Origin of the sequence: Olsenella sp. oral taxon 809 str. F0356 (assembly GCF_000233535.1) — a bacterium.
GTDB lineage: Bacteria > Actinomycetota > Coriobacteriia > Coriobacteriales > Atopobiaceae > Olsenella_I > Olsenella_I phocaeensis.
Genome location: NZ_JH376563.1, coordinates 2,038,218 through 2,095,734, shown reverse-complemented (window position 1 = coordinate 2,095,734; position 57,517 = coordinate 2,038,218). Strand labels below are relative to the sequence as shown.

Annotated in this window: 46 protein-coding genes (2 of these 46 only partly in view); 31 read left to right on the top strand and 15 right to left on the bottom strand. The window is 66.0% G+C overall.

All coding sequences use genetic code 11. The annotated features are described in order from the left end of the window. Nucleotides 1-1,557 carry the final stretch of a pyruvate:ferredoxin (flavodoxin) oxidoreductase gene (gene nifJ, locus HMPREF1008_RS09375; RefSeq protein ID WP_009279626.1) on the top strand. 1,980 nt of this gene lie to the left of the window's left edge, so the window shows 1,557 of its 3,537 coding nt (coding positions 1,981-3,537); the start codon falls outside the window, past its left edge; its stop codon occupies nt 1,555-1,557. Nucleotides 1,558-1,740: 183 nt separating this feature from the next. Here nifJ and HMPREF1008_RS09370 read toward each other — a convergent pair whose 3' ends face one another. After that, nucleotides 1,741-3,894, bottom strand: coding sequence for an ATP-binding domain-containing protein (locus HMPREF1008_RS09370; RefSeq protein ID WP_009279625.1), 2,154 nt, complete (start codon nt 3,892-3,894; stop codon nt 1,741-1,743). A gap of 731 nt (nt 3,895-4,625) precedes the next feature. Here HMPREF1008_RS09370 and HMPREF1008_RS09365 point away from each other — a divergent pair. Then, nucleotides 4,626-5,486: an HAD family hydrolase gene (locus HMPREF1008_RS09365; RefSeq protein ID WP_009279624.1), complete on the top strand. Its 861-nt coding sequence runs from the start codon at nt 4,626-4,628 to the stop codon at nt 5,484-5,486. 34 nt (nt 5,487-5,520) lie between these two features. On the opposite strand, the gene HMPREF1008_RS09360 is transcribed toward HMPREF1008_RS09365, so the two are convergent. After that, nucleotides 5,521-6,720: an endonuclease/exonuclease/phosphatase family protein gene (locus HMPREF1008_RS09360; RefSeq protein ID WP_009279623.1), complete on the bottom strand. Its 1,200-nt coding sequence runs from the start codon at nt 6,718-6,720 to the stop codon at nt 5,521-5,523. A 244-nt stretch (nt 6,721-6,964) separates the two neighbouring features. Here HMPREF1008_RS09360 and HMPREF1008_RS09355 point away from each other — a divergent pair, with 244 nt between their 5' ends. Continuing rightward, nucleotides 6,965-7,333 carry a YegP family protein gene (locus tag HMPREF1008_RS09355; RefSeq protein ID WP_009279622.1) on the top strand — a complete coding sequence of 123 codons (369 nt, stop codon included), beginning with the start codon at nt 6,965-6,967 and terminating at the stop codon, nt 7,331-7,333. A 39-nt stretch (nt 7,334-7,372) separates the two neighbouring features. Here the strand turns inward: HMPREF1008_RS09355 and HMPREF1008_RS09350 are convergent, their stop codons facing one another. The 5 genes from HMPREF1008_RS09350 to HMPREF1008_RS09330 all read right to left on the bottom strand — a co-directional run bounded on the left by HMPREF1008_RS09350 (nt 7,373) and on the right by HMPREF1008_RS09330 (nt 9,746). Continuing rightward, entirely contained in the window at nt 7,373-7,642 is a 270-nt protein-coding gene (locus HMPREF1008_RS09350) for a barstar family protein (RefSeq protein WP_009279621.1), read from the bottom strand. Nucleotides 7,643-7,669: 27 nt separating this feature from the next. After that, nucleotides 7,670-8,206 (bottom strand): ribonuclease domain-containing protein, encoded by a 537-nt coding sequence (locus HMPREF1008_RS09345; protein ID WP_009279620.1) that lies wholly within the window; start codon nt 8,204-8,206, stop codon nt 7,670-7,672. A 38-nt stretch (nt 8,207-8,244) separates the two neighbouring features. After that, nucleotides 8,245-8,715, bottom strand: a complete 471-nt coding sequence (pth2, locus tag HMPREF1008_RS09340) for an aminoacyl-tRNA hydrolase (protein ID WP_009279619.1) — start codon at nt 8,713-8,715, stop codon at nt 8,245-8,247. A gap of 55 nt (nt 8,716-8,770) precedes the next feature. After that, nucleotides 8,771-9,223, bottom strand: a complete 453-nt coding sequence (locus HMPREF1008_RS09335; protein ID WP_009279618.1) for a MarR family winged helix-turn-helix transcriptional regulator — start codon at nt 9,221-9,223, stop codon at nt 8,771-8,773. 94 nt (nt 9,224-9,317) lie between these two features. Next, a complete protein-coding gene (locus HMPREF1008_RS09330; protein WP_009279617.1) occupies nt 9,318-9,746 on the bottom strand; it encodes a peptidylprolyl isomerase in 429 nt (142 codons plus the stop codon). 252 nt (nt 9,747-9,998) lie between these two features. Between HMPREF1008_RS09330 and HMPREF1008_RS09325 the strand changes: the two genes are divergently transcribed. The 3 genes from HMPREF1008_RS09325 to murI are packed head-to-tail and all read left to right on the top strand — an operon-like array spanning nt 9,999 to nt 14,244. After that, nucleotides 9,999-11,765 (top strand): ABC transporter ATP-binding protein/permease, encoded by a 1,767-nt coding sequence (locus HMPREF1008_RS09325; RefSeq protein WP_009279616.1) that lies wholly within the window; start codon nt 9,999-10,001, stop codon nt 11,763-11,765. After that, nucleotides 11,752-13,410: a thiol reductant ABC exporter subunit CydC gene (gene cydC, locus HMPREF1008_RS09320; RefSeq protein WP_009279615.1), complete on the top strand. Its 1,659-nt coding sequence runs from the start codon at nt 11,752-11,754 to the stop codon at nt 13,408-13,410. The genes HMPREF1008_RS09325 and cydC overlap by 14 nt, the downstream gene beginning before the upstream one ends. Before the next feature lie 60 nt (nt 13,411-13,470). Beyond that, nucleotides 13,471-14,244 carry a glutamate racemase gene (gene murI, locus HMPREF1008_RS09315; protein WP_009279614.1) on the top strand — a complete coding sequence of 258 codons (774 nt, stop codon included), beginning with the start codon at nt 13,471-13,473 and terminating at the stop codon, nt 14,242-14,244. 157 nt (nt 14,245-14,401) lie between these two features. Here murI and HMPREF1008_RS09310 read toward each other — a convergent pair whose 3' ends face one another. From HMPREF1008_RS09310 to HMPREF1008_RS09295, 4 genes are all read right to left on the bottom strand, one after another. Continuing rightward, a complete protein-coding gene (locus HMPREF1008_RS09310; protein WP_009279613.1) occupies nt 14,402-15,286 on the bottom strand; it encodes a DegV family protein in 885 nt (294 codons plus the stop codon). 91 nt (nt 15,287-15,377) lie between these two features. Further along, the gene (gene larD, locus HMPREF1008_RS09305; RefSeq protein ID WP_009279612.1) at nt 15,378-16,103 is read right to left on the bottom strand and encodes a D/L-lactic acid transporter LarD; all 726 of its coding nucleotides are present in this window, start codon (nt 16,101-16,103) and stop codon (nt 15,378-15,380) included. Between the two features lie 164 nt (nt 16,104-16,267). Next, nucleotides 16,268-17,272: a GGGtGRT protein gene (locus HMPREF1008_RS09300; RefSeq protein ID WP_009279611.1), complete on the bottom strand. Its 1,005-nt coding sequence runs from the start codon at nt 17,270-17,272 to the stop codon at nt 16,268-16,270. An 18-nt stretch (nt 17,273-17,290) separates the two neighbouring features. Then, entirely contained in the window at nt 17,291-17,983 is a 693-nt protein-coding gene (locus HMPREF1008_RS09295; protein ID WP_009279610.1) for an iron-sulfur cluster assembly scaffold protein, read from the bottom strand. Between the two features lie 266 nt (nt 17,984-18,249). Between HMPREF1008_RS09295 and HMPREF1008_RS09290 the strand changes: the two genes are divergently transcribed. From HMPREF1008_RS09290 to HMPREF1008_RS09280, 3 genes are all read left to right on the top strand, one after another. Next, nucleotides 18,250-19,149, top strand: coding sequence for a DMT family transporter (locus HMPREF1008_RS09290; RefSeq protein WP_009279609.1), 900 nt, complete (start codon nt 18,250-18,252; stop codon nt 19,147-19,149). Nucleotides 19,150-19,329: 180 nt separating this feature from the next. Then, on the top strand, nt 19,330-22,587 hold the full coding sequence (locus tag HMPREF1008_RS09285; RefSeq protein ID WP_009279608.1) for a DEAD/DEAH box helicase: 3,258 nt from the start codon (nt 19,330-19,332) through the stop codon (nt 22,585-22,587). A 450-nt stretch (nt 22,588-23,037) separates the two neighbouring features. Beyond that, complete coding sequence (locus HMPREF1008_RS09280) at nt 23,038-23,754, top strand: DUF554 domain-containing protein (RefSeq protein WP_009279607.1); 717 nt, start codon at nt 23,038-23,040, stop codon at nt 23,752-23,754. 300 nt (nt 23,755-24,054) lie between these two features. Here the strand turns inward: HMPREF1008_RS09280 and HMPREF1008_RS09275 are convergent, their stop codons facing one another. Beyond that, nucleotides 24,055-24,894: an ABC transporter substrate-binding protein gene (locus HMPREF1008_RS09275; protein WP_009279606.1), complete on the bottom strand. Its 840-nt coding sequence runs from the start codon at nt 24,892-24,894 to the stop codon at nt 24,055-24,057. Nucleotides 24,895-25,408: 514 nt separating this feature from the next. Here HMPREF1008_RS09275 and HMPREF1008_RS09270 point away from each other — a divergent pair. The 8 genes from HMPREF1008_RS09270 to HMPREF1008_RS10030 all read left to right on the top strand — a co-directional run bounded on the left by HMPREF1008_RS09270 (nt 25,409) and on the right by HMPREF1008_RS10030 (nt 36,601). Next, the gene (locus HMPREF1008_RS09270) at nt 25,409-26,791 is read left to right on the top strand and encodes an NCS2 family permease (protein WP_009279605.1); all 1,383 of its coding nucleotides are present in this window, start codon (nt 25,409-25,411) and stop codon (nt 26,789-26,791) included. Between the two features lie 88 nt (nt 26,792-26,879). Continuing rightward, complete coding sequence (locus HMPREF1008_RS09265) at nt 26,880-28,163, top strand: amidohydrolase family protein (RefSeq protein ID WP_009279604.1); 1,284 nt, start codon at nt 26,880-26,882, stop codon at nt 28,161-28,163. Nucleotides 28,164-28,371: 208 nt separating this feature from the next. Then, nucleotides 28,372-28,719 (top strand): helix-turn-helix domain-containing protein, encoded by a 348-nt coding sequence (locus HMPREF1008_RS10040; protein ID WP_197414921.1) that lies wholly within the window; start codon nt 28,372-28,374, stop codon nt 28,717-28,719. Nucleotides 28,720-28,724: 5 nt separating this feature from the next. Continuing rightward, nucleotides 28,725-28,862 (top strand): hypothetical protein, encoded by a 138-nt coding sequence (locus HMPREF1008_RS10910; RefSeq protein WP_156797639.1) that lies wholly within the window; start codon nt 28,725-28,727, stop codon nt 28,860-28,862. A 108-nt stretch (nt 28,863-28,970) separates the two neighbouring features. Then, entirely contained in the window at nt 28,971-29,279 is a 309-nt protein-coding gene (locus HMPREF1008_RS10035) for a hypothetical protein (protein WP_050796690.1), read from the top strand. Nucleotides 29,280-29,442: 163 nt separating this feature from the next. Beyond that, nucleotides 29,443-30,144 (top strand): TetR/AcrR family transcriptional regulator, encoded by a 702-nt coding sequence (locus HMPREF1008_RS09250; RefSeq protein ID WP_009279601.1) that lies wholly within the window; start codon nt 29,443-29,445, stop codon nt 30,142-30,144. After that, entirely contained in the window at nt 30,137-34,843 is a 4,707-nt protein-coding gene (locus HMPREF1008_RS09245) for a 2-hydroxyacyl-CoA dehydratase (RefSeq protein WP_009279600.1), read from the top strand. Before HMPREF1008_RS09250 ends, HMPREF1008_RS09245 begins: the two co-directional genes overlap by 8 nt. 897 nt (nt 34,844-35,740) lie before the next feature. Beyond that, nucleotides 35,741-36,601, top strand: coding sequence for a hypothetical protein (locus tag HMPREF1008_RS10030; protein WP_156797638.1), 861 nt, complete (start codon nt 35,741-35,743; stop codon nt 36,599-36,601). 214 nt (nt 36,602-36,815) lie between these two features. Here HMPREF1008_RS10030 and HMPREF1008_RS09235 read toward each other — a convergent pair whose 3' ends face one another. Beyond that, entirely contained in the window at nt 36,816-39,440 is a 2,625-nt protein-coding gene (locus HMPREF1008_RS09235; protein ID WP_009279598.1) for an RNA helicase, read from the bottom strand. Nucleotides 39,441-39,752: 312 nt separating this feature from the next. Here HMPREF1008_RS09235 and HMPREF1008_RS09230 point away from each other — a divergent pair, with 312 nt between their 5' ends. Beyond that, the gene (locus tag HMPREF1008_RS09230; protein WP_009279597.1) at nt 39,753-40,157 is read left to right on the top strand and encodes a hypothetical protein; all 405 of its coding nucleotides are present in this window, start codon (nt 39,753-39,755) and stop codon (nt 40,155-40,157) included. A 19-nt stretch (nt 40,158-40,176) separates the two neighbouring features. On the opposite strand, the gene HMPREF1008_RS09225 is transcribed toward HMPREF1008_RS09230, so the two are convergent. Both HMPREF1008_RS09225 and HMPREF1008_RS10505 read right to left on the bottom strand, forming a co-directional pair. After that, nucleotides 40,177-41,130, bottom strand: a complete 954-nt coding sequence (locus tag HMPREF1008_RS09225; RefSeq protein ID WP_009279596.1) for a LysR family transcriptional regulator — start codon at nt 41,128-41,130, stop codon at nt 40,177-40,179. A gap of 196 nt (nt 41,131-41,326) precedes the next feature. Then, complete coding sequence (locus HMPREF1008_RS10505) at nt 41,327-41,512, bottom strand: hypothetical protein (protein ID WP_009279595.1); 186 nt, start codon at nt 41,510-41,512, stop codon at nt 41,327-41,329. A 174-nt stretch (nt 41,513-41,686) separates the two neighbouring features. On the opposite strand from HMPREF1008_RS10505, the gene HMPREF1008_RS10690 reads away from it, so the two are divergent. The 13 genes from HMPREF1008_RS10690 to HMPREF1008_RS09155 form a co-directional block, all read left to right on the top strand. Beyond that, nucleotides 41,687-42,061, top strand: a complete 375-nt coding sequence (locus HMPREF1008_RS10690) for a helix-turn-helix transcriptional regulator (protein WP_009279594.1) — start codon at nt 41,687-41,689, stop codon at nt 42,059-42,061. Nucleotides 42,062-42,346: 285 nt separating this feature from the next. Next, nucleotides 42,347-43,939, top strand: a complete 1,593-nt coding sequence (locus HMPREF1008_RS09210; protein WP_009279593.1) for an MBOAT family protein — start codon at nt 42,347-42,349, stop codon at nt 43,937-43,939. Nucleotides 43,940-43,955: 16 nt separating this feature from the next. Beyond that, complete coding sequence (locus HMPREF1008_RS09205; RefSeq protein WP_009279592.1) at nt 43,956-45,344, top strand: hypothetical protein; 1,389 nt, start codon at nt 43,956-43,958, stop codon at nt 45,342-45,344. A 64-nt stretch (nt 45,345-45,408) separates the two neighbouring features. Further along, complete coding sequence (locus HMPREF1008_RS09200) at nt 45,409-46,932, top strand: amino acid adenylation domain-containing protein (protein WP_009279591.1); 1,524 nt, start codon at nt 45,409-45,411, stop codon at nt 46,930-46,932. Then, entirely contained in the window at nt 46,929-48,203 is a 1,275-nt protein-coding gene (locus tag HMPREF1008_RS09195; RefSeq protein ID WP_009279590.1) for an alanine racemase, read from the top strand. Before HMPREF1008_RS09200 ends, HMPREF1008_RS09195 begins: the two co-directional genes overlap by 4 nt. An 86-nt stretch (nt 48,204-48,289) precedes the next feature. Continuing rightward, nucleotides 48,290-48,532 (top strand): hypothetical protein, encoded by a 243-nt coding sequence (locus tag HMPREF1008_RS09190; RefSeq protein ID WP_009279589.1) that lies wholly within the window; start codon nt 48,290-48,292, stop codon nt 48,530-48,532. Nucleotides 48,533-48,747: 215 nt separating this feature from the next. Beyond that, on the top strand, nt 48,748-50,028 hold the full coding sequence (gene pepT / locus HMPREF1008_RS09185; RefSeq protein WP_009279588.1) for a peptidase T: 1,281 nt from the start codon (nt 48,748-48,750) through the stop codon (nt 50,026-50,028). Between the two features lie 255 nt (nt 50,029-50,283). Beyond that, nucleotides 50,284-50,823: a hypothetical protein gene (locus tag HMPREF1008_RS09180; protein ID WP_009279587.1), complete on the top strand. Its 540-nt coding sequence runs from the start codon at nt 50,284-50,286 to the stop codon at nt 50,821-50,823. Between the two features lie 115 nt (nt 50,824-50,938). Then, a complete protein-coding gene (locus HMPREF1008_RS09175) occupies nt 50,939-52,195 on the top strand; it encodes an ATP-binding protein (protein WP_009279586.1) in 1,257 nt (418 codons plus the stop codon). A gap of 176 nt (nt 52,196-52,371) precedes the next feature. Then, nucleotides 52,372-53,277 (top strand): sugar transferase, encoded by a 906-nt coding sequence (locus tag HMPREF1008_RS09170; protein WP_009279585.1) that lies wholly within the window; start codon nt 52,372-52,374, stop codon nt 53,275-53,277. Nucleotides 53,278-53,347: 70 nt separating this feature from the next. Then, nucleotides 53,348-54,421 (top strand): alanine--glyoxylate aminotransferase family protein, encoded by a 1,074-nt coding sequence (locus HMPREF1008_RS09165; RefSeq protein WP_198003174.1) that lies wholly within the window; start codon nt 53,348-53,350, stop codon nt 54,419-54,421. A gap of 62 nt (nt 54,422-54,483) precedes the next feature. Next, the gene (locus tag HMPREF1008_RS09160; RefSeq protein WP_009279583.1) at nt 54,484-57,267 is read left to right on the top strand and encodes a YfhO family protein; all 2,784 of its coding nucleotides are present in this window, start codon (nt 54,484-54,486) and stop codon (nt 57,265-57,267) included. Nucleotides 57,268-57,279: 12 nt separating this feature from the next. Continuing rightward, nucleotides 57,280-57,517: the 5' end (the start) of a glycosyltransferase gene (locus HMPREF1008_RS09155; protein WP_009279582.1), read on the top strand. Its footprint extends 677 nt past the window's final position; only the first 238 of its 915 coding nucleotides appear in the window; the start codon lies at nt 57,280-57,282; its stop codon lies off the right edge, out of view.

Here is a 57,517-nt window from a genome sequence, read left to right as displayed (position 1 = left end):
CCCGTCTCGGTCTTCAAGGACAACCCCGACGGACAGTGGGAGCTCGGCGCCTCCGCGTACGAGAAGCGCGGGACCGCCGTCATGGTCCCCCACTGGGACGAGTCCAAGTGCATCCAGTGCAACCAGTGCGGCTACGTGTGCCCCCACGCCACCATCCGTCCCGTCGCCCTTGACGCCGACGAGGTCGCGGCCGCGCCCGAGAACATGCGCATGCTCGACGTCACCATGCCCAAGGATAGTGGCCTGAAGTTCGCCATCGTCGTCTCCCCGCTGGACTGCATGGGCTGCACCAACTGCGTCAAGGTCTGCCCCAAGGACGCCCTCACCATGGTTCCCCAGGAGAGCGAGTCCGACCAGGCGCAGGTCTGGGACTACGCGGTCAACCACGTCACCGAGAAGAAGGAGCTCCAGGGCAACAACGTCAAGGGCTCCCAGTTCCACAAGCCCCTGCTGGAGTTCTCTGGCTCCTGCGCCGGCTGCGCCGAGACCTCCTACGCGCGTCTCGTGACCCAGCTCTTCGGTGACCGCATGTTCATCTCCAACGCCACCGGTTGCTCCTCCATCTGGGGCAACCCCGCGGCCACCTCGCCCTTCACGGTCAACGCCGAGGGCCATGGCCCCGCGTGGAACAACTCCCTCTTCGAGGACAACGCCGAGCATGGCCTGGGCCTCTACGTGGGCTACATGGCCGAGCAGGCCAAGCTCGAGGCCATGACCTCCGAGCTCATCGCCGCCAACGGCGTCTCCGAGGAGCTCAAGGCTGTCGGCCAGGCGTGGGTCGACTCCAAGATGGACACCGACGAGTCCAAGGCCGCCACGGCCAAGTACGTCGAGGAGCTCGAGAAGAACGGCTCTGAGGGTGCCAAGGCGATCCTGGCCGACAAGTCCTACCTCACCAAGAAGTCCTTCTGGATCTTCGGCGGCGACGGTTGGGCCTACGACATCGGCTTCGGTGGGCTCGACCACGTCCTTGCCTCCGGCAACAACGTGAACGTCTTCGTCTTCGACACCGAGGTCTACTCCAACACCGGCGGACAGGCCTCCAAGGCCTCCAACCTGGGCCAGGTCGCCCAGTTCGCGGCGGCCGGCAAGGAGACCAAGAAGAAGTCCCTGGCCGAGATCGCGATGTCCTACGGCTACGTCTACGTGGCCCAGGTCGCTATGGGCGCCAACCCCATGCAGACCCTGAAGGCCATCCAGGAGGCCGAGGCCTACGACGGCCCCTCCCTCATCATCGGCTACAGCCCCTGCGAGATGCACTCCATCAAGAAGGGTGGCATGACCAACTGCCAGAACGAGATGAAGAAGGCAGTCGACTGCGGCTACTGGAACCTCTTCCGCTTCAACCCCGACGCCCCCGCCGGCAAGAAGTTCGTCTTGGACTCCAAGGAGCCCAAGGGCGGCTATCAGGACTTCCTGATGAACGAGGCCCGCTACGCCCGCCTGACGACCGAGTTCCCCGAGCGCGCGGCGGAGCTCTTCGCGCGCAACGAGGCGGCGGCCATGGATCGCTACCAGCACCTGCTCAAGCTCAAGGCGATGTATGCCGAGTCCTAGCGCAGCTTGCCTGACGGCATCCGCCAGCTAGCCGAGGGGCCGGGGGAGAGATCCTCCGGCCCCTTCCTTGTGCGAAGGTCGTACTGGCCCCACGTCCCGATGACAGGGACTTGTGTGCCACGAGGGAAGGCGGCCGGCGCGTAGGTCGCGCCGGCCGCCTGACCGTTCCTCGGGAGCCCGGCCCTACGCGTCGAGCAGTGGGGTCATGGGGCCCTGGCTGAGCACGACCACGCGATGCATGGCGCGGCTGATCGCCGTGTAGAGCCTCCTGCGAGAGATCTCGTCGCCCGGGTAGGCCTCCGCCTGGGCGTCGGGCACGATGACCTCGTCGAACTCGAGGCCCTTGGCGAGCCTCAGATCCAGGAGCACCACGCCTTCCTTGGGGAGCTCGTCTCCCTTGCCAAGGTATGTCACGGAGTCGCCCAGCTGGCGCGAGAGCCAGTTGGCACGGGCCTTGTCCTGCGCCACGACGGCACAGAGGCCCTCCCGGCCTCGCGCCTCCTCGACCTGCGCCCGCAGCTCGGCCAGGTACGCGTCCGCGTCCTGGGGACAGGAGCGGATGAGGGGCGCGACGCCCGGCCTCCTCACGGAGCTCAGGGTCACGCGCTCCTCCTCGTCGAGGAGGCCGCAGAAGAGCTCGGTGATCTCGGGGGAGGAGCGGTAGCTCGTGAGCAGGCGGCATTGGGCCACCGTGCCGTGCGTCTCCTTGAAGATGGAGCGGATGGCCTCGAAGCTCGCGCTGCCCTCGCGGATGGCCTGGTGACGGTCTCCCAAAAGGAGGAAGTGGGCACGGCCGAAGTAGCGTGCGAGGAGCATGAGCTGCGCCTCGCTGTAGTCCTGCACCTCGTCCACCATCACGTAGCGCGCGTCCTGCGTTCCGTCCCCGGTGAGCGCGAGCTTGAGGTAGAGCCATTCGATGGCGCTCAGGGCCTGCCTGCCGGTGACGCGCATGCCTATGCGGTCCAGGCGCAGCCAGGAGCAGGAGTCCACGTCGGAGAAGGCGGGCGAGAAGAGCTCACGGGCATAGCGGCGGGCGCAGGCCACGGTCTCGTCCTCGTCGGCGGGGGCGACGAGCTCCCCGAAGATGCACATCTGCTCGTCCACGTCGAGGGAGAGCATCTGTTCCTGCAGCTCCTCGTTGTGGGCAAGCTGCGACATCCGACGCTCGACCTTCTGGTGCAGGTCCTCCTTCACGAGCGCGAAGAGGCGGGGGCCCATGCCGAGCCTGCCCACGTGCTTCTCGACGGACTTGCGGATCTGTGCGGCGGACACCAGTCGCATGTCGCCCACGCGGATGTCGCGGAAGTCGTCGTCCTCGAGGACGATGGAGGCGACCGACCGCCCGAGCTCCCTGAGTGCGGAGGCGTCCACGCCCTCGCCTCCCGAGCGCTGGTCGAGCCCCTGCTCCGCGAGGAAGGACTTCCAGGTGAGGGTGTGCGGGTTGGACTCGCCCAGGCTGGGCAGGACGGTGTCGATGTAGCGGGCGAAGATATCGTTGGGGGAGAAGAGGTAGACCTGGTCCGGCCTGAGGCTCTCGCGCTCCTGGTAGAAGAGGTAGGCGATGCGCTGGAGGAGCACCGAGGTCTTGCCCGACCCTGCGATGCCGTCCACCAGGAGGGCTGGGACGTCCTCGTGGCGCACCACCTGGTTCTGCTCGCGCTGGATGGTTGCCGTGATGGCCTGGAGCTTCTCGGAGTGGTGGCGCCTGAGCGCCCCGAGCAGGAGGGCGTCCTGGATTGCCACGCTGGCGTCGAAGTAGGACCTGAGACGGTCCTGCACGACGTCGAACTGTCGGCGCAGCTCGAGGTTCACCGTCTTCGTGCGTCCGTCCACCTCGTAGCTCGTGGGGCCGACCTCCTGGTTGTAGTAGGTTTGGGCGACGGGGCTGCGCCAGTCCACGATGAGGGGGACCTGTCGCTCGTCCGTGATGCCCACGGTCCCGATGTACACGTTGCGGGCGGGCCGCCCCGGCCTCATCTGGAGCCGCACCTTGGCGAAGTAGGGTTGCCGCAGGAGCAGGAGGGTGCGCCGCAGGCGGTCGAGCGTGAAGTCGTGATGCTGGTTGTAGGTGTCGATGACGCTGTTCAGGGTCTCGATGGCGGCCAGGGTCTCCATGGTCTCGTCGTCGCTGTTGAAGTTGAGCCTGACTTCCTCGCTCATGTCGCGCAGGTCCTGGGCAGCATACTCGTGCGTGGTCTCGAGCTCCCTCTGCACCGCGTCATGGATGTCCCGCAGGCGCTCGTGCGTCCTCTTGAGGTGGTCCTGCTCCTCGAGGAAGACGGGGTCGTCCTGATGGGTCGCGGTCGTGTCTGCGGCCGAGGTCATGGGCTCTGGCATGGCATCCCTCCGTTGCCGTGGCTCCGGGGAGTCCGGCTGTTCCAATGGGGCGCTCGGCCCCGACTCAGGGGATAGATTGTACCCGCCGCGGGGCGCCTGCTTGCAGCTTTGGCCGCCCCGCCGCCCCTGGCCGCCGTCTCCCTCGCCAGCGCCCCCAAAGCCACCGTTCGCGGAAATGACCAGAAAAACGCATACAATTCCCGAATCTGGGGTACGATTGCATCAACACAGGAAGCCGATACGAGCCATCGGCCAACCGAGGGGGTGATGCCAGTGGACAGGGAAGAGCCGATATCAGGGCGTCCCGCAGCTGGCGTCGCGAGCCCCGTCTTCTTCTAGAGGCCATAGCAAGCAGGGCCTAGTAGGCGATACGAGCATCGCAGAATCCAAGGGACAGTCGGAAGTGCCGACCCAGCTGCGCAGGAGCCGGAGCGCCACCCGATGAGGCGCTGTGCTTCAGTCGCATCTGTCCTCGATCAAACAGCAACCTCAGCTAGGGCGTGTGACAAGTTATCACATCTGTCGCAGGACACCCAGGTTCTGGGGTGTGAGCCAAGGAGGGGAGTCCAAAGGGCTCTTAGGGTGCCCGAAGGGGCGCGGCAAGAAGGCGTTTGCCAGCACGGTGGCAAAAGGCACGTGGTACGGCATGCTCCAGGGGCGGGTGGCCAAGACGGCACCCGCCCTTCATTGCGTTAGGATGGGAAGAGCGTCCCCGTCACAGGAAGGCCCACATGATCCGCCTCGCGCTCACCGACCTCGACGACACCCTCATCGCCTTCGGGCGGCCGCGCGCGAGCGACCGCGCCCTCGCCGCGATTCACGGGATGCTCGACGCAGGGCTCCACTTCGGGCCCGTGAGCGGGAGGCTCCCTGCCGCCATGGGCTGGATGTTCGGGGGCGACGAGGCGTGCTGCGCCACTGGCGCCTACTGCAACGGGCAGATGGTCTACCTGGACGGCGAGCCCATAAGCGTCACGAGCCTGGACGGGGGCGAGCTCGACCGCGTCGCGGCGTGGCTCACCCAGAACACGGACGACACCGTGCTCGCGGTCTTCGACGTTCAGGGGGGAAGCGGCGTCGACGGCGACGCCCTCTGCGTGACCACCGACGCGCAGAGGCTTGGACGCATGGGGGACGAGTTCGGCTGCGCGGGCATCGTGCCACGCCTCGGTGCCTCGAGCTACGTGAAGTCCAACATCCGCTGCGGGGGTAGCCCCGAGCGTCGCCTCGAGCTGCGCGACGCCCTCAAGGGGGAGTTTCCCGCCTTCGACTTCGTGTTTCCCAGCAACTGGGCGCCCCTCATCGACATCACGCCCAAGGGCTGGACCAAGGGCTCGGGCGTCCGCGTGCTGGCGGATGCGCTGGGGATAGGCCTCGACGAGGTGGCCACCTTCGGTGACTCCGAGAACGACCTGGGAATGATCGCGGGCTTCCCCAACTCGGTCGCGGTGGCGAACGCCAGCGACGAGGTGAGGGAGGCCGCCCGCTGGCACATAGGGCCGAGCTCCGAGGACAGCGTCGCCGACGCGCTCGCGGACATCGCCGTGGCGGCGGGCGAGGGCGGCATGCCCCGCTTCATGGCCGGCGCGTGAGGGCGGGTCTCCTCTCCCGGCCGGCGTGCCTCTCCTACGAGGCGTTGCCCAGCGAGAAGCGCAGCGCCACGGGGTTGTGGTCGCTCGTGGCGAAGCCCGTGTCCACGTTGGTCGCCGTGGCGCTCACGTTGTCAGAGACGATGAAGCCGTCCACCGTGGTCTGGTAGCTGACGCCGGGCTGGTAGGGGATGTCGTCCCCGCGACAGCTGGCGACCTCCTCCAGGTTCTGTGCGCGCACGACCGAGAAGCCCTGGGGCAGGTCCCCGTCGTCCATGACGGCAACCCAGTCGGGCACCTGCTGCCGGCTGGGGTACAGCTCGAGCGAGCCGCAGAGGGCATGGTTCCAGTCCCCGCCCGCAATCACGTAGTTGCCGCGGGCGCGCTCGGAGGACAGGACGTCGCCCAGCATGGCGAGTTGGCGCGCGCGGCTGCCCCCTCCCGCGTCGTAGGCGGACATGTGGCTGTTGACCAGCACGAGCTCGTGTCCGTCGGCAACGGGGATGCGCAGCATGGCGAAGCAGCGGTCGAGGTCGAAGAACTTCGTGGGGAAGCTCTCGTCCACCGGGTAGCTCCTGCGCGTGGCCGAGGTCACGTTCGCGTCCGAGAGCGTCAGGAGGCCCGAGCTGACGCGTCCGTGCGGGGCCGTGATGGGCCAGGCAAGGAAGCCGGAGTGGAAGTTCGAGGCGAAGACGGACTGGTACCCGGCAAAGGCCCCCTCGAACGCCTTGACCTGATTGACATGATGGCTGCGGTCGGAGTCGACGTCGACCTCCTGCAGGAGAACGAAGTCCGGGCCCTCGCCCCCGAAGGCGTCCCTCAGGCTCGAGACGTCGCCCTGGGTGCAGGCCTCCACCGACTCGCGGCTCGTCGCGACCGAGCTCGTGCCCCGGGTGGGCGTCCCGTCGGCCATGCGGCCCTCGTCCATGAAGAAGGTGTAGTCGGGGGTGTAGGCGCCGAAGCCGATGTTGTAGGTCGCTGCCGTGTACTCCCCCCCCGGCTCGAGCTGGCGCGCCGCGTCCTCGGCGCCTGCCTTCCCGGTCTGGACCAGCTCGTCGTCGGGGATGCGCGCGTAGTGGCTCTCGAGGTAGATGGCATAGCCCCCGACGACGGTGGCCGCGACGACGGCGAGGGCCAAGATGGTGCGGAGGAGCGTCAGGAGGGCCCGTGCCACGCCATGCCGCCCCCGTCCGTCCTCCCGCTTGCGGGTGTGCTGTCTCCGACTGTGCTTGGACATGCCCCGCCCCTTCTCCGGGGCCGTGCCTCGCGCACGGCCGATTTCACAACGGTATATGACGCCGCGTCACGGCAGAAGGATGCTTTCGACGAGCGCGCCTGGATTGGCGCTTCGTGTGGCACCCGGGCCTACCGTTGCGCGGCCTAGGCGTCCGCCTGCGGAGATATGCGCAAAAACGCGCATCCCGCGTCTAATATCGAATCAGGTGGATAAGTGACTCCGCCACGAGAGAAGGGGGGCACGCATGGGACAGTATGTCATGGTCGAGAAGGAAGGGCTCTACCAGTTCAACCTCTGCGACAGCAACGGGCATGTGGTCCTCGCGTCCACGGTGTATCCCTCGCGCGAGGAGTGCCTTGCCGGGATGGACTTGACGAGGGCCCTTGCGGTGGGCGCTCCCGTGCAGGATGGCACGGTCCACGGCTTCGGTCGCGTCGCCGCGCCAAAGTGCCGCATCTACCAGCAGCTCGATGGCAAGTACTACTTCGTCTTGGTGGACGACGCGGGAGACGCGCTCGGGCGCTCGCACGCGTATCCGAAGAAGGAGAGCCTGCTCAGGCGCATAGAGCGCATGAGGAAGGAGAGCTCGTCTCCCCTGGCGCTCGAGGAGTAGGGGAGGCCCGCCGCCCGATGGCGCGCCGGGCATGCCAGGCTATGCGTGGATGACGACCTCGAGGGTGGGGTTCTGGATGCCGGAGCGCTCGATGACGGCTCGTGCGCGATCGAACCACGAACCGTCGCCGCGCCTTGACCCGTCCTGCTCCAAGGTGATGCGCGTGGGAGCGGCGAGCTCCTCCAGGCAGTCGGCCAGGGCGGAGAGGTTGCCCCCGTAGTAGGTGGGGAAGCCCAGCTCTCGGGCGAGGAGCGCGTGGAGCTCCTCGGGCCCGCCCAACGCGCTCTCGCGCAGCTCGACCTTCTTCACGCGTGCCTCCCGTCCGGCTGGACCCCGCTAGTACAGCCGCTCGAAGCTCTTATAGTGGTCGCCGGTGTAGTAGACGAGCCCGTCGTTGGAGAAGACGATCCTCTCGCCTCCACGGAAGCCGCCGGTGTAGTTGACGTCGCACTCGGTCCAGCTGTGCCCGCGCTTGTCCGGGAGCTGCCCGTCGTCGTTGTGGTAGCGGCTCCCGCCGATGGACATGCCGGGACAGACCTCGTCCAGGTTGCCCTTGGAGCTGTCCCAGCCCGCCTCGCGTGCCTTGGTCTTGCTGACGAAGTTGGCGGGCAGGTGGCCGAACTCGTGGACGTAGGCGGCCAGCTCGTCCTTGGAGGTGTAGCGCCCGTCCTCCCTGACGCCCTCGGAGGGCGCGTCGTCCTGCAGGGCGGTTCCCTGGGTGCCGGAGGTGGGGGAGCCTGCCTGGGCCGCACCCTCCTGCGGCGTGCCCTGGCCCGCGTTGCCGCCGGATCCGCCCGCAAGCGCCACCACGATGGCCACGAGCAGGGCGATGATGGCGCTGGTGACGCGTGCGACCTGCTTCTTCCCGAACATCCGTCCTCCTGTCGTCTTGGTGCCGTGGATCCGTTGCCCTAGTAGAGCGGCAGCTCTCCCGTGATGGGGTCGACCTGGTCGGCATGGAGGGGCTCGAAGGCGAGGCAGGTGTAGGTGGGCTCCCCGTGGAACTCCGTGAGGCCGGCGTCTCGCACCAGGGCGACGGCGAGGCCCCGCTCGCGCCCCTCGTCCGCGATGCGCAGGAGCTCCTCCTCTGAGTCGACGTAGACGCAGACCTTGGCCACTCCCGCCGCGAACCAGTCGGAGAGCGGGGTGGGCTCGCGCGCGCCCTCCTCGAGGTAGACCCAGCCCTCGTCGGGCGTGGCGCGCAGCTCGTCGAGCCTTCCCTCGCGCACGAGGGCCATGAGGGTCGCCTCGACACAGGCGTGCCCCGCCTGGGCCGCGATCTTGCCCTTGCGCATCTTGAGGTCGCGCCTCATGACGATCATCTGCTTCGACTTGTACGCCATCGCGTCACTTCCGTCCTCGTCCGCGTCGCGCGGACGCATGGCTGCGCCCCCCGCCATCACCGGTGGCAGGGGGCGCGGGGTGTGCGGCATCGCCCTACATGGGCCCCATGGGGAACTGCTCCTCGGCCAGCTTGGCCACGTCCTCCATGGCTCGGGCGATGTCGTTGGCGCGCTCGACGCCTAGGAACTTGACGACCTCGTCCACGAGGTCCAGGCCCACCTTGTACTCCTTTTCGAAGGCGTGGACGTTGTCCTTGTTCAGGTGCACGAAGACGCGCCTGCGGTCGACCTTGCTGTGCTCGCGGGTGATGATGCCCTTCTCCTCGAGCTGGTTCAGGTTGCGGTTGACCTGGGACTTGCGGATCTTGGTCCGCTGCGCGATCTGGGTGGGCGTGATGGGGATGCTGGGGTCCCTCTGGTCTTGCAGGTAGAGCGCGTAGCAGACCATCATCTCGTTGCGGGTGAGCCCGGCGGAGATGCTGACGTTGTCTATGGTGGTCGCGAGGTGGAGCCAGGCGTGAAGCAGGGGTTCGCTGGTGGTGTTCATCTTCGGTCCTTTGGACGTCGTGGCATTTCTGCAACGTCCCGGCCCATTTCCTTTCCCGAGTGCCATTCGGTCGGGGGAGGGGGTGACGTAGTGGCTACTCGCTGACCTCGAGCAGTTCGATCCTGAAGTTCAGGGCCTTTCCGGCCATCTCGTGGTTCATGTCGAAGGTCACGTGACCCTCGTCCTTGGCGGCGACCACGGCCTGGAAGGGCTGGCCGGAGGGGGAGCTGAGCATGACGTGCGCCCCGACCTCGAGCTCCTCCGCACCGGGGATCTGCGCCAGGGGGATGGTCTGGACGAGCTCGTCCCTGCGGGGGCCATACGCCTCGTCGGGCTCGAGCCTGACGTCGACGACGTCACCCACGGACATGTCGCGCACCGCGAGGTCGAAGCCCTTGATCATCTGGCCGGCCATGCAGGTGAAGGCGAGCGGCTCGCCCCTGTCGTGGGAGGAGTCGAACTTGCTGCCGTCGTCGAGGGTGCCTGTGTAGTGCACCCTCACCTTCTTGCCTTCGTTGCCCATGTCGCCTACCTCTCCTCTCGCGTGGTCAGTCGCGAGACTTTCGAGCTGATTTCGTTTTCCTTGGGTAGCTGGACCCATATGGCCTCTACCTGCGACATTTTAATGATGGACACTTTAGCAAATTGTGCGGGAAGTGTCAGTCCCGCGGCAAGCGGGTATCATTTGCAGCTGAGTGACGAAGCTAACTTTTTGCCGCGGGGCGCGTCGCCCGCCCGCGGCCACGCCGCTGCGGCGCAGGGAGGGTGTTGCCGGATGTTGGACAGGCGTCTCTTGGACCTGGTGCCTGGGGCCCTGCGCCACGTGCTCCTCGCCGTGGGGCTCAAGTGGGTCTCACTTGCCTGCGACGTGGTGCTGGTGTGGGCGCTGGCGCCCGTGCTGGCGGGGCTCGTGGGGGCTTCCACCCAGGGGTTCGTCCCCGCCTTGGCAGTGGGGCTTCTCTCCTGCGCCGTCAAGGCGGTGGCGACGCGGCTCGAGGCCGACCAGTGCTTCGAGGCCTCCTCGGACGTGAGGCGCGTGCTGAGGCAGCGCATCTTCGAGAAGCTCCTCAGGGTCGGTCCCGGCTACACGCGCGACGTTCCCACGGCGGAGCTGGTGCAGCTCTCGGTCGAGGGCACGGAGCAGCTCGAGACCTACTTCGGCAGCTACCTGCCCCAGCTCCTCTACTCGGTGCTGGCGCCGCTGACCCTCTTCCTCGTCCTCAGGGGGACCTCGCTGGCGGCGTCCCTCGTGCTCCTGGCGTGCGTGCCCCTGATTCCCGTGGCCATCGTCCTGGTGCAGAAGGTCGCCAAGCGCATCCTGGCGAGCTACTGGGACGAGTACGCGACCCTGGGTGACTCCTTCCTCGAGAACCTCCAGGGCCTCACCACCCTCAAGATCTACCAGGCGGACGCGGCCCGGCACGAGGCCATGAACGAGGAGTCCGAGCGCTTCCGCGTCGTCACGATGAAGGTCCTGCGCATGCAGCTCAACTCGATCATCGTGATGGACGTCGTGGCCCTGGGCGGGGCCGCGGCGGGCATGGCGGTGGCGCTCTGGCAGCTCGCGGAGGGTGGGGTCGACCTCGCGGGCTGCATCTCCGTCGTGCTCCTCTCCGCCGACTTCTTCCTGCCCATGCGCATGCTGGGCTCGTACTTCCACGTGGCCATGAACGGGATGGCGGCGGCGGACAAGATCTTTCGGGTCCTCGACCTCCCCGAGGGCGATGGGGAGGGGGGCGAGAGGATCGTCCCCGGCGACCACCTGTCCGTCTCGCACCTGAGCTTCTCCTATCCCGGCGGCCAGGAGGTGCTGCACGAGGTGAGCCTGGACGTGCCTGCCGTGGGCGTCACGGCGCTGGTGGGCGAGTCGGGCTCGGGCAAGTCCACCGTGGCGGCGCTCCTCGCGGGCAGGGAGTCGGGCTGGGAGGGCCAGCTGCTGTTGGGGGGCAAGCCCCTCGAGGGCTTCTCCCGCGCCGACCTCGCCCGCTACGTGACCACCGTTCCCAGCGCGGCCCACCTCTTCCGCGGCAGCGTGCGCGAGAACCTCCTCATGGCCAGGCCCGACGCGAGCGACGGGGAGCTCTGGGACGCCCTGGGCTCGGTCTCGCTCGCAGGCTACCTCAGGACGCAGCAGGGGCTCGACACGGTCGTGGAGCAGGAGGGGCAGAACCTCTCGGGCGGGCAGAGGCAGCGGCTCGCCCTGGCCCGGGCACTCCTGCACGAGTCGTCCGTGCTCGTGCTGGACGAGGCCACGAGCAACGTGGACGTGGAGAGCGAGGACGCGATCATGGCGGCGGTGCGCGAGGTCGCGCGCTACAAGGCGGTCGTGCTCATCTCGCACAGGCTTGCCAACGTGGTCGACGCGCCCAGGGTCTACGTGCTGGAGAAGGGTCGCGTGGTGGGCTCGGGAAGCCACGAGGAGCTGCTCCGGGGCTGCGAGGCCTACGGGAGGCTCTGGGGGAGCCAGAGGGAGCTCGAGGGCTACGCCGGGGCGGGCGCCCCGGCCGAGGTCGAGGGGACTGGTGCGGATGAGGACGAGTAGGTTCCGGGTCACGGGGAGGATGCTGGCGCTCACCCGTCCTCTCGCCGGCGTGATGGTCGTGGCGGTGGCATGCGGGGTTGCGGGCTTCTGCTGCGCCACCTTCCTTCCTACCCTCGCGGCCTGGGCAGCCGTCTCCGTCGCTCGCGGCAGCCTGGGGGCGGAGGGCCTGCCTGCGGTATTCTGCGCCCTCGCCGCGTTGGCGGTCCTGCGCGGGGTGCTCCACTACGCCGAGCAGAGCTGCAACCACTACATCGCCTTCCGCCTCCTCGCGCACGTCCGCGACCTCGTCTTCGGGAAGCTCAGGGAGCTTGCGCCGGCCCGCCTCGCGGGGAGCGACCGTGGCGACCTCGTCTCGACCCTCACTGCGGACGTGGAGCTGCTCGAGGTCTTCTTCGCCCATACCGTGTCGCCCGTGTGCATCGCGGCCGTGATGTCGGGCATCATGGTCGCCTTCCTCGGCCGTTATGACCTGCGCCTGGGCATGGTCGCCCTCGTGGGGTACCTGGTGGTGGGCCTGGCGCTCCCGTTGCTCGCCTCGCGCGCCTCGGGTGGCCTGGGTCGTGAGCTCCGCGACCGGGCAGGTGGCCTTTCGGGCCTCGTCCTGGACGGGCTCAGGGGTCTCGCCGAGCTGCTCCAGTTCGACGCTGGTGAGCGCTACCTGGAACGGCTCGGGGAGGACTCCCTCGCCCTGAGCGGGCTGCAGCGCAGGATGTCCGGCCTGGGAGGGATGGGGTCGGCCGTCGCCGGGGCCTGCATCACCCTCCTCTCGCTGGCCGAGCTTGCCCTGGCGGCGCATCTCGTCGTCTCGGGGAGCCTCGACGGGGCGTCCGCGGCCGTCTGTGTGGTCGCCTTCCTTGGGTCCTTCGGCCCCGTCGTCGCGCTGGCGCGCCTGGGCACCGGCCTGCAGGCCACGCTCGCCGCGGGCAGTCGCGTCCTTGACCTCCTGGACGAGGAGCCCCAGGTCGAGGAGGTCACCGATGGCGCGCAGGTAGGCTTCGATGGTGCGGAGCTGAGGGGCGTGAGCTTCTCCTACGAGGGCGAGAGGGTCCTGAGCGACGTATCGCTCGAGCTTCCGCGGGGGAGCGTCGTGGGCGTCGTGGGCAAGAGCGGGTCCGGCAAGTCGACCCTCTGCCGTCTGCTCATGCGCTTCTGGGATCCCGACCGCGGCAGCATACTGGTGTCTGGGGAGAGGATCGACTCCCTGGACACCGGCTGCCTGCGCTCGCTCGAGGCCCTGGTGGAGCAGGACACCCAGCTCTTCCACGACAGCATCCGGGACAACCTGCTCATAGCCCGTCCCGACGCGACCCAGGAGGAGCTCGAGGAGGCCTGCCGCGCGGCGTCCGTCCACGACTTCGTCACGAGCCTGCCCCAGGGCTACGACAGCATGGTGGGCGAGCTGGGGGACACGCTCTCGGGCGGAGAGAGGCAGCGCCTGGGCCTGGCCCGGGCCTTCCTGCACGACGCCCCCCTCCTGATCTTGGACGAGCCCACGAGCAATCTGGACTCCCTCAACGAGGGCACCATCCTGCGCAGCCTCGACCGACAGCGCGGCAAGAGGACGGTGCTCCTGGTGAGCCACCGCGCCAGCACCATGTCGCTGGCCGACGCGAGCTTCTCCATGGACGACGGGCGCGTAAGCTAGGGTGGGCACGCGGCCCCGTCATGGCAGGACGGGTCGGCGGGGCCCCGGAAGGGAGGGCGCATGGCGTCCGTCGATGGCTTCATAGGCGTCTTCGACTCCGGCGTGGGCGGGATCAGCGTCCTGCGCGAGCTCGTGGGCCTCCTGCCGCACGAGGACTTCGTGTTCTTCGGCGACTCCGCGCACAACCCCTACGGCGAGAGGGGCGTGGACGAGCTCAGGGAGCTCTCTGGGGGCATCGTGGACTCCTTCCTGACAGAGGGCGCGAAGGCGGTGGTCATCGCCTGCAACACCGCCACCAGCGCGGCCGCCGCCCAACTTCGGCTCGAGCACCCCAGCCTGCCCATCGTGGGGGTGGAGCCCGCGCTCAAGCCCGCCACCGAGCACGACCCACACGACCGCATCCTCGTCATGGCCACCCCGGTAACCCTGAGGCTCGACAAGTTCCACCGCCTCGCCCGCGAGTTCGGCTCGGGCTCCGAGGTCATCGCCGTCCCCTGCGTGGGGCTCGCGCATCGCATCGAGCAGGGCGACCTGGATGCCCCCGACCTGCTCGAGCTCATCGAAGGCCTGGTGGGGGAGTATGCCGGTGCGGTGGACTCCGTGGTCCTGGGCTGCACCCACTACCCCTTCGTCGCCCGCCAGATCCGTCAGGTGCTGGGTGACGTGCCCCTCTTCGACGGCGGCGCGGGGACCGCGCGCAGGCTGCGCTCGCTTCTGTCCGAGGCCTCGCTTCTCTCGCCCTCGAAGGGGAAGGGCAGGGTGGAGCTCCGCTCGAGCCTGAGGGGGCCGGGCGTCCTGGAGCGCTACGAGGAGTTCTTCCGCATGAAGGCCTAGCCCCCCGCGCGAACGGGGACAGAAGCTCCTGTTGAAGTCTGGTCGTCTGGTCGGCCATCCCCCAACCTAGCCTCCGCGTGAACGGGGCCGGAAGGACGCTCGCGAGCCCGCCATTGACGGGCCGGCGGTCGTGGTGCCGCGGAAAAGAGGTGCCCGGCTAGGCGCGGGGCTTGCCCCAGAAGAAGAGGGCGACGGTGCCCGGGCCGGTGTGGCAGCTGATGGTGGCTCCTATGTCGAAGTGGAGCACCCTGCCGTCCATTTGGGGGAACTCAGCCTCGATGCGGTCCGAGACGGTCCTGGCGTCGTCCAGGCAGGCGGAGTTGCTGATGAAGACGCGCTTGTCGTAGCCGTCACCACCCTGCGCGAGCTCGTGCATGAGCTGCACCACGCGCCTCTGCGCCCGGCCCTTGGTGCGTATCTTCTCCACCACCGCGAGCGAGCCGTCCGCCTCCACGTCCATGACGGGGCAGATCTTGAGCAGGCCACCCACGAGTCCCGCCGCCTTGGAGATGCGCCCGCCCCTGATGAAGAAGGTCAGGTCGGACGAGAAGAACCAGTGCTGGACCTCGAGGCGGTGCTCCAGGGCCCAGGCGGCGAGCTCCTCGATTCCCATGCCGCCCTCGCGGAGTTCCGCGAGGCGGTCCATGAGCAGTCCGTATCCTGCCGAGGCGGCAAGGGAGTCGACGACCACGAGCCTGCGCTCGGGGAACTCGGACGCGAGCTGGTCGCGGGCGGCACAGGCGGAGCCATAGGTGCCCGATATCCCGGACGAGAGGGTCAGGTGCAGCACGTCCCTCCCCGCCTCGAGGAAGGGACGCCAGAACTCGATGTAGTCGCCGACGGAGACCTGCGAGGTGGTCACGTCCGCGCCGGAGAGCATCCGCTCGAAGAGCTCGGCGGGGGCGTGCGTGCGACCGAAGTCGTCCTTGCACCAGACGCCGTCGACCTGGTAGTTGAAGTACACGCACTCGATGTCGCGCGCGTGGAGGAAGTCCTCCGTCACGTCGGCGGTCGAGCAGCAGCTCAGTACGTAGTCATGCATCGCATCCTCCTGATGGGACGTGGCCGTGGCTTGGTCTGGTGCTTGCCCGTGCGGGCGAGAGGCGCCTTCCCCGGCGCCTTCGGACTCCTCGCTAGAAGACGCCCAGGAAGCCGTGGACGAAGAGGGCTGCGGCGACGGCACCCACGAAGGGGGCGATGCCCGGGACGAGAAGCCCGTAGCGCCAGTTGTTGTCCACCTTCCCCTTGATGGGGAGGAGCTGGTAGGCGAGGCGGGGACCCAGGTCGCGGGCCTGGTTCATGGCAAAGCCCGTGATGCCGCCCATGCCCATGCCCACGGCCCAGACGATGAGGCCCACGGCGATGGCGAGCATGATCACGTTCTCGCCCGCGCGGCTGGCGGCGGCGAGGATGGCGCTGATGAAGACGAAGGTGCAGAGCGCCTCGCAGGCGAAGTCGCGCGGGAGGTTCTGGATCACGGGGTTGGTGGAGAAGATGTTGCGCTGCGCCGTGGCGTCGATGACGCCCTCGGAGGCACGGAAGTCGTCCGCGTACATGAACCAGGCGACGACGGCCCCCAGGAAGGCTCCGAGCATCTGGGCGACGACGTAGGGCACGAACATCCCCCAGGGGACCAGCCCCAGGATGCACTGGGCGAGGGTCATGGCGGGGTTCATGCAGACCGAGCCGCCGAAGACGAAGAGGCAGACCGAGATGCCGAAGGACCAGGTGGTGATGGCGAACATGTGCCCCGATCCCTGGTACTTGGTGCCTTTGAGCACGGTGTCGCAGTGCACGCCGACGCCGAAGACGATCATGAGGGCCGTGCTCGCGAGCTCTGCCAGGACTGCGTGGGGCATGGGGGCCTCCTTGTGTCGGCCATCTGGGCTTGGGCTCCCACCATCTTAGCAGGCCCCGAGCCTCGTCCCGCCCGCCCCGGCGCATCCGGCCGGACGGGCATGGAGAAGGGGCCGCCGCCCGAAGGCGACGGCCCCTGGTCGGAGCCTGTGGTCGGGGAGGGCGCCTACTTGGCGAGGGCCTCCTCGACCGCGACGGCGCAGGCCACGGTGCAGCCTACCATCGGGTTGTTGCCCATGCCGATGAGGCCCATCATGTCCACGTGCGCGGGGACGGAGGAGGAGCCGGCGAACTGGGCGCTGGAGTGCATGCGGCCCATGGTGTCGGTCATGCCGTAGGAGGCGGGGCCGGCGGCCATGTTGTCCGGGTGCAGGGTGCGGCCGGTGCCGCCGCCGGAGGCCACGGAGAAGTACTTCTTGCCCGCGAGCGTGCGCTCCTTGAAGTAGGTGCCCGCGACGGGGTGCTGGAAGCGCGTGGGGTTGGTGGAGTTGCCGGTGATGGAGATGTCGACGTTCTCGTGCCACATGATGGCGACGCCCTCGCGGACGTCGTCGGCGCCGTAGCAGTTGACCTTGGCGCGCGGGCCGTCGGAGTAGGGGATGGTCTCGACGACCTTGAGCTCGCCGGTGAAGTAGTCGAACTGGGTCTTCACGTAGGTGAAGCCGTTGATGCGGGCGATGATCTGGGCGGCGTCCTTGCCGAGGCCGTTCAGGATGACGCGCAGGGGCTTCTTGCGGGCCTTGTTGGCGTTGTTGGCGATGCCGATGGCGCCTTCGGCGGCGGCGAAGGACTCGTGGCCGGCCAGGAAGGCGAAGCACTCGGTGTCCTCGCCCAGGAGCATGGCGCCGAGGTTGCCGTGGCCCAGGCCGACCTTGCGGTCCTCGGCGACGGAGCCGGGGACGCAGAAGGCCTGCAGGCCCTCGCCGATGGCCGCGGCGGCCTCAGAGGCGGTCTTGCAGCCCTTCTTCACGGCGATAGCGCAGCCCAGGGTGTAGGCCCACTTGGCGTTCTCGAACGCGATGGACTGGATGCCCGTGGTGATGTCATACGGGTTAAAGCCGAGGTCGGTGCAGATCTTTAGGGCCTCGTCGAGGTCGGCGATGCCATACTGCTCACAGGCCTTGGTGATCTTGTCGATGCGGCGCTCGTAGCCTTCGAACGTAACTGCCACTATGCTCAGCTCCTCTCTCTACTCTTCGCGGGGGTCGATGACCTTGGCCGGGCTGTCCCACTGGCCGTAGCGGCCGATGGCGTCGTCGACGGCCTGCTTGGGGTCGACGCCCTTCTTGATGGCGTCGGTGAACTTGCCGAGGTTGAGGTACTCGAAGCCGATGATCTCGTCCTTCTCGTTGAGGGCGAGGTGGGTCACGTAGCCCTGGGCGAGCTCGAGGTAGCGGGCGCCCTTGGCCTTGGTGCCGTAGGTGGTGCCCACCATGGAGCGCAGGCCCTTGCCGAGGTCGTCGAGGCCGGCGCCGACGGGCAGGCCGCCCTCGGAGAACGCGGTCTGGCTGCGGCCGTAGACGATCTGCAGGAAGAGCTCGCGCATGGCGACGTTGATGGCGTCGCAGACGAGGTCGGTGTTCAGGGCCTCGAGGATGGTCTTGCCGGGGAGGATCTCGGCGGCCATGGCGGCGGAGTGGGTCATGCCCGAGCAGCCGATGGTCTCGACGAGCGCCTCCTCGATGACGCCCTCCTTGACGTTGAGGCTCAGCTTGCAGGCACCCTGCTGGGGTGCGCACCAGCCGATGCCGTGCGTGTAGCCGGAGATGTCCTTGATCTCCTTGGCCTGGACCCACTTGCCCTCCTCGGGGATGGGTGCAGGACCGTGGTACGCGCCCTTGGCGACGGGGCACATCCCTTCCACTTCTGCGGAATACTGCATGATTCTCCTCTCCACCACGTATGGCGCCCTGGTTCCCTTCCCCTGGCGCCCCTCTCCGGTGAATCTGGCGTCGCATGTGCCAGACAGGTCCATTTTAGGGCAAGGGTGGGCCTCCATGCGCGCCAATGCATGGGACGCTGTCCCCGGAAGAGAGAGAGGGCCCCCGGCGCGGGCTCGGCGTGGGCTGCGGGTTGCGCACGCGGGGCGGGAGGCGTGCGCCGGGTGTCCGTCCCGCCGTGGCGGCGCGAGTCCGTATAATCCCAGCCATGAGAGACTCGTCGAACATCCCCGCCTGGGCGCTCGAGCTGGCCCTGGTCGTCACCACCATCATCTGGGGCGGCGCCTTCGTCGTGCTCAAGGGCGCGCTCGACGCCGTGAGCCCCGGCTGGCTGCTCGCCGCCCGCTTCTTCCTGGCGGGGGCGATCCTCGCCGCCGTCTTCTGGAGGCGCCTGCGCGACAACCTCGACGGTAGCCACCTCGTCGCCGGCCTCATGGTGGGCCTGCCCGAGGGTCTCGCCTTCCTGATACAGAACGTCGGCCTCACCGACACGACCCCTGGCAGGAACGCCCTTCTCACCGCCACCTACTGCGTGATGGTCCCCTTCGTCGACTGGCTGGTCCAGAGGCGGCGTCCCGGCGCGAACAACCTGGTCGCCGCCTTCATGTGCCTAGTGGGGGTGGGTCTCGTCTCGCTTCGGGGGGACCTCTCGCCCTGGCTTTCCGGGGGAGACTGGCTCACCCTCCTCTCGGCGCTCTTCTTCGCGCTCAACATCGTCGCGGTGGGCCGCTACGGCAGCGCCCACGACAGCGTGACCCTCACCATCGTCATGTTCTTCGTGAGCTCGGCGGTGAGCCTCGCCTACGCGCTCGCCCGCGAGCCCCTGCCGCACGCGCTCGACCTGGGGGTCGACTTCTGGCTGCAGCTCGCCTATCTGGTCGTCCTGGCCTCGGTCGTGGCGCTCCTCATACAGAACGTCGCCCAGAAGAAGGTGGACCCCTCGCGCGCCGCCCTGCTCCTCTCGCTCGAGAGCGTCTTCGCCATGCTCTTTAGCGTGCTCCTCTACGGCGAGCCCCTCACGCCCCAGTTGGCGCTGGGCTTCGCGCTGGTCTTCTCCGCCGTGCTGGTGAGCGAGCTCGCCGGCGGTAGGGGCGAGGGGCGCGCGTAGGCGGAGGCGGTGCGCCCCCTGTGGCGTCTCGTCGGGTCCCGTTCCCGTAGTTATCCCGTTCCCGTAGTTATGGTGGGCTTTGGCCTCGCCTGCCCGCCTGGCGCCCTCCGATGGGCTACGCTGGTTCGCTACCGTTCGCCCGTCCGGCGACGCGGCGAGCGCAACCCGTGAGGAGGCCCCGTGATTTCCGAGATCGCCCTGAGCCGTGCCTGCAGGCCCGCCATCCTTGGCAGGGGCCGTATCATCGCGCATCGCCCGGGGTCCATCGGCCGGAGGTCATGCGACTATGACGGGGCCCTCACCAGACTGTCGGGCAGGGTCGCGTCGTCGTCGGGCTACGCCGACCACTACGACGCGCGCATCGCCTTCGACGAGGCGGCCGACCGCGTCGCCTCCTACTCCTGCACCTGCCCCGCCTCGGACCGCTACCCCGGCCCCTGCAAGCACAGCATCGCCCTCGCCCTCGACTACAACGCCAGCCCCGAGTCGTACGAGGGTCACAGCCGCACCATGCACGCCAGCACCTCGTCCGTCCTGGGCGAGCTCCTCGACCGCAGCGAGGCGGCGCGCCACGTGGTGGTGGGCGGCCAGACGCCGGAGCGCCCGGGCGGCGTCCGGCTTCTGCCCACGCTGGTGCGCGACCGCGACCTCTTCCTGCGCCTTCGCATAGGGGGCTCACATGGCTCCTACGTGGTGCGGAGCATCTCGGGCCTGGTTCAGGCCGTGCAGGGGGAGGAGTTCTTCGAGTACGGCAAGAGGCTCGCCTTCGTGCACGAGCAGCGCATGTTCGACCTGCCCTCCCGTGAGCTCCTGCGCTTCCTCTCGCGTGCGGTGCAGAACCGGAGGGCCTTCTCGTCGGAGCGCCTTGGCGGCAGGGTCTTCGGCGTGTCGGGCGCCTCGGGATCGTCTGCGGGGCGGGAGCTCAGGCTGTCCGGCCCGGAGGCCGACGAGCTTCTCGAGCTCATGCTGGGGAGCGAGCTGGAGCTCGAGAGCGTGCCCACCCTGGCCCGCAGGCAAGCGTCGACCCGGCGCGTCGTGGTGCGCGACGGGGAGCCCCGCCTGCGTTTGGCCGTACTCCCCGCCGGTGACGACTCCTACGAGCTCGAGCGCCAGGGGTCGGCGGAGTTCTTCTCCACCGACGAGCACCTCTATGCCGTGGAGGGGGACACCCTCTGGCGCTGCCCGGCCCGCCTCGAGCGCGTGGCGCCCTTCCTCACCGGGGTCTTCGGGAGCCCGCTTCCCCAGCTGCTCCTCTCCGCCGCCGACGCACCGCGCTTCGCGGCGAACCTCCTGCCCAAGCTCGAGCGAGCCATGGACGTGGAGCTGCCCGAGTCACTGGACGAGCTGCGACCGCTGCCCTGCCAGGTCGAGTTCTACCTCGACTACGACAGGGAGGGCGTGAGCTGCGACGTCCAGGCGGCCTATGGCGAGCGCCGCCACCACGTGCTCGCCTACGAGCTGGGGTCCGTCGTGGAGCCTGGGCGTGACCTCGAGGCCGAGGCCGGCGCCCGTCAGCTTGCCCTGCGCTACCTGTCGGGGCGCAAGGGGGAGGGGCTCGCCCGCATACCCGCCCGCTCCGATGATGCCATTGCCCGCCTGCTCTTCTCGGGCCTCGCGGAGTTCGCCGCGATGGGCCGGGTGCTCACGACGCCCGAGTTCGACCGCCTGGCGAGCGACGCCAGGCCCCGGGTGCGCCTGGGCCTCTCCGTGAGGTCCAACCTCATCGACCTCAGCGTGTCCGCCGACGACCTGCCGCTCTCGGAGCTCCATGCCCTGCTCGGGAGCTACCGCCGACGCAAGCGCTTCCACCGCCTCAGGGACGGTTCCTTCGTTGACCTCTCGGGCCTCGACCTGGACGAGGCGGAGCGCCTCGCCGACGAGCTCGGGCTTGGCTCGCGGGAGCTTGCCAGCGGGCATGCCCGGATCCCCTCCTACAAGCTCGCCCTCCTCGACACCCTGGTCTCGGACGACGAGAAGGACGAGTCGTTCAGGGAGTTCCTGCGCGACTTCCGCTCGCACGACCCGGCGGACTACGAGCCGTCCGCGTCGCTCGCCGGCCTGCTCAGGCCCTATCAGGCCGAGGGCTTCGGCTGGCTGAGCGCCCTCTGCGACATGGGCTTCGGCGGGATCCTCGCCGACGAGATGGGACTGGGCAAGTCCCTGCAGCTCATCTCGCTCCTGCTCGCCCGCCGCGGCAGGGGCCTCACCCTGATCGTGTGCCCGGCCTCCCTGGTCTACAACTGGCAGGCCGAGTTCGAGAAGTTCGCCCCGCAGTTGGACGTGGCGGTGGTCGCGGGCACGGCGGCGGAGCGAGACCGCGTCCGCAGGGAGCCGGGCCACGAGGTGCTCGTCACCTCCTACGACCTCTTGCGGCGGGACGTGGAGGCCTGGATGGCCATGCCGCTGTGGTGCGAGGTGCTGGACGAGGCGCAGTACGTCAAGAACCACGAGACTCTCGCCGCCCGCGCGGTCAAGGCGCTCGACGCGCGCCACCGCTTCGCCCTCACCGGCACGCCCATAGAGAACCGGCTCTCGGAGCTCTGGAGCATCTTCGACTTCCTGATGCCGGGGCTCCTGGGCTCCTATGACCGCTTCCGCGACCGCTACGAGCAGCCCATCGTGGAGGGTGACGAGGAGGTCGCCCAGAGGCTGCGCGCCGCCGTGGGCCCCTTCGTGCTCCGCCGCCTCAAGCGAGAGGTCCTGCACGACCTGCCCGAGAAGCTCGAGCAGGTGGTCTACGCCCGGATGGAGGGGGAGCAGCGGAGCCTCTACTCCGCCAGCGAGCAGGCGCTGCGCCTCTCGCTCACCAGGCAGAGCGACGACGGCTTCGACTCGGGCAAGCTCCAGGTCCTGGCGGAGCTCACCCGCCTGAGGCAGATCTGCTGCGACCCGCGCCTCCTATTCGAGGACTACGACGGCCCCTCCTGCAAGCTGGACGCGGTGCTCGAGCTGGTGCAGAGCGCCGTGGACTCGGGGTCCAAGATGCTCGTCTTCTCGCAGTTCACGAGCTATCTCGCCCTCATCGCGCACGAGCTGGACGAACGTGGGCACCCCTACTACACCATCACGGGGGCGACGCCCAAGAAGAGGCGCCTCGAGCTGGTGAACGTCTTCAACGAGGACCAGACGCCGGTGTTCCTGATCTCGCTCAAGGCGGGCGGCACGGGCCTCAACCTGACCGGTGCCTCCATCGTGGTGCACGCCGACCCCTGGTGGAACGCCGCCGCCCAGGACCAGGCGACCGACCGTGCCCACCGCATAGGCCAGACCCGCGACGTCATGGTCTACAAGGTCATCGTGCGCGACAGCATCGAGGACCGCATCCTGGCCCTCCAGGAGGCGAAGAGCGACCTTGCGGAGCAGGTCGTGGGCTCGGGGGAGGGCATGAGCCTCGCCTCGCTCAGGCGAGAGGATCTGCTCGCCCTGCTCGGGGACTAGGCCTCGGGCGCGGGCGACCGTGCGTTGTTCGTCCGCGCCGCGACCACGTCGATCGCGTGCGTCTTGCTCCCGACTACGTCCAGCGCGTGCGTCTTGCTCTCGACTACGTCCAACGCGCGCGTTGTGCTCCCGACTACGTCCAGCGCGCGCATCTGCGTCGCGACTACGTCCAGTGCGTGCGTTGTACTCTCGACTACGTCGATCGCGTTTTTTCTCCGCCGCTCAACTGGGCAAACGTAGAGGCATCAGACGCGTTGGACGTATTGGCGCACACGGCTGACGCGTTTGACGTGCTCGAGCTGGCGAGAGACGCGTTCGACGTAACGGAGCTGGCGAGAGGCGCGACGAGCGTCGGCGTGAGGTGAAGAGCGACCGCCAGCGCTCTCGGCCGTCGCCCGTTGCACTATTGTGGGCGGGCACGGTACGCATGCGCGCGGGGGAGGCTCCACGGTGTTTCTCATTGGTGCTATCGCAAACGGCCTCGAGGCCTTCGTGGGCGGGCTCATAGGCCTGGCGTTCAAGAGCCGGGTCTCGGACGAGCTCGGGGACTTCCTTCTCAAGGGACAGGGCCTCTGCGTGGTGCTCGTGGGGGTCCAGGGCATGGCGCAGGGCGGCAGCGTCATCGTGGCGACCCTCTCGCTTGCCCTGGGCTGCCTCTTGGGCTTCTGGTTGGACATCGATTGCCAGGTCACGCGTCTGGGCTCCTGGGCGCAGCGACGCATCAACGCGGCCTTCGAAGGCAGCGAGCGCCTGGGCAGCTTCTCCGAGGGCTTCGTGTCGGCCACGCTCTTCACCTGCACGGGGGCGATGGCGATCATGGGCTCGCTCCAGAGCGGAATCCAGCTCGACCACGCGACTCTGGTGTCAAAGGGCGTCATCGACCTGGTGGTGTGCATCCCCTTCGCGGCTACGATGGGCATTGGCGTGCCCTTCTGCGGGGTGAGCCTGATTGTCTACGAGGGCGTGCTGAGCGCGCTCGCGGCCGTGCTGGGAGGACTGCTCTCCTCCGAGGTCGTGGCCGAGGTGGCGCTCGCGGGGTCGGTGCTGCTCTTCGCGGTGGGGACCAACCTGCTCAAGCTGACCGACCTCAAGGTGGCCAACATGCTCCCGTCCGCCTTCATGCCCATCCTGCTCGTGCCGCCCATGCAGGCGCTAGGACTGCTTTAGGCGGCTCTGGAAGTCGTCCGCGCGCCCGAGAAGTCGTCCGCGCGCCCTAAAGGAGTTGGCTGCGCAGTTTTGCGAGGGCAAACTACGCAGCCAACGATGCGTTTGGTCGTGCAACATGCAAGACCCCAGGATTCGGCGCGTTAGATGCGGACTCTGGAAGGGGAGAAGTCCGCAACCAACTTTGCAGCCGCCCGCGTCCGTTGGAGCGGCCTGCCCCAATCGCCCGCTGGAGCCTCTGACCGCCATGCCCCTTTCCCGCGACGACCCACGCGCTAGATCCCACGTGTTAGAGCCCACGTGCTAGATCGTGGAGCCGAACCACTTCTGCTCGATCTGGTCCTGCGTCCCGTCTGACTGCAGCTCGACAAGGGCATCGTTGATCGCCTGGGTGAGCTTGGGGTTGTCCTTGCTCACGACGATGCCGTACTGCTCGCCGGTCGGGATTTGGCCGCCGTCGGGGATGACCAGGTCTGCGTAGGCGCTGCTGATCTCGTAGCTTGCGACGGGCAGGTCGCAGACGGAAGCGGCGTAGAGGCCGGTCTGGACGCCGGTCAGGCACTGGATGATGTCGTCCAAAGGGACGATGGTGGCGTTGGGGAGGTTCTCGCGCGACCATGCCTCGCCGGTGGTGCCGGATTGCACGGCAATCTGGGTCCCGGAGGCGTTGAGGGCGTCCGCCGTCGTGGCGGCGCTGCCCTGCTTGACGACGATGGCCTGGTTGGAGTCCAGGTAGGGGTTGCTGAAGTCGATCTCTTGCAGGCGCTCGTCGGTGATGGTGACGGCACCCAGGGACACGTCGGCCTTGCCGCCCTGCTTGATGGTGGGGACGATGGTGTCGAACTGCACCGTGGGCAGGATGTTAGGCTCGAGCCCGAGCTTCTCGCACACCGCCTTGTAGAGGTCGACGTCGAAGCCCTCGTAGTCGCCCGTGTCGGCGTTCATCGAGACGAAGGGCGGGAAGTAGAAGTTGCTGATCATCGTGAGCTTTCCGGGCTCGACGAGGGTGTAGCCCGCCTCCGTCGCGGATCCCGCCGTGCCGCCGGCGGAGCCCCCTCCCTGCGCGGAACAGCCGGCGAGCTCGGCGGCGAGGCCTAGCCCACAGCTGGCGAGAAAGCTACGGCGAGAGATGCTGATGCTCATGATGGGTCTCCGTCCCTATTTGCTTCGGGCGGTCTTCGTGGCCGTCCCCGTCGCGCCCGGGGGTTGCTCCGTGCGCTTGCAGGGCAGTTTGCGCCCGAAGTCCCCTTCGGTGGGGCAGTTCTCGCCTCCTTTAACATGGATGTTATAAACACGACGCAAAACTCTTCAAAAAAGGAATTCATTATCAAGAAAATAAAAAAATTCGAGAATATCATGCACATAAAACCGCATATGACACTCACTTCGTAATCTTTATGAAGCTACATGAATATAAACTAATGCTTAGGCTGCAGGAACTTTCGTTACGTACACCCAGAAATAGCGACCGCTCGCCTAGAAGAAAAAAATCAGGAGGCAAGCATAAGTCTATGGTCAAGATGCAGACAGAAAGTTTGTAAGTGAGAAAAATTGGTTTTTAGTTGGCATGTGGAGGGGACGGAGCGAGACGCCCATGGACGCCGCGCCCCTGCGCCGGGGGGACCTGCACCCCTCCAGGCAAGCAAGGGAGGGTTCTATGCAAGCAGCACTACAGAGGTTGTTCCATCTGGAGGAACGTGGGACCAACATCCGCACGGAGGTGATCGCCGGCCTCACCACCTTCGTCACCGTGGCCTACATCCTGGCCGTCAACCCCTCCGTGCTCGCACAGTCGGGGATGGACAGCGGCGCGGTGTTCACGGCGACCGCGGTGGTCACCTTCATCGGCACCTGCCTCATGGGCCTCATGACCAACTATCCCTTCATCCTGGGCCCGAGCCTGGGGCTCAATGCCTACTTCGCCTACACCGTATGCCTTAGCATGGGCTACAGCTGGCAGGTGGGCCTTGCCGCCTGCTTCGTTGAGGGCCTCATCTTCCTGCTGCTCTCGGTCACCAAGCTGCGCGACCTCGTCTTCAACGCCATCCCGCAGAGCCTGAAGCTCGCCATCACCGCGGGCATCGGCCTCTTCGTGGCCCTCATCGGCCTCAAGGGCGCCGGCATCATCGTGGGCAACGACGCCACCCTCGTGGGGCTCTTCAACATCCACGAGAGCCTCGCTGACGGCAGCTTCTCCACGGCAGGCATTTCGGTGGTGCTCGCGCTCGTGGGCGTCATCATCACCGGCATCCTCTCGTCCAAGCACGTGAAGGGCGACATCCTGCTGGGCATCCTCATCACCTGGGCCCTGGGCATCGTCTGCCAGCTCGCCGGCGTCTATGTGCCTGATCCGGCGGCGGGCTTCAACAGCGTCCTGCCCGACTTCTCGCGCGGGCTCTCCGTGCCCTCGCTGGCGCCCACCTTCATGCAGCTCGACTTCAGCCACATCACCGACCTCGGCTTCCTCACCGTCGTCATGGCCATCCTCTTCGCCTCGCTCTTCGACACCGTGGGCACCCTCGTCGGCGCGGCCTCCAAGGCCGGCCTCCTCGACGAGGATGGCAACCTTGCCCACACCAAGGGCGCGCTCGTGGCGGAGTCCCTGACCACCATGGTCGCCGCGGTCTTCGGCAACTCGCCCACTTGCGTCTCGGTCGAGTGCGCCGCCGGCATCACCTCGGGCGGCCGCACCGGGCTCACCTCGATCACCGTCGCCGTGATGTTCGTGCTCTCGCTCCTCCTCTCGCCCTTCTTCCTAGCGATCCCCATGTTCGCGACGGCACCTGCCCTGATCATGGTGGGCTTCTCGATGATGGGCGCCCTCTTCGGGGTCGACTTCGGCAACGTCTGCGAGGGGCTTCCCGCCTTCGTCTGCGCCATCGCCATGCCTTTCACCTACAGCATCGCCGAGGGCATCTGCCTGGGCATCATCGTCTACGTCGTGGTCAACCTCGCCGCCGGTGAGGAGCGTAGGCGCACCATCAGCCCCATGATGTACGCGCTGGCCGTGCTGTTCGTCCTCAAGTACCTCGTCATATAGGAGAATCGCGGTGGGCCGCGGCCGGGGCCAGACCGAGCCTGCGGCCCGTCGCGCGACATGCTGGACCTCTCTTAGGATTGGAGAACCCATGGAAGGCAAGTCGTTCGTACTCAAGGGTGACGTCTGCTACAACGTGTCCCAGACCGAGTTCCGCACGCTCGAGGCAGGCTACGTGGTCTGCGTCGACGGCGCGTCCGCCGGCGTCTTCGAGGAGCTGCCCGAGCGCTATGCCCAGCTGCCCCTGCGCGACTTCGGCCATGCCCTGATCGTCCCCGGCCTCAACGACATCCACGTGCACGCGCCGCAGTACGGCTTCCGTGGCATCGCCATGGACCTGGAGCTTCTCGACTGGCTTAACACCTACACCTTCCCCGAGGAGAGCAAGTACGCCGACCTCGCCTATGCGGAGAAGGGCTACTCGATCTTCGCCGACGACCTCCAGAGGTCCTTCACCACGAGGGCCGTCGTCTTCGGCACCATGCACGTGCCGGGCACCGAACTGCTCATGGACAAGCTCGAGGCGACGGGCCTCAAGACCTATGTGGGCAAGGTCAACATGGACCGCAACAGCCCCGACTACCTCAGCGACCAGACCGCCGAGGCGTCCCTCGAGGCGACGCGCTCCTGGCTCGCGGACGTGAGCGGCCGCTACCAGAACACCCTGCCCATCCTCACCCCGCGCTTCACGCCCACCTGCTCTGACGAGCTCATGGAGGGCCTCGGCAAGATCAAGGCCGAGACGGGCCTTCCCGTGCAGTCGCACCTCTCCGAGAACCTGTCCGAGATCGACTGGGTGAAGGGCCTCTGCCCCTGGTCGAGCTGCTACGGCCAGACCTACGACCACTTCGGCCTCTTGGGCGGCAACTCCAAGACCATCATGGCGCACTGCAACTACTCCACCCCCGAGGAGGTCGAGCTGTTGAGGGCTACGGGCACCTACGTGGCGCACTGCCCCCAGTCCAACGCCTTCCTCTCGTCCGGCATCGCTCCCATCCGCGACTACCTGTGCCGCGGCGTCAACGTGGGACTGGGCACCGACGTCGCTGGCGGCGCGAGCCTCAACATGTTCCGTGCCGTCGCCGACGCCGTGGGCTGCTCCAAGCTGCGCTGGCGCTGCGTCGACCAGGAGCTCCCGTCGCTCACCATCCAGGAGGCCTTCTGGATCGCCACGCTGGGCGGCGGCTCGTTCTTCGGCAAGGTGGGAAGCCTGGACGAGGGCTTCGACTTCGACGCGCTCGTGCTGGACGACTCCGGCATCCGTTCGCCGCGCGAGCTGAGCGTGGAGCAGCGCCTCGAGCGCTACTGCTACCTCGCCGACGAGGGTGGCAGGCTTGCCGCCAAGTTCGTCGCCGGCAAGGAGATCGAGCTCTAGGGCACAGATTGCCGCTGGATCGTCGTGCGCCCCTCTCGCCTGCGTCTTGCGGGGGAGAGGGGCGCGCCTTCTTGTGCCGAGATGTCCGTTTTGACCGTTTTTGCTAAGATGAATGCAGCCAAGACAGACGAGGGAGGGAGAAGAAATGCATACCACGACTCTTGTTCCCACTACGTGTCCCTACCTCGTGAGCGCGCAGGGGGACCGCATGCGGCTCACCCAGGAGGCCTATGAGCTTGCCAAACAGGTGGCTCAGGTCCTCTCCTCGCCTTCAGAGGGCAAGGGTCGTGGTCCGCACCTCGTCGGCACGGGAACGGCAGCGAAGGTCCTCGGCGTGTCTCGCAGGACCGTCGCTCGCATGATTGACAGGAGGGAGCTGCCGTGCGAGCGCATCGGCGGCAACCACCACAGGAGGGTCGCTATGGAGGATGTCGTGTCCCTTGCGTTGAGAGTGCGCGCGCAGCGGTCTGCCGCGCTCGAAGAGATGAGGGATGCCGCAGACGAGGCGGGCTTCTATGATACGGACCTGTCATCGTACCTTGACGGTCTCGGCTAGCCGCAATGCAGCTTGCTGTCCTTGACGCAAACGTCTTCGTCACGACATGGACGCTTGACGTGCTGCTCACGCTTGCCGACGCCGAGGTATTCGAGCCCGTCTGGTCCAAACGCATCATCGAAGAAGCCAGGAGGGCGAACTAGCGCATTCGTGGCAACGCGGGCGATGCCATCTTTGACGCTGCCAACAAGGCATTTCCGTTTGCCCAGGTAAAGCTTGCGAGGCGGCCACCTGGCCTTGACCTTCCGGACTTGGACGACGTGCATGTGGTGCGTGCCGCAATCGCCGCGGGCGCGGGCACCATCGTCACGTACAACCTCAAAGACTTCCCCGACTCCGTCCTGCGGCAGTTTGGCGTGACGGCGCGCCATCCAGATGCCTTTCTGCTGGAACTGGCGAGCTCGCGCTCGCAGGTGGTCTTTGACGCCCTTGAGGTGCTGGTGAGCGAGAAGCGACATCCACCGCGAGGGTGGGGCGAGGAGCTCGACGCCTTGCGCAACAACAGGTTGTACGGATTTGCGAGTTGGGCTGAAGCCATCTTGGCGTCTGACGATTCGTGAGGGGAGAGGGGCGCGCCTTTCTTGTCGCGGCTTGGCCGAATGTGTGAGCGACGTGCGCCCGTCACTCTCGTCTGGTGATACTTCTCGCCTTGTGCAATAATTCCCACGCTGTAACATACTTCACAGGGTGCGAAGTGACTGCCAACAGGGAAGGAGTCGCGGCATGCGACAGGCCCCTCGCCAGAAGAGCGCCGCCACGGCGGCGAGCGCCGACCGACGCGTCGTGCGCACGAGGCGTGCCCTGCGCGACGCCCTCGCGGAAGAGATCGAGGTGACGGGCGACCTCTCCCAGGTCACGGTCACCGCCGTCTCGGACCGCGCAGGCATCACGAGGCGCACCTTCTACTCCCACTACCGGGACATCCCCGACCTCGTGTCCTCGCTCGAGGAGCGGACCATCGACGAGCTCAGGAGCCGCGTCGCACGGCTCTCCGCCGTCAACCTGGACGAGCTCCAGAGGGTCATCGCCCGGCTCGAGCCGGCTCCCGGCGCGGTGGGGCTCCTCGAGTACTTCAGGTCCCGCCCCTACCTGAGCCCCCTTCTGGGCGAGGGGGGAGACCCTGCCTTCGCCGAGCGCATCAAGCTCATGGTGCGCGAGGTGGTACAGGACCGTGCGCTCGACGGGCTGGACCTGCGCGCCATCCCCTTCTTCGACTACTACCTCACCTTCGTCATCTCGGCCGAGGTCGGCGTCCTCGCGCGCTGGCTCTCGGCGGGGATGCGCGAGGACGTGGGCGACATGGCGCGCGTCATGACCGCTCTCCTGTTCGTCAGGCCCGGAGACCTCTACGGCAAGTCGCTGCAGTTCGACGTCGACGCCCTGGGCCTCTCCCTTCTTGGAATTAAGGAGACAAGCGATGACTAACCACGCAGGTTCCAACGCGGCGCAGACAGAGGCCACGCAGGGAGTGGAGCTGAGGCAGCAGGGGGCGGAGCTCAGCCCCGCCAACCCCGTCGACCTGGGGCACGCCGAGCTCAGGCTGGGCATCGACGTGGGCTCCACCACGGTCAAGCTCGCCGTCATCGACGCCCGCAACCACCTGGTCTACGCGAACTACGAACGTCACCACACCGACGTGCGAGCCACCGCGAAGGCCCTCTTCGAGCGAGCCCGCTCGGTCATCGGCGACCCCTCCATGCGCGTGTCCATCACCGGCTCCGGCGGCATGCTGCTCGCCAGGTGGCTCGACCTCGAGTTCGTGCAGGAGGTCATCGCCTCGAAGCGTGCGGTCGAGGCCCTCATCCCCCAGACCGACTGCGCCATCGAGCTGGGCGGCGAGGACGCCAAGATCATCTACTTCGACAACGGCATCGAGCAGCGCATGAACGGCACCTGCGCCGGCGGCACGGGCGCCTTCATCGACCAGATGGCCTCGCTCATGCGCACGGACGCCTCCGGTCTCAACCAGATGGCCAAGGAGGCCACGCACATCTACCCCATCGCGAGCCGCTGCGGCGTCTTCGCCAAGTCAGACGTGCAGCCGCTGCTCAACGAGGGCGCCGCCCCCGCGGACGTGGCCGCCTCCATCTTCCAGGCCGTGGCCAACCAGACCGTGTCGGGCCTCGCCTGTGGGCACCCCATCCGCGGCTACGTGGCCTTCCTGGGCGGGCCCCTGCAGTACCTCTCCGAGCTGCGCAAGCGCTTCTACGAGACGCTGCACTTGGACGAGGAGCACCGCGTCATCCCCGCCAACGCCCACCTCTTCGTGGCGACGGGTGCCGCCCTCGCCGGGGAGTCCGACAAGCACGTCACCTTCAGCGAGGTCGTCGACGCCCTTGCCAGCCTCAAGGGCACCCAGGGCTCCGAGGTCGCGCGCCTCGACCCGCTCTTCGCCACCGAGGACGACTATCGCGCCTTCAAGGAGCGTCACGACAAGCAGGTCGTGCCCAAGGGACGGCTCGAGGACTACCACGGTCGCGTGTTCATAGGCATCGACGCCGGCTCCACCACCATGAAGGCGGCCGTCGTGGGCGAGGCCGGACAGCTCCTCTACACCTGGTACGACAACAACAACGGCGACATCCTGGGCACCGCCCGCAAGATCATGGACGACATCTACGACCACGTGCCCGAGGACTGCGCCATCGGGCACGTGACCACCACCGGCTACGGCGAGGGCATCCTCATCGAGGCCCTGCGCGCCGACTCCGGAGAGATCGAGACCGTGGCGCACCTGCGTGGTGCCAAGGCCTTCGTGCCCGACGTCGAGTTCATCCTGGACATCGGCGGCCAGGACATGAAGTGCCTGCAGGTCAAGGGCGGCGTCATCGAGCACATCATGCTCAACGAGGCGTGCTCGGCCGGCTGCGGCTCCTTCATCGCCAACTTCGCCGACTCCATGGGCATGACCGTGCAGGAGTTCGCCAAGGCAGCAGTCGGGGGAGAGAGGCCCATCGACCTGGGCAGCCGCTGCACCGTCTTCATGAACTCCCGCGTGAAGCAGGCGCAGAAGGAGGGGGCGACCATCGGCGACGTGGCCGCGGGCCTCTCGTACTCCGTGATTAAGAACGCCCTGTTCAAGGTCATCAAGCTGCGCGACTACGACCAGATTGGCAAGTACGTCGTGGTCCAGGGCGGCACCTTCATGAGCGACGCCACCCTGCGCGCCTTCGAGCTGCTCACCGGCCGCGACGTGATCCGCCCCGACATCGCCGGCGTCATGGGCGCCTACGGTGCGGCTCTCCTGGCCCGTGACCGCGCCGGTGCGAGCGGCACCTCCACACTGCTGCCGCGCGTCGCCATCGACACCCTCGAGGTCAAGCGCATCCAGACCCACTGCGGCCGCTGCTCCAACAACTGCCAGCTCACCATCAACGACTTCGGCGGGGGCCACCGCTTCGTCACGGGCAACCGCTGCGAGAAGGGCGCGGGCAAGTCAAAGAGGGAGCAGAGCAAGGCTCCCAACCTCTTCGCCACCAAGAACAAGCTGCTCTTCGACCGCAAGGGGCTTGCGCCCGACGAGGCGCCCCGCGGCACGGTGGGCATCCCCCGCGCGCTCAACATGTACGAGAACTACCCCTTCTGGCACCGCTTCTTCACCGAGCTCGGCTTCTCGGTCGTGCTGAGCGACCAGACCACCAAGAGGACCTACGAGGCGGGCATCGAGTCCATGCCCTCCGAGTCCGTCTGCTACCCGGCCAAGCTGAGCCACGGCCACGTCATGAACCTCCTGGCCAAGGACCCGGACTTCATCTGGATGCCCTGCATCCGCTGGGAGCGCACCGAGGACGGCAGCGCCACCAACCACTACAACTGCCCCATCGTCATGAGCTATCCGCAGGCGCTGGAGCTCAACGTGGACGAGCTCGCCTCCGACAAGGTCGAGTACCTGGCGCCCTTCATCCCCTACGACGACAAGCGCGAGCTCAAGCGCCGCCTGTACGAGCTCATCGCCGTCCAGAGGGCCGAGGACGTACGCGCCGGCAAGGGCCGCTTCAGGGGAGAGGCGATCACGCGCCAGGAGATAGACGCCGCCGTCAACGCGGCGTGGGAGGAGGACCTGGCCTTCAAGGACCAGATGCACCGCCTGGGCGACGAGGTCCTGCAGTGGATCGAGGACAACGACGCACACGGCATCGTCCTGGCGGGCCGCCCCTACCACAACGACCCCGAGATCAACCACGCCATCCCGGAGCTCCTGCACTCCTTTGGGTTCGCGGTTCTCACCGAGGACTCCGTCGCCCACAAGATGCAGCCTGAGCGGCCCATCCGCGTGGTCGACCAGTGGATGTACCACAGCCGCCTGTACCGCGCTGCCCGCTTCGTGGCCAGCCGCAACGACCTCGACCTCATCCAGCTCAACAGCTTCGGCTGCGGCCTGGACGCCCTCACCACCGACCAGGTGCAGGAGATCCTGGAGGCCTCGGGCAAGATCTACACCGTGCTCAAGATCGACGAGGTGAGCAACCTGGGCGCCGCCCGCATCCGCGTGCGCTCGCTCATGGCCGCGCTCAAGGAGCAGCGCGCCGAGCTCGAGCGCCAGACCGCGGCCGGCGTCGCCGGCGAGGCGGCCCCCGTCGGCGTGCGCCTGGCAGATGGCTCGCTGGAGCACGCGCGCCAGACCGACCTCAGCCGTCGCACCCCGGTGTACCGCGAGGCAAAGAGCGCCGCGGTCAAGAAGGTGCGCTACACCAAGCAGATGCAGGCCGAGGGCTACACCATCCTGGCACCGCAGATGTCGCCCATCCATTTCGAGATCGTGGAGGAGCTCCTGCGCTCCGAGGGTTACAACGTGGTGCTCCTGCCCTCCGTCGACCACAAGGCCGTGGACACGGGGCTCAAGTACGTGAACAACGACATCTGCTACCCCTCGATCCTGGTCACGGGCCAGATCATGGAGGCGGTGCTCTCGGGCAAGTACGACCTGTCCCGCACGGCCGTGCTCATCTCGCAGACCGGCGGCGGCTGCCGCGCGACCAACTACATCGCGCTCATTCGCAAGGCCCTGAAGGACTCCGGGCATGAGGACGTCCCCGTGATCTCGCTCTCCGTCGCAGGAGGGCTCGACGAGGACAACCCCGGCTTCCAGATCCTGAGGCCCGGCCTCATCGTGAAGGCAGTCTACGGCCTGCTCTACGGCGACCTGCTGATGAAGCTCCTGTACCGCACCCGTCCCTACGAGGCCGAGGCCGGTGCCGCCAACAGGCTCTTCGACCACTTCATGAGCCGTGCCAAGGCGCTGATCTGCCGCACCGACCGCAAGAGCTTCTACCGCCTCTGCCAGGACACCGTCGACCGCTTCGACGCCCTGCCCCTGGTGGACGACCGCAGCAAGCCGCGCGTCGGCGTCGTGGGTGAGATCCTCGTCAAGTTCCACCCCACGGCCAACAACCAGGTCGTGGACGTGATCGAGGGCGAGGGCTGCGAGGCCGACGTCCCGGGCCTCGTGGACTTCTTCCTCTTCGGCACCTCGAACCAGATCAACATGAGGGACGAGCTGGGCACCAAGGCGACGAGCCGCCTCACGCACGGTGCGGGCATCAAGCTGATCGAGGGCATGCGCGCGCCGATCAACCGCATGCTCGAGAGGTCCGAGCGCTTCGAGCCCTACATCGACATCTTCGAGCTCGCCGCCAAGGCCAAGCAGGTCCTCTCGCTCTGCAACACCATGGGCGAGGGCTGGCTGCTCACGGCCGAGATGGTGGACCTCATCGAGAGCGGCACCCCCAACATCGTCTGCGCCTCGCCCTTCGCCTGCTTGCCCAACCACGTCGTGGGCAAGTCGGTCATCAAGAGGCTGCGCCAGATGCACCCGGAGTCCAACATCGTGGCCGTCGACTACGACCCCGGTGCGTCGGAGGTCAACCAGCTCAACCGCATCAAGCTGATGATCTCGGTGGCGAAGGAGAACTTCAGGAACGGCGGGGCGTTCAGGGTCCAGAATCCCGACGACCCCACCGAGCGCGTGGTGGCGCCCTATGTGGACGAGACTCGCTACCAGCGTAGCTACACCGACCGCATCGTGGACGAGCGCGCGGAGAGCGCGGCGGTGCACGGAATCAGGCTGTCCCCCGAGCAGCTGGCCGAGATCGAGCGTGCCAAGCGCAAGGCAGGCGTGAGGTAAGGGAGCAGGAGAGCACGAGGTAGCTACGCAGAAGGCGGACACGAGGTAGCCACGCAGAAGGTGGACGTGGGGCAGGGGGGCAGCCACCCGCGCGGCAGGAGGCGGGGCGTCTGCACGGCAGGAGACGATGCCGCTGCGGCGGTCCGGCTTCCGCCAAGAGGTACTTCCAGGCGAGAGGGACGCTGCGGCGAAGGCCAGGCGCTCCTCTCGCCATTTTTCTCTCCCTCCCCCTCGCGAGTGCACAAACTTAAAGCTTCAGATTGCGCATTCGACTACCCATGCCTCCTCCTTTCCTGGGCAAACACGCTGCTTAATTGTGTTGAGTGCGCAATTCGAGGCATTCAGATTGCGCACTCGCGAGAGGAGACACGGGGAGGGGAAAGAGGCGAGCGGAGAGAGAGGCAAGCGGGACGAGGAAGGGCGGGGCTTGTCCAAGCGGGACGAGGAAGCGCGGGGCTTGTCCAAGCGGGGTAGTCCGTGGGCTTTCTGTGACGAGTGTGTTCCCACGTCGGTTCGACGGCAGGCAACTTAAGCGTTAGCTGCAGGTTGGTGTCATGGCTGAACTGCGCAAACGAGGCTTGCATACATCAACCCCAATCTGCTGGCAGTCTGCGGCAAGCTGCCAACGAGGTACCTGCGAGCTTGCGTTGCTAGTCTCGCTGCATGGATATCTTCGTGTCGGGCGGCAGCTCCCTGGAATTGCTGCGCAGAAGCAGGATTGACAATCAGGTCACGGTCGCGCCAACGGGCTTGCGGCGAGTGAGGAGGTCGGCATGCCTCTACGAGCGCTTGGGTGACGTCGCGGTCGACCGGCTCTCTGGTCTTCTCGCCATCAATGCAGCGCATCCATTGCGCCTTCATGCCCCGGACCCGGGGCATAGGGTTCGGCATCGTCTCGTGGCAAGTGACATGTGTTCGGTCGAGTTTCCCGCGACCGCCTTCCTGGGCCTGTCGTCCCCGCTTCTGAAGCCTGGGACGCATGGGTTTGCGATAGACGTTCCCCAGCTCAGCCTCTTGCAGCTTGCCCGAGACCGGCAGAGGCGCATCCGAAGGGGCATCCTTGAGGACTTTGCCGCCCTCGTCGACCTAACGGAGTTCACAAACGAGATGTGCGGCAGCTACGGCAGGGACCCATGGGACCCCTTGCGGGGAGCCTGTACGTATGGGCTCAGGCCACTCCAGCGCCTCGAGGACTTCTCTGGCTTCTTGGCTGGCTGCTCGCGCATGCGGGGCGTTGCGCTGGCAAGGCAGGCCGCGCATCTGGCAGTGGAGAGTGCCGCGTCCCCGATGGAGTCGCTTCTCGCCCTGCTCCTGAGCCTTCCGCCAGAGCTGGGTGGCATCGGTCTCGAGAAGCCCCTGGTCAACCAGCCTTTGGACCTCGGGCCGTCTGGAAGGGGAGTCCAACACCGGAGGCTCAGGCCCGACCTGTACTTCCCTGGCCTGGAGCTCGCACTTGAGTATGACAGCGGGGAATGGCATGACCTGGCGGAGCAGCGAAGGGAGGACGTTCGTAGGATGCAGGACTATGCGGCACTTGGCATCGTCGCCTGCCCCATTGTCTTCGATGACTTGCGCACGCCTGCGGCTGCTGAGACGCTTCTGGCTCGAGTGATTTCGTCTTCGTCGAGGCACATGGGGAAGCGGCTTGCGCGAGAGCGACTTGACCTGCTCGGGGACCCCGAGCTGCGTGCCCGGCGCAGGATTCTCCTCCGACGGCTGCTCCCCCGTGGCCGTCGTCCGCCCGAGTGCGCAAGCTGAACGTACTGATTTGCGCACTCGAGGGTAGATGCCAGCCTAGTCAGAGTGCCCTGCAGCCCGAGTGCGCAAACTGAATGAGTCAAATTGCGCACTCGGCAGGGTTCTTTCTCACTTTCCTGGGCAAATGCAGGCGAGAGAAGCCTCGAGTGCGCAAACTGAAGCTTTCAGATTGCGCACTCGCGAGGGGGGAGGGGAGAGGGGCAGAGGCCTAGGCCTAGGCCCGCAGGTCCTCGACGAAGCCGACGCGGTAGTTGGCGAAGACGACGCTGCCCTCGGCCTGCGTCTCGTCCAGGTCCACGTCCGCGGCGATGCCGAAGTCGTCATCGCCGTCCGCGTCGTGGAACATCTGCCTTACATGCCAGACGTGCCCCTCGCGCTCGTCCGCCTCATCGACCCAGAGGTAGGCCGAGCTCCTGGCGTCCCCGTCCAGCAGAACCTCGTCGTGCTCTCCGAAGAGCTCGTCCAGCGCCGCCTGCCAGCGCCTCTCTCGCCAACCCCACTCCTCGTCCATCGCGCCCAGGGTCGCGGCGTCGCGCACCGCAGCCGCCCGCACGCGCCTCCAGAGGGCGTTGCGCACCAAGAGCGTGAGGCCGCGCCGGTCGCGCACGACGACGTCCGCCTCCTGCGGCGCCGCGGCGTCCAGCCCGCCCTCGTCCTGCGATCCCAGGCCGAACCACTCGTCCACGAGGCTCGAGTCCACGGTGCGCACCACCAGGCCCAGCCAGTCCACGACCTCTTCGAGCCTCTCGTCCAGCTTCGACGCGGGGACCGTGCGGCTCAGCACGCGGTAGGCGTCGCTCAGGTAGCGCAGCAGCGTCCCCTCGCTCCGGGCGATGCCATAGCGGGCCACGTAGCCCTTGAAGTCGCTTGCGGTCTCGACCATGTCGCGCAGCACGCTCTTGGGTGACAGCTCGAAGTCACGCGCCCAAGGCACCTGCTCGCAGTAGCGCGCGAAGGCCTCCCCAAGCAGCTCCTCGAGGGGCTTGGGGTAGCTGACCTCCTGGATGCGGTCAATCCGCTCGTCGTAGTCGATGCCGTCGGCCTTCATCTGCGCCATCGCCTCGTCGCGGGCATGGCGCTCCTGGACGCGCAGTATCTGGCGCGGGTCCTCGAGCGTCGCCTCCACCATGCTGATGAGGTCGAGCGCGTAGTCGGGCGACTCGGGGTCCAGGAGCTCGAGCGACGCGAGCAGGAAGGGCGAGAGCGGCTGGTCCAGGGCGAAGTCCTCGGGCAGGTCGACGGTGAGGGCGTAGCTCGCTGACGGGCTTCCGTCGAAGGCAAGGCTTCCGTCCGTGGCCTCCTCGCGCGACACCACGCCGGCGTCGATCAGGGTCGCGAAGATCTCGTCCGCGCGGACGCGCAGGCGCAGCTTCTGCTCCTCGGTCTGCTGGGAGTCCTCCACGAGGCGCATCACGCGCTCATGTGCGTCGCCGCCCTGCTCCACCTCGCCCAGCACCATGGAGTGGGTGACCTTCATGTGGGGACGCAGGGTCTCGGGCGTGGCCTCGACGAGCCGCTCGAAGGTCTGCCTGTTCCACCCCACGAAGCCCTCGGGCGGCTTCTTGGTCTTGATCTTGCGGGCCTTCTTGGGGTCGCCACCGGCCTTGGCCAGGGCGCGGGCGTTCTCTATCTCGTACTCGGTCGCCTGGGCGATGACCAGGCCCTCCGTGTCGAAGCCCGATCTGCCCGCGCGCCCGGCGATCTGGTGGAACTCGCGCGCCGAGAGCCTGCGCATGCGCCTGCCGTCGAACTTGCTGAGTGCGGTGAGGAGCACGGTGTGGATGGGCACGTTGATGCCCACGCCCAGGGTGTCGGTCCCGCAGATGACGGGAAGGAGCCCCTGCTGGGCGAGCTTCTCCACCAGGAGGCGGTAGCGGGGGAGCATGCCCGCGTGGTGCACGCCCACGCCCGAGAGGAGCAGGCGGCGCAGGGTCTTGCCAAAGGTGGTGGTGAAGCGCGTGCCCTTGACGGCCTCCTTGATGGCGTCGCGCTGCTCACGGGTGCTCACGCCGTAGCTCGCGAGCGACTGCGCGCTGGCGAGGGCGCTGTCCTGCGAGAAGTGCACGACGTAGAGGGGGGCGTCGCCGTCCTTCAGGGCAAGCTCGACCGTGCCCTCGAGTCCCGTGTCCACGAAGCGGTACTCCAGGGGCACGGGTCGCTCGGCGTCCAGCACGAGCTCGCAGGCGCGCTCCGTGTGTCCCTCGAGCGAGGCGGCGATGGCGCTGACGTCGCCCAGGGTGGCGCTCATCAGGAGGAACTGCACGTGGGGGAGGGTGAGCAGGGGGACCTGCCAGGCCCAGCCGCGGTCGCGGTCGCCGAAGAAGTGGAACTCGTCCATGGCGACGCAGCCCACGTCGGCGCGGGCGCCCTCCGAGAGCGCGAGGTTGGCCAGGATCTCGGCCGTGCAGCACACGACGGGCGCGGCGGGGTTGATGGTGACGTCACCGGTGACCATGCCCACGTTGTCCCTGCCCAGCAGCTCGACCATGTCGAAGAACTTCTCGCTCACCAGGGCCTTGATGGGTGCGGTGTAGTAGCTGCGGCGGTCGGTGCACATGGCCATGAAGCAGAGGCCCAGGGCGACCATGGACTTGCCCGAGCCCGTTGGCGTGCCCAGGATCACGTGGCTGCCGGACGCGAGGTCGAGCAGGGTCTCCTCCTGGTGCTCCCAGAGGGTGACGCCGCGCGACTCGACCCAGCCCAGGAAGAGCTCGAGGGCGTCCTCGGTGGGGATGTCGGGGAAGTGCTCGTCGTCCGGCCAGGGCACGAGCTGTCCCAACGAGGCGACGTCCCTCTGGTCCAAGGGTTCCTGGGGTGTGGGGGTGAGGTCGGCGGGCATGGGGCTCCAAGTCTGGGATGGGGGCGGGGCGCGCGGGTCGCGTCAGGGGCGGTTGGCGTGGGGCGAGAGGGACGTGCTGTGCCGACGTGGCGCGGGCGCGTGGCGCTCCGGCTGGCACCTCCTGGCCCACAAGGCACGGACGCAGGTCCTCTCGCCTTGCTGACTTTACGCCTGCGTGTCACCCTCCGCAACGCAGCGCGCCTTCGCCTGCGGTCGCGGCGTCGCGACTGGCGGGCCCTTGGGTATCATCGGGGGAGAGAAACGTGGGGCCTCGGCGGCACGTCGGGGCCAAGCGAGGGAAGGGAGCTCCTCATGATGGGAGCGCAGAAGGGCCTGAAGGTCCTCTCCATAGCCGTGCTGCTCTTGGGTGTGGTGACCTTGGCCGAGGGCGTGCTCCTCGAGCTGGGCATGCTGCCGGGCGACGTCTCCAACGGCAGCGCGCCGCTGGGTGGGTTCGTCCTGGGGCTCGTGGCGCTCGTCTCGGGCGTCGTGAGCGTCGTCCTTGGCGCCCGCCTCGCCCGGGCGGCAAACGCGCCCCGTCGCGTGGCAGACCAGAAGGCGTCGGCCTGGGTTCTGCTCGTGGCCAACGTGCTGGCCGTGGCCTGCGTGCAGATGGGCGGCAGGCTCGTGGCGCTCGTCCTGGCCGCGTTGCTCCTGCTCGCGTCGCTCGCCGTGCTCGTGCTCTCGCGCAAGGTCGCGGAGGACGCCGCCCGCTAGGCGCCCGTGCCCGCCCCTCTCACCTGTCCCTGAGCGCGCCCTTGGACGGGACCAGGACGCTCTGGTCGTCGAAGCCGACGATCAGAGCGTTCAGCTTCTTGATGTACGTCCGCGCAAGCTCGCTCAGGCGCCGTTCGGAGTGGACGACGTAGCCCACGTTCATGACCTCGTCGGTCTCGAGCGGGAGCGACACGATGCCCGAGTACATCTCGTCCGACCTCACGCCGGTGGACACCAGGAAGCCCTCGTAGTCGCGCAGGAGGCTCGTCATCGTTGCGCGGTCGCTGGCTACGATGCGCCGCTCGTGCGGCAGGGTGCTCAGAGGCTCCTCGGAGTAGAAGAGCGAGCTCTGGGGCCCCTGCTCGAAGGTGTAGCGTGGCCAGCGCGCGAGGTCCTTGACCCGCACCGTGCCGAGCCGCGCGAGCGGGTGGCCCTCGTGGACGAAGACGTGGGGACGTGCCTTGAAGAGCGAGGTGAAGGTGAGACCCGCCTCGTCGAAGCGCCGCTGCAGCGCGCGTTCGTTGGAGGAGCCTAGGTAGAGGATGCCAAGATCGCTCCTGAAGCCGCGGACGTCCTCGATTACGTCAGCGGTGCGGGTCTCGCGCAGGGTGAACTCGCAGCTGCCGTCGTCGTGCTCGGACACGAAGTCGATGAAGGCGTTCACCGCGAAGGCGTAGTGCTGGGACGAGACGGAGAGCCTCCGTGAGGCGCTCGTGCGGTCGCCGGCGTAGCGGCTCTGGAGGAGGTCGGCCTGCTCCACCACCTGGCGGGCGTAGCTCAGGAACTCTACGCCTTCGCTGGTGAGCGAGATTCCGCGGCTCGAACGGTTGAAGATGGAGATGCCCATCTCGGCCTCGAGCTCCTTGATCGCGACGGAAAGGCTCGACTGCGAGACGAAGAGCGCATGGGCGACGGCGTTGATCGACCCCGCCTCGGCGACGGCTATGACGTAGCGCAGCTGCTGCAGTCTCATGTTGACCTCCTCGTTAGTGCTCTGCTCGATAGCTTTTACCTGCGGTTTTCTTAGCATCTCACTTTTCGAGCATTTGGAGCATCACTTTTCGAGGGAGAATGGCCTCACTTTTCGAAGGCGTACGGCCTCGTATTTCGAGGGAGAATGACTCCAGTTCCCGTGCTGGGGCCCGTGGCCGCCCGCAGGCGTCCGCGTCTCAGCCCCTCTCCACCGGCGTCGCGCCCATGAGCGAGAGCAGAAGCTCCAGGTCCGCGTTGCTGCAGGGAAGGAGCTCGGGGTCTATCTCTGCGGTCATCTCCGCATAGGTGACGGTCCTGTCGGTCCCGTCCAACCGGTACGGTTGGCTCGGGTCCGGGGCGGTGAAGTCCCTCTCGTCATCCATGGCTCTCCGTTCGTGGGTTTCAAGCTCGTTTCTGCCTTCGCGTGCATTACAAAGTCTACGGTACGTGGATATTGGTGGCCAACTCAGACGTTTCGACATGGTCCATATATTCGGCCGGCGTGTCCTCATAAAGAATGGCCCCATGCAGGCAGGTCGGCGCATGGGAGACGGACGGTGGAACGAAGGCTGAGGCTCAAGGAGCTGAGGGTGAGGTCGGGCAAGAGCCAGGCCGACGTCGCCACGGAGCTCGGCGTCGGGCCGTCGACCTACAACGCCTGGGAGGTGGGTCGCAACAGCCTGAAGTCCCGCTACGTCTGGGACGTCTGCCGGGTCCTCTCGTGCACGCCCAACGAGCTCTTCGGCATCGAGGACGGTGGCGACCCCGCCGGCGGCACCCGTCGCGGCTACCTCGCCGAGGACGGCTACTTCGAGTTCGCCGACCTCTACCAGCGCACGCCTCCCAACATCCGCGAGGCGGTTCACACGATCATGGAGGGGAGCGCGAAGGCCAGGAGGCCACGCGCCCGCCACCGGAAGCGCAATGCGTAGTCCTCATCTCCCCGTCCAAGGGCCGGACATCCCGCACGCCCCTTCGTGGCGCGCGCCCTGGCAGGTCCTCCCCGTCCTAGGATCAGACGCAATCGACCCTCCTCGTTCAGCCCGCATATGGGGATTTTGGCGATTTCGATGGTTTCGCGCCGTAGGCGCTGCCATTCGCCCGATCGCCTGTCACAGTTGGAGTGCTGAAACGTTTTTATCTTGAGCGCGGGCAGCCGAGCACCTCGGATGCCCCGTCAGACGACGCGGGGCAAGAAAGGAAGGTGAGGTGCCCGCTTGGAGCTCTATTCCCTCAACTTCGTCCTCTTCCTCGCCGCCCTCGCCGTCACCTACTTTGGCGTGGGCCGCATCCTCGGCCGGGGACAGTGGGTCGTGCTCCTTGCCGGCAGCCTCTGCTTCTACTGCCTCATGGGCGGCCTTCCCACGCTCTGGCTCGTCATTGCCACGGCGGCCGTCACCTGGGCGGCTGGCCTCGCCCTGGCCCGGCTTGACGCCGAATGCCGCGACCGTCGCAAGGCCGCCCCCGACCGGGCGGCGAAGAAGGAGATCAAGGCTCGCTTCGCTCGGCTGCGTCGCGTCGTGCTCCTGGCGGCCCTCGCCTGCTGCCTGGGGGCGCTGGGCTACCTCAAGTACTGGAACGTCATCCTCTGGCAGGCGGGCGCGGCCCCCTCGCCCTCGAGCCTGGGGCTGGTGCTTCCCCTGGGCATCTCCTTCTACACCTTTCAGGCCGTGGGCTACCTGCTCGACTGCTACAACGGCAGGGTGGAGGCGGAGCGCAGCCTCCCGCGCTACCTGCTCTTCGTCTCGTACTTTCCCCAGCTCATCCAGGGTCCCATCAACCGTTGGGCAGATCTCGCCCCCCAGCTCCTGGGTCGCAACCGCGCCGACTGGGACCGCGCGCGTCGGGCGCTCCTCCTCTTCCTCTTCGGCGCCATGAAGAAGTACGCCGTTGCCAACGTCCTCTCTGGCAGGATTGACGCCATCTTCTCGTCCGTAGACGCGGGCATGCCCGGGTCGGTCGTCGTCCTCGGGATCCTGCTCTACTCCGCCCAGCAGTACGCCGACTTCTCCGGCGGCATCGACATGGTGCTCGCCGCCTCGGAGCTCCTGGGCGTACGGATGGCCCCCAACTTCAAGCGCCCCTACTTCGCCGTCTCGCTCGCCGACTTCTGGAGGCGCTGGCACGTCTCGCTCGGCGCGTGGATGCGCGATTACGTCTTCTATCCCTTCGCCCTCACTCGTCCCATGAAGGCCCTCGGCCGCTGGTCGGGAGAGAGGCTGGGACGCCACCTCGGGCGGACGCTGCCGGCTTGCTGCGCCAACGTGCTGGTCTTCCTCATCGTGGGTGTCTGGCACGGCGCGGAGGTCCATTACGTGGCCTGGGGCCTCTACAACGGCCTGGTCATCGCTGCGGCGGACCTGTTCTCGCCGGCCTTCGCCCGCATGCGCACGACGCTCGGCGCCGACTCCCACCCCCGTCTCTGGCGCGTCTGGGCGACCCTGCGCACCTTCCTGGTGGTCAACCTGGGCTGGTACTTCGACCGCATCTACGACTTCGGCAACTCCCTCACCTGCTTGAGGGCAACCTTCCTCAACTTCGCGCCGCAGCTGATGAAGCCCACCCTGGCCGAACTCTTCGGGCCCAAGGCGGCGGGGCCGCTTGGTGTCAGCTACATCGCGATCATAGGCTGCGTGGCCATCTTCGCGGTGAGCCTCGTCGAGGAGCGTGGGCATGACGTGCGCGAGCTAGTGCTCTCGCGCGGCCTCTTGGTCAGGACCTGCGCCTATGTGGCCCTGCTCTTCCTCATCGCGTCCTCGTACGCGTTCTCGATCGGCGGCGCGGGAGGGTTCATGTATGCGAACTTCTAGCGGGAGGGAGGTGCCCATGGACACGGACGTCGTCCCCGGTCGCCGTCGCACCTGGGCTCGCCGAGCGCTCGGCACCCTGGTGACCCTGGCCCTTCTCGCCCTCGCCAACGTCCTTGCCACGCTGCTCCTCGACCCCTATGGCAGCCTGAGCTCCGTTCGCTGGTCGGAGTACCGCTCCATGGCAGGCCAGGACATAGACACCATCGTCGTGGGCTCCTCGGTGTCTGAGCGCTCCCTCGACCTCCAGGTGCTCGACGGCACCCTCGGCGCCAGCTCCTTCAGCCTCTCCTCGTCGGCGCAGTCGCTCGAGGACTCCTACATAGGCATAGAGCAGGCCATCCGCGACCATCACGTGAAGCGGGCGATTCTGGGCGTGGACTACGCGAGCTTCTCCGAGGGCTCCTACCCCAACGCCCGCATGGCCTACCTCCTGGCCCGCTGCGAGGGACAGCCGCTGGGATATCGCGCCCGCGCCCTGTGGGGGCTCATGAGCAGCCACGAGTTCGCGGGGACCAGCCAGTCGCTCAACTTCCTCTTCCCCTGGACCTTCAACCGCGTGGGCATGGGCCCGCGCGCCGTGAGCCAGAACCTGCGCCAGCGCCTGGGCGGCACCACGCAGCTTGAGGCGGTCAAGCAGCGCGACCCCAACTGGCACTACCAGGGCAAGGGCTATGGCAACTACGACTTCGTGATCGACTACACCAACGCGAAGGAGCTGCTCTTCTCGTCCCAGTACGGCAGGAAGCCCTTCCGCGACGACACCCTCGACGCGCTGCGCCGCATCTGCGACCTCTGCCGCAGCAACGGGGTCGAGCTGACGGTGGTCGTCGCCCCATGCCCCACCTTCAACGTGCTCTGCTATGGCGACTACTACCCCCAGCAGATGCCGCGCGCCCAAAAGGTAGTGACGGACGCGGGCTTCCGCTTCCTCGACTTCAACCTCGCCCGGGGCTCGGCATACGTGGCCGACGAGTCGGACTTCCTGGACGGCGAGCACCTCAATGCCAACGGCGCCGCGCGCTTCACCAAGGCCTTTGGCGAGCTCCTCGCGCGCGTTGAGACGGGCCAGGACGTGACGTCCGACTTCTACTCGTATGACGGTTGGGACGAGTACCTCGGCTCCATAGACAGGCTGTCTGCGGTGACCCTCGACGAGGAGCCCGGCGACGGTGTGGTTCGCGTCACGGCGACACCCTACGCTGGCCTGGGCCGTAAGGTCGAGTACCAGTACTACGTGGGCGAGAGGGGCTCCAACGACACCGCGCTGGTCCGTGACTGGAGCGAGGACCCCACCTTCGACCTGCCCGTCACGGGCCACGGGGAGAAGGTCGTCTACGTGCGCGCCCGTCTCGTGGGCTCCACGGCGGAGTTCGACCGTCGCTCCAACATCCTGGTCACGTACTAGTCGCGCCGTCCTGGCACGTCCGCGAGGCGGACGGCACCCGAGACGGCGCGGGAAAGGCAGGAACATGAGAAACGTGCTCGAATGGCTCGAAGGCCAGGCATCGCTCAGGCCTGACAAGCTGGCCGTGGTCGACCCCGACTCCCAGCTGAGCTACGCCGAGCTACTCGACCGCTCCCGTCGGGCGGGGAGCTGGCTCGTCGCACAGGGCATGGCTCCGCGCCAGGCCCTCGCCCTCTACCTCGAGAAGAGCACGGACGCCCTCTGCTGCATGCTGGGCGGCGTGTATGCCGGGGGTTTCTACTCCGTGCTCGACGTGCGTCAGCCCGACGGGCGCATCCAGGCGATCTGCCGGGCCCTGGAACCCGCCCTGGTCCTCACCGACCGCGCCAACGAGGAGGCCGCGCGCCGTGCCCTCGAGGGGACGGGCACGAGGGTCGCCCTCGTCGACGAGGCACTCGCCTTCCCGCGGGCGGACGCCGACGCGCTCGCCTCGGTGCGCGCGTCGGCAATCGACGTCGACCCCCTCTACGTCAACTTCACCAGCGGCAGCACGGGCACGCCCAAGGGCGTCGTGGTGTCCCACCGCTCGGTCATCGACTTCATCCCGACCTTCACCCAGATCTTCGGGATTGACGCGGAGGACGTCCTGGGCAACCAGGCGCCCTTCGACTTCGACGTCTCGGTCAAGGACATCTACTCGAGCCTCTGCCGCGGGGCGATCCTGCGCATCATCCCGCGGCCCTACTTCTCCAACCCCACGACCCTCATGGACTACCTGGCGGACGGCCAGGTGACCACCCTGGTGTGGGCCGTGAGCGCCCTCTGCTTCGTCTCGATCATGCACGGCTTCGACTACCGCGTCCCCCGGACGGTGCGGCGCGTCCTCTTCTCCGGCGAGGTCATGCCCCCCAAGCAGCTGCGCGTCTGGCGGAGCTTCCTTCCCGGCGCCCGCTTCGTGAACCTCTATGGCCCGACCGAGATCACCTGCAACTGCACCTACTTCGAGGTCGAGCGCGACTACCAGGACGACGAGGTCATCCCCATGGGACGCGCCTTTCCCAACGAGCGCGTCTTCCTGCTGGACGAGGACGGGGGAGAGGTCACGTCCCCCGGCGTCGAGGGCGAGGTCTGCGTGGGCGGTACTGCCCTGGGCCTGGGATACCTGGGCGACGGGGAGAAGACCGCCGCCGCCTTCGTCCAGAGCCCCCTCAACCGCCGCTGGCTCGAGCCCGTGTACCGCACGGGCGACCTCGCCTGCTACGACGAGCGGGGCGACCTGGTCTACGCCTCGCGCAAGGACCACCAGATCAAGCACCTGGGACAGCGCATCGAGCTGGGAGACATCGAGGCCGCGGCGCAGGCCGTGGAGGGCGTGGAGCGCGCCTGCTGCGTCTATGACGCGCGCCGCAAGCGCATCCGCCTCTTCTACCTGGGCGCCCCCACGGAGGACGAGCTCCTCGACGCGCTGGGAAAGAGGCTGCCCCCCTACATGGTCCCGCGACAGGTCCGCCGCCTGGACCAGATGCCCCTCACCAAGAACGGCAAGATAGACCGCGCCGAGCTGGCGCAGATGGGAGCGCGCCGATGAGCCGGCAGTACAGCAAGCTCGCCCCCGAGGGGGGCTTCGCCACGGGAGACGAGCTCCTCTCGCTCGCCAGGGACTTCGGCACCCCGAGCTTCGTCTTCGAGCTGGGCCCCTTCCGCCGGCGCCTGCGCGAGGTGGGGGAGGCCTTCGGGCCCGAGGTGGGACTCTGCTACTCCATCAAGGCCAACCCCTTCCTCGCCCGAGCTGCGGCGGAGGAGGGCCTCAAGCTCGAGGTCTGCAGCCCCGGCGAGCTCAGCATCTGCGAGTCCCTGGGCATCGACCCCCAGGCGATCGTGTACTCCGGCGTGTGCAAGCGAGAGGACGACGTGAGGGAGGCGCTCGCGTACGGCGTGGGCGTCTTCACGGCGGAGTCCCGCCTCCAGTTTGAGCTGGTCGAGCGCTGCGCCATGGAGGCGGGGAAGGTCGTCCCGGTGCTGCTCAGGCTCAACGGGGGCAGCCAGTTTGGCATGTCGCTCGAGGACCTGACCTCCATCGTGGACGAGCGCCAGAACTTCCCCGCGGCGGAGCTTGTGGGCATCCACTACTTCGTGGGCACCCAGCGCCGCAAGCTCAAGCACCAGGCACGCGAGCTGCAGAGGCTCGAGGATCTGCTCGACGAACTCGAACGCGGCCACGGCTGGCGCCCCCGACGCCTCGAGTACGGGCCCGGCCTGGCCGTGCCCCTCTTCGAGGGCGAGGACTTCCAGGACACGCTTGCCCCCGCCCGCCAGATCGCCCAGGACCTGCGAAGGGTCGCCGGCAAGGTCGAGCTCACGGTGGAGATGGGGCGCTTCTTCGCCACCGAGTGCGGCAGCTACCTCACGGGCATCGTGGACCTCAAGTCCAACGAGGGCACCCACTACGCCTTCGTGGACGGCGGCATGAACCACGTCACCTACCTGGGGCAGATGATGGGCATGAAGCTGCCCGTGATCCAGGACCTCAGTGCTGCCGGGCGCGGAGGCGCAGTGGTGCCCGGGGGCCCCGCCCCGCTTGGCCCCGCGACGTCCGGCGCGCGCGAGTGGAGCCTCTGCGGCAGCCTCTGCACCACCGCCGACGTGCTCGTGCGCAGCCTCCCTATGGACGACCTGCGCATGGGGGACGTCCTGGCCCTGAGGAACCTCGGCGCCTACTCCGTCACCGAGGGCATCCACCTCTTCCTGAGCCGGACGATGCCGCGCGTCCTGCTCGTGGAGGAGGACGGCAGCGTGACACTTGCGCGCGACTGGGTCCAGACGAGCGTCCTCAACACGCCTTCCACATCGCACGCCTAGACTCTTCCCGGCTTCGCGCCGTCCCGCGCGGCAGCCAGGCCCGTGACCATATGCAAACCGCCAGAACGACCCAGATGGGAGACAGCATGGACATCGACCTCGACGCCATGATCGACCTGCTCAACGACGTGAAGGAGGGCGTGGACTACACCAACTGCACCACCCTCATCGACGAGCGCATCCTCGACTCCTTCGACATCCTCTCCATCGTGAGCGCCATCGACGACGAGTTCGACGTCGCCGTGCCCGCAAAGGAGATCGTCCCCGCCAACTTCAACAGCGCCCAGTCCCTGCTGGCCATGGTCCAGCGTCTGGCCGACGAGGACTAGCTCGTCGCTTCGGGCCTTGACGGGCGCTTCCGTGCGCGAAAACTGCGCACGGAAGCGCCCAATTGTGAAGAAGTCTGGCGTTTGGCCAGGATTGCGGAGGCCTCCACAAAACCAATGCGCAGTTTTTCGGCCGCATCAAAAGTGGTGGCCCAAATTCGCAGCGCAGGGCACACGGGCTCCGCTCCGTGCGGCGACGCCGAGAAGGGGAGAGGAAGATGGCAGACGAAGGGCAGGCGGCGCACGACGCCGAGCTTCCGGACGTGGTCGATCGCTTCATGCGCTACGTGCAGATAGACTCCGAGTCCGACCCGCTGAACGACGGGGAGGTGCCCTCCACGCCGCTCCAGCACGAGATGGCGCGCTACATGGGGGAGGAGCTGCGCAGCCTGGGCGTCCAGGACGTGGTCGTGGACGGGCACGCCTACGTGACGGGCAGCGTGCCCGCCTCCGTCGGCGCCGAGGGGCTTCCCGCGCTGGGGCTCTGCGCGCACATCGACTCGGTGAGCGACGTGCCTGCCAAGGGGGTCCGTCCCCACGTCGTGCGTTACGAGGGGGGCGACCTGGTCTCCGGCGTGGTGGACGGCAAGCCCGTCGCCACGACCCAGGAGCAGTTCCCCGACCTCAAGGGCCTTGTGGGCGAGGACATCGTCTGCAGCGACGGGCGCACGCTCCTCGCGGCCGACGACAAGGCGGGTGTGGCCGAGATCTGCTCGCTCCTGCACCGCATCCAGCAGGACCCCGACATCCCGCACCCAGCGCTCAAGATAGCCTTCGTCCCCGACGAGGAGATAGGCCATGGCGCGCGGCTGCTCGACCTCGAGAAGTTCGGGGCGAAGTGGTGCTACACCGTGGACGGCGAGGCCCTGGGCGAGTTCAGCTACGAGACCTTCAACGCCATGGAGGCGACGGTGACCGTCCACGGCGTCATGGTGCACCCGGCCGTGGCCAAGGACATCATGGTCAACGCCATTACCGTGGCGAGCGAGTTCCAGCAGATGGTGCCTGCCTTCGAGCGCCCCGAGCACACCGAGGGTCGCGAGGGCTTCTACCACCCCATTCGCATCGAGGGCACGGCGAGCGACGTCCGGCTGACCTACATCATCCGCGACCACGACTCCGGGCGCTTCTTCGCGCGCGAGGAGACCCTGCGCAAGATCGCGGCCTTCCTGAACGACCGCTACGGCGCCGACACGGTGAGCGTGGACTCCCGCATCCAGTACCGCAACATGGGCGAGCACCTGACGGGCATGGACTTCCTGGTCACCAACGTGCTCGAGGCGCAGGAGGAGCTGGGCATCCCCACCAAGGTCATCGCCATGCGCGGGGGCACCGACGGGAGCCAGCTCACCCTGCGCGGCCTGCCCTGTCCCAACCTGGCCACGGGTGGCTACAGCGCCCACTCCGTGAGGGAGTTCATCCCCGTGAGGAACATGGTGCTCACGGTCGACCTGCTCCAGCGCCTGGTGGGCAAGTTCGCCGTGCCCCAGCAGGCGTAGGGGGGAGGGGACGGGGGAGAGGCCCCGCCATCCCGCGTCGAACCCTACCCTGGGCCCTGCCGCCCGCAGGCGAATCCCTACCTCTGGGCTGGGGATTGAGCCGCATACAGAAGAACGCCGCCCGCACGCCAAGCGCCCGTGGGCGGCGTTCGCCTTACCCCCTAAGGTAGTGGCTGAGAGAGTCATGCACGTTGGTGGGAAGTTCGAGGATGGGGGAGGTTCCATGCGCGGCAGGCACGGAGGGGCGATTCGCCCATGACCCTGCAGATGCTTGCCGGCCTCACTGCCGCCGTGCCCGTGGTCGCCACCGCCATCGAGCTGGTGGGGAATCCGGGACTCTCCGAGCGCCACCACAGCCACCACGACACCTACATCGTGTCGGGCCAATTCTCGCGCATGCTGGTCATGGCCATGGTCTTCATGGGTGCCTTGGGCCTCATGCTGGGCTGGCTCTGCGCGCTGGGCGCCTTCAAGGCGGACACGACCGTGGTCTTCGCCTTCTTCCTGGCCTTCCTCCTGGTCACCTTCTCCTTCTGGCTTGCGATCAAGCACTACCGCGTGGTCACCTACGTGGACCGCATGCGCATCACACCCTTCGTGGGCCTCACGCGCACCGTGCGCTATCGCGACATCGCGCGGATCGAGTGGGCGAGGCCCAACGCCCTCGTGGGCTACCAGAGCGTGCGTGTCTTCGAGCGGGGCAAGAGAGGCTCCATCACCATCTGGGGGTCACTCGACGTGGACCAGATCCTGCTGCGCATCAACCGCTTCGACGCTCTGGACTCGGGGCTGTAGCGGCGGTTGCTCCTGGGCCTCTTTTCGGTCGAAGCGCGATGGCAAAATCAACAGCAAAATTTTGCTGTTGATTTTGCTGTTGATTTTCGGCTGCAATCTTGATTTGGAGAGTCTCATGAGGGAAACGAAGACGCTTGAATTCAGAGAGGAGATTTCAAACAGCTTTCTCAAAACTGCGTCCGCCTTTGCGAACTATGAGGGCGGGTCAATCCTGTTTGGCGTGGACGACGCGGCGCGGGTTGTGGGGCTTGGCAACGTACGGGCAGCCTGCCTTGACATCGAAAACAAGGTCAATGATTCTATTTCTTCCCGCCCCGACTATGAGCTTCTGCCCAACACGAAAGACTCCACTGTCGAGCTCGTGGTTCGTCCGGGGAGGTCAAAGCCGTATCTCTATCGCGCCAAGGCATACCGACGTAGCGATAGCTCGACCGTCGAGGTGGATCCCATCGAGTTCAGGAGGCTCGTGCTCGAGGGGAGTAACCTTTCGTACGAGCGGCTGAGCTCAAGAAGCCAGCAGTTTACCTTCGAGACACTCGGCTCGGCGCTGAAATCCACGGTTGGCATCAAGAATTTCGACACGGACACCCTCAGGACGCTCGAGCTCTACTCGGACGAAGATGGCTACAACAATGCCGCTTCCCTGTTGGCAGACAAGAACGATTTGCCCGGCTTTGACATGGCTCAGTTTGGAGAGAGCATCAGCGTAATTCTGCGTCGGGAGACGAGTGCCGGGAAGTCCGTGTTGCTCGAATACGAAGATGCAGTCCGCATGTACAGGGATTGCTACTGCTACGAGCGGATTTCTGGGTTCGAGCGAACCAAGATCGAGCGCATACCCTCCGAGGCGTTTAGGGAGGCAATCGCGAACGCATTGGTTCATAGGACCTGGGATGTGCCTGCCCACGCGCGCATCGCAATGTATCCCGACCGGGTGGAGGTGTCATCCCCTGGCGGCCTGCCAACGGGCATCTCGGAGGAGGAGTACCTTGCTGGCATGGTTTCGATCAGGCGAAACCCCGTTCTTGCCAACGTGTTCTACCGGTTGGGCCTCATAGAGGCATTTGGAACGGGGGTTCAGCGTATCCGGGACGCATATGCCAGCAGCAAGACAACGCCGCGTTTCTTGGTGATGGAGAACACCATCACCGTGATCCTTCCGGTGACAGTTGCCGACCTTGGGCTCACCGACGATCAACGGCTCGTGTATGGGCTGTTGAGCCCTACCGTTCCTCGGTCTTCGGGAGAGCTGCTGGGTATGGTCGACTTCGGAAGGTCAAAGCTATCGCGCATCCTCAAGGAGCTCATTGAGCTTGGGCAGGTCTTTACGGTTGGGGCCGGCAGGGGGCTCAAATATAAAAGGGGCAATTGAGACCGTGCTTCTTGTGAGTTTGAGTCGCAAGCCCCTGGTTGATGGGTAATTTGCACGCTTGTGTCCAGGAACGGTGGGCTCGGGTTCCCTGTACTAGAATGTCTTAAGCGTTCCTGTATCCACGGATTCGAACTTTAGCTACGCGGGCGACGGCCCGCTTCCAGGAGTTTTTAGCTATGGAAAGACCCAAAGACGATCGACGCGGCCACTCGGGCGGCGCCAAGAGCCACCGCAGACACCTGGCCATGTATGGGGTTGCGGGTGGTCTAGGCGCTGCCATCCTCGCCGTTGGTGCGGTGGGGGAGGCCGTCGCGATGGTGCGCGACGCGCGACTCAAGCCCAAGCAGGAGGCCCTGGCTCCTGTCACGCGCGAGAGGGCCCAAGCGGTCGTTTCCGAGGCCACCTATGGCACGGGCATCGTGATCGAGGAGGAGCAGATTCCCCCCGTTCCCGGCTCGCGCGACACAAAGGCATATCACATTGCCAAGCGGGTCTTCGACGTGGCGTTCTCGAGCGTAGCGGTGGTCGTGGGCTTCGTTCCCACCGCCGCCATCTGCCTTCTTGTGGCGTTGGACAGCAAGGGGAGCCCCATCTACGCCCAGCGGCGTGTGGGGCGCTATGGCATACCTGTGGACATCCTCAAGATCCGCACCATGGTGGCTGATGCGGACGACGTGGAAAAGCACCTCAATCCCGAGCAGCTGCAGCAGTGGCTGTCCGAGCACAAGGTGGATGACGACCCGCGCGTGACCAAGGTCGGCAAGTTCCTGCGCAAGACCTCGTTGGACGAGGTGCCCCAGTTCCTCAACGTCCTCTCTGGCTCCATGAGCGTGGTCGGCCCGCGCCCTGTCGAGCCGGACGAGCTGGTGGCCTACGGTCAGAGCGTGGCGGAGTTCCTCAGCGTCACCCCCGGCATCACGGGCTGGTGGCAGGTCAAGGCAAGAAACGATGCCACCTACGAGGACGGCTCGCGTCAGAGGCTGGAGCTCGAGTACATCCGCGACCGCAGCCTTGGGAGGGACCTCCTCTGCATCCTTGGCACCTTCCATGCCATGTTTGGCTCAACAGGTTCTGGCAGATGACTCTCGTGGTGTAGCTCGCCTTGAGGGAGCTTGTTGACTGTCTGTACGAATTTTCGAAAGAGAGAACATCTTGATTAACTTCGCCGTCGGTCCGGTCCAATCAAACGACGACGTGCGTGAGTTAGGTGCTCACGACGTCCCTTACTTTAGAACGCCAGAATTCTCGAGGTTGATGTTAGAGAACGAGAGCGATTTCCTACACCTAGTGGGTGCGCCAGAAGGATCAAGGGCGGTCTTTGTCAGTGGTTCTGGAACTGCTGCGATGGAGGCCACGATCGCTGGGGCCTTTGATGGCTCTGATCGAGTCCTGGTGGTCGATGGTGGTAGTTTCGGACACAGGTTCGTTGAGCTGTGCGAGCTCCATGGTATTGCTTACGAGGCGATAGCGCTAAAGCGCGGTGACACCCTTGAGGCATCCGACCTCGCTCCCTACGAAGGCTCTGGTTTCTCGGCCCTTCTCGTGAACATACACGAGACGTCAACGGGCATTCTCTACGACAAGGATCTCGTCGGAGATTTTTGTAAAAGAAATGGCCTACTTCTTGTAGTTGATGCGATTAGCTCATTTCTGGCAGATACCTTCGATATGTCTGCAATTGGAGCAGATTTTGTTATCGTTGGCTCGCAAAAAGGGCTTGCATGTCCTCCAGGAGTCTCCATTGTTGCTCTATCTGCACGCGGCTTGGAGAAGGTCGCACAGGTCAAGCCGACTTGCATGTATCTTGACTTGCATTTACTGCTGAGAGATGGCGAGAGGGGGCAAACGCCCTTCACTCCGGCAGTCGGCACGCTCATTCAGGTTCATTCCCGGCTCCATCAGATACGTGAGCGAGGGATAGATACCGAGATAAGTAAGGTTGCAACTTTGGCAGGTGATTTCAGGCGAAGGGCCAAGGGCCTGCCCTTTTCCATGCGACTCAAGTCTCCCTCGAATGCCGTGACCTATGTCGAGACTCTCTCCCCCTGCGCTCTAGAGGTACTTCATACGCTGAAGGACGAATATGGGATCTGGCTCTGCCCTAATGGGGGGGAAGAATCGTCCTCATCATTTAGGGTCGGGCATTTGGGTGAGCTGTCCGTTGCGGACAATACGCTGCTCATTGCAGCGCTATACGATCTTTCGAGGCGTGAAATCCTCTTGTAGGGCTGACTCTGTCTGGAATTAGAGCACGTGTCAGTAGCACAGGCCGGGAGCATTGGAGACTCATGGACGTATGGTATCGGGGGAAGAGGCGTTACTTGCTCCTGTGGTCCCTTATTACAGTGACCTTCCTGGTTCTCTATGGAAAATTCGTCTTCGCCGCGAATATTTACGCCTATACGGACATAGGCGCTGACACGGTGAATGCATATCTGCCGAACATCATCTATGACCTGAGGAAAATTGCCGCTTTTGATTTTAACACCTATGATTTGACTAGGGGATTAGGTGATTTCTCGGGAACTCCTCTTATAAAATATCTGCATCCTCTTAACCTTCCTCTCCTCATATTCGGAGAGAAGAACATCAAGTGGGGCCTTATCGTCAGCACCTACCTGAGATACCTGTGGATGGCAATCTTTGCTGATTTGTATTTTCGGAGGGTGCTAACAGACGGGCTTGCAAGCATCTCCGCAGCCATGCTGTGGTGCTTCAATGGCTTCGCCGTACTCTGGGGACAGCATTACTCGTTCCTTCTCACGATGGCTTCGTTCACCACTGCGCTCTACGGATTCCAGCTCTTCCTTGAGAGAGACCGCCTCGCTCCGCTTGTGGTGCCTGCAGTGGCTTGCCTAGCTTGGGCAAGCTATCCTGTGCTTTATGTTGCCAGCATATTTTTTGCACTCTATGGGGTTATCTACCTGAGAATCCATGAGAAACCTTGGCACGAAGTGCTAAGCAGGGCGCTTCTTTTCATAGGTGTCGTCATCGCCGCTCTCGGAATGGCGTCGGAGTATATCATCCCAAACATTTCAAAGCTTATGGGGAGTACGAGAGCGAGCGTTGTAGGCTCTCAGGTGGTTCCTCCCTATTACTCCATAAAGTACATCGGCTGCTTCATAGGTCGGTTTCTTTCGAGCGATTTGCTGGGCATAGGTGGGAAGTATTCCGGCGCGGGCAACTATTATGAGATTGCGATATTGAGCGTAAGCGTCCTGTCGATTTTTTCGTTCGTCGAATTGACTCGCAGCAGGTATAAGAAGCGATTCCTTCTGATTTTCGCGCTGTGCCTCATTGCGCTGGGCTGCCCGGTAGTTTCCCAGATGCTTTCTTTCAGGGCCTTGACGCAACGGTGGACGTTCATACTGTGCTTTTTGCAGGTGCTCATGATTGGTGAGGCAATTTGCTTGATTCGGGAGGAGGTCGCAGGTCAGAATTCGCCTGCGCGCCTTTTGACGACGGTCAAGTATTCTGCGGTACTGTTCCTGATGCTTGTCTGCATCACATACGTCATTGGCAAGGTTTCGGGGTATCGCGTCAGCAGGAATACCTTGACCAAGTTGGTCATCGTCTTTACCTCCTATGCTGCGTTCCTCATGCTCTATGCGAGGATTCTGAATCGCAGGGCAACTGAGGAGGAGCATGCCTACAAACGACTGCTTCCGCTTGTGCAGCCATTGTTTCTTGTCCTGCTCATCTTCGATGTCTGTGCTAGTAACTACTTCACCATCAATCTGAGGAGCTATGTTTCCATCGACGCATGGAATAACGACCTGTACTCCGACGGCACGTCCTTGGTTGCGCTGTCTTTGCGCCAAAAAGATGGTGGCACATATAGAGTGAACAAGACGTACGATTCGCAGAGCTTCAACGATCAGCTCGTACAAGATTACCCTGGCGTTGGGTCATATAGTTCTACGAATTCCGCCGAACTAGTTGGGGCATATTCCAATTTTGGTACCGTGCGGAACAATACGTCAACCACTACTGGAAGTAATTGGATACGCTTTCCGCATCGTAGCATCCTCAGCGATCGTTTTCTGGGCGTGAAGTATGTGATCACGCAGGATGACGACAACATGGACCCACGCTTCTATGACCTGGTAGGAATGCGGGGGGACAAGATGCTCTACCGTTGTTCCAACTTCCAAGGCTTCGGATATCTGGCAACGCATGCAGTGACAAAAGACCAGCTATCTCGGATGTCCCCGAATGAGAGGAAGCTTGCCCTGACGTCCGGTTATTACTTGACGGACGGCGATTCTGACTCCCTTGGCGCTACAGGGCCCTCTATGGACACGGTGTCTGACTCGATACGCAAACTGAATTTGCTCGACCGCACCGTCGACAATAGGGGGAACATCTATAAGGTTGATGGTGTCGTTCCGCTCAAGGGCGGGAAGCATTCTCCACTTTGCTTTGATTTGGGCGAAGATCCAGGGGCAGAGTTCGGGAGGATGACCATCTTTCTCAATAGCCGGAAGGCGTCTGCGCTACGAGTGTACGCAACTGACGACTTGGGGAATCCTGATGCTGCAAGGTCGACGAGTTTCTCCATTCACGATGGCGTGGGAGAATATGCCATCGATCTAACTGATCTAGGCCCGAGTCGATACATCGTCCTCTCTGCTTCCGATGGCGTCGAAGCCGACGTATATAGCATTGACCTGGAGAGCATCTCTGCCGAGACGGTTGAATCCGTCTTTGCGAGGCAGGGGAGCCTGGGGGATATTGAAATCACGCAGCATGGAGCTGTTTTTCAGGGAACCGTCTCGAACGACTCGGAAGGCGACGCCATGCTCTGCCTGCCTTTACTCTATGGTAGTAAATGGCAGTTGAAGCTTGATGGGCTTACGACACCCGTTGTTGATGTCGACGGCGGCATGGTCGGCATCAGACTTAGCCCCGGCATGCATAACCTATCGCTCGAGTATGTTGATAGGGAGCAGCAACTTGGCGTGGTTATTTCGGCTGTAACTACGCTCGCCTATGCGATTTGTATTTTAGCGAGAGGCCGTCTGCGGACGAGAGGGGGACGTGCAGAAGAGAATTCGCTTCCTTCTGCATAATCCAAGGTGAAGATGATCAGTTTTGTGATTCCCTGCTACAACAGCGAGAAGACGATTCTCGCTGTCATCGATGAAATTTCTTCTGTCATGCGCATGCGAGAAGGGGCCTACGATTACGAGGTCGTGGCGGTTAATGACTGTTCACCCGACAAGGTCCTTGAGGTCTTACGAGACAGAGCGGCCCGAGACCCTCATCTGCGCGTTGCGAGCCTCGCTGGAAATGTTGGGAAACATGCGGCAGTTCTGGCGG

Excerpts from the sequence above, each read along its gene's own strand:
- HMPREF1008_RS09230 (WP_009279597.1), top strand. The coding sequence starts at position 39,753 with ATGATGGGAGCGCAGAAGGGCCTGAAGGTCCTCTCCATAGCCGTGCTG.
- HMPREF1008_RS09190 (WP_009279589.1), top strand. The coding sequence starts at position 48,290 with ATGGACATCGACCTCGACGCCATGATCGACCTGCTCAACGACGTGAAG.
- HMPREF1008_RS09205 (WP_009279592.1), top strand. The coding sequence starts at position 43,956 with ATGGACACGGACGTCGTCCCCGGTCGCCGTCGCACCTGGGCTCGCCGA.
- larD (WP_009279612.1), bottom strand. The coding sequence starts at position 16,103 with ATGCCCCACGCAGTCCTGGCAGAGCTCGCGAGCACGGCCCTCATGATC.
- HMPREF1008_RS10910 (WP_156797639.1), top strand. The coding sequence starts at position 28,725 with ATGCAGCTTGCTGTCCTTGACGCAAACGTCTTCGTCACGACATGGACG.
- HMPREF1008_RS09355 (WP_009279622.1), top strand. The coding sequence starts at position 6,965 with ATGGGACAGTATGTCATGGTCGAGAAGGAAGGGCTCTACCAGTTCAAC.
- HMPREF1008_RS09295 (WP_009279610.1), bottom strand. The coding sequence starts at position 17,983 with ATGCAGTATTCCGCAGAAGTGGAAGGGATGTGCCCCGTCGCCAAGGGC.
- HMPREF1008_RS09345 (WP_009279620.1), bottom strand. The coding sequence starts at position 8,206 with ATGTTCGGGAAGAAGCAGGTCGCACGCGTCACCAGCGCCATCATCGCC.
- HMPREF1008_RS09365 (WP_009279624.1), top strand. The coding sequence starts at position 4,626 with ATGATCCGCCTCGCGCTCACCGACCTCGACGACACCCTCATCGCCTTC.
- HMPREF1008_RS09245 (WP_009279600.1), top strand. The coding sequence starts at position 30,137 with ATGACTAACCACGCAGGTTCCAACGCGGCGCAGACAGAGGCCACGCAG.
- HMPREF1008_RS09325 (WP_009279616.1), top strand. The coding sequence starts at position 9,999 with ATGTTGGACAGGCGTCTCTTGGACCTGGTGCCTGGGGCCCTGCGCCAC.
- cydC (WP_009279615.1), top strand. The coding sequence starts at position 11,752 with ATGAGGACGAGTAGGTTCCGGGTCACGGGGAGGATGCTGGCGCTCACC.
- HMPREF1008_RS09170 (WP_009279585.1), top strand. The coding sequence starts at position 52,372 with ATGGAAAGACCCAAAGACGATCGACGCGGCCACTCGGGCGGCGCCAAG.
- HMPREF1008_RS09195 (WP_009279590.1), top strand. The coding sequence starts at position 46,929 with ATGAGCCGGCAGTACAGCAAGCTCGCCCCCGAGGGGGGCTTCGCCACG.
- HMPREF1008_RS09370 (WP_009279625.1), bottom strand. The coding sequence starts at position 3,894 with ATGCCAGAGCCCATGACCTCGGCCGCAGACACGACCGCGACCCATCAG.
- HMPREF1008_RS09330 (WP_009279617.1), bottom strand. The coding sequence starts at position 9,746 with ATGGGCAACGAAGGCAAGAAGGTGAGGGTGCACTACACAGGCACCCTC.
- HMPREF1008_RS10505 (WP_009279595.1), bottom strand. The coding sequence starts at position 41,512 with ATGGATGACGAGAGGGACTTCACCGCCCCGGACCCGAGCCAACCGTAC.
- HMPREF1008_RS09275 (WP_009279606.1), bottom strand. The coding sequence starts at position 24,894 with ATGAGCATCAGCATCTCTCGCCGTAGCTTTCTCGCCAGCTGTGGGCTA.
- HMPREF1008_RS09265 (WP_009279604.1), top strand. The coding sequence starts at position 26,880 with ATGGAAGGCAAGTCGTTCGTACTCAAGGGTGACGTCTGCTACAACGTG.
- HMPREF1008_RS09235 (WP_009279598.1), bottom strand. The coding sequence starts at position 39,440 with ATGCCCGCCGACCTCACCCCCACACCCCAGGAACCCTTGGACCAGAGG.
- HMPREF1008_RS10040 (WP_197414921.1), top strand. The coding sequence starts at position 28,372 with ATGCGGCTCACCCAGGAGGCCTATGAGCTTGCCAAACAGGTGGCTCAG.
- HMPREF1008_RS09290 (WP_009279609.1), top strand. The coding sequence starts at position 18,250 with ATGAGAGACTCGTCGAACATCCCCGCCTGGGCGCTCGAGCTGGCCCTG.
- murI (WP_009279614.1), top strand. The coding sequence starts at position 13,471 with ATGGCGTCCGTCGATGGCTTCATAGGCGTCTTCGACTCCGGCGTGGGC.
- HMPREF1008_RS09310 (WP_009279613.1), bottom strand. The coding sequence starts at position 15,286 with ATGCATGACTACGTACTGAGCTGCTGCTCGACCGCCGACGTGACGGAG.
- HMPREF1008_RS09225 (WP_009279596.1), bottom strand. The coding sequence starts at position 41,130 with ATGAGACTGCAGCAGCTGCGCTACGTCATAGCCGTCGCCGAGGCGGGG.
- HMPREF1008_RS09270 (WP_009279605.1), top strand. The coding sequence starts at position 25,409 with ATGCAAGCAGCACTACAGAGGTTGTTCCATCTGGAGGAACGTGGGACC.
- HMPREF1008_RS09250 (WP_009279601.1), top strand. The coding sequence starts at position 29,443 with ATGCGACAGGCCCCTCGCCAGAAGAGCGCCGCCACGGCGGCGAGCGCC.
- pepT (WP_009279588.1), top strand. The coding sequence starts at position 48,748 with ATGGCAGACGAAGGGCAGGCGGCGCACGACGCCGAGCTTCCGGACGTG.
- HMPREF1008_RS09180 (WP_009279587.1), top strand. The coding sequence starts at position 50,284 with ATGACCCTGCAGATGCTTGCCGGCCTCACTGCCGCCGTGCCCGTGGTC.
- HMPREF1008_RS09200 (WP_009279591.1), top strand. The coding sequence starts at position 45,409 with ATGAGAAACGTGCTCGAATGGCTCGAAGGCCAGGCATCGCTCAGGCCT.
- pth2 (WP_009279619.1), bottom strand. The coding sequence starts at position 8,715 with ATGCGTCCGCGCGACGCGGACGAGGACGGAAGTGACGCGATGGCGTAC.
- HMPREF1008_RS09175 (WP_009279586.1), top strand. The coding sequence starts at position 50,939 with ATGAGGGAAACGAAGACGCTTGAATTCAGAGAGGAGATTTCAAACAGC.
- HMPREF1008_RS09160 (WP_009279583.1), top strand. The coding sequence starts at position 54,484 with ATGGACGTATGGTATCGGGGGAAGAGGCGTTACTTGCTCCTGTGGTCC.
- HMPREF1008_RS09335 (WP_009279618.1), bottom strand. The coding sequence starts at position 9,223 with ATGAACACCACCAGCGAACCCCTGCTTCACGCCTGGCTCCACCTCGCG.
- HMPREF1008_RS09360 (WP_009279623.1), bottom strand. The coding sequence starts at position 6,720 with ATGTCCAAGCACAGTCGGAGACAGCACACCCGCAAGCGGGAGGACGGA.